The 57,671-nt window shown below is 73.7% G+C and carries 41 protein-coding genes (2 of these 41 cut by a window edge); 16 read left to right on the top strand and 25 right to left on the bottom strand.

Going from position 1 to position 57,671, the window contains the following annotated elements; genetic code table 11:
* The 4 genes in view from ABH931_RS08025 to fabI are tightly spaced (at most 56 nt apart) and all read right to left on the bottom strand, a layout consistent with a single transcriptional unit that may run on beyond the window.
* A protein-coding gene (locus ABH931_RS08025) for an MMPL family transporter (protein ID WP_370111311.1) crosses the window boundary here: on the bottom strand, positions 1–1,181 show its 5' portion. 1,066 nt of this gene lie to the left of the window's left edge; only the first 1,181 of its 2,247 coding nucleotides appear in the window; it begins with the start codon at positions 1,179–1,181; its stop codon lies beyond the left edge, outside the window.
* Positions 1,182–1,237: 56 nt separating this feature from the next.
* On the bottom strand, positions 1,238–2,803 hold the full coding sequence (locus ABH931_RS08020; RefSeq protein ID WP_370111309.1) for an aminotransferase class I/II-fold pyridoxal phosphate-dependent enzyme: 1,566 nt from the start codon (positions 2,801–2,803) through the stop codon (positions 1,238–1,240).
* Positions 2,804–2,812: 9 nt separating this feature from the next.
* Positions 2,813–5,914 (bottom strand): type I polyketide synthase, encoded by a 3,102-nt coding sequence (locus ABH931_RS08015; protein WP_370111307.1) that lies wholly within the window; start codon positions 5,912–5,914, stop codon positions 2,813–2,815.
* A 2-nt stretch (positions 5,915–5,916) separates the two neighbouring features.
* Positions 5,917–6,681, bottom strand: coding sequence for an enoyl-ACP reductase FabI (fabI, locus tag ABH931_RS08010; RefSeq protein WP_370111305.1), 765 nt, complete (start codon positions 6,679–6,681; stop codon positions 5,917–5,919).
* 438 nt (positions 6,682–7,119) lie between these two features.
* Between fabI and ABH931_RS08005 the strand changes: the two genes are divergently transcribed.
* Together ABH931_RS08005 and fabG are read left to right on the top strand one after the other, a co-directional pair.
* The gene (locus ABH931_RS08005) at positions 7,120–8,058 is read left to right on the top strand and encodes an acyl-ACP desaturase (protein ID WP_370111304.1); all 939 of its coding nucleotides are present in this window, start codon (positions 7,120–7,122) and stop codon (positions 8,056–8,058) included.
* Positions 8,055–8,756 (top strand): 3-oxoacyl-ACP reductase FabG, encoded by a 702-nt coding sequence (fabG, locus tag ABH931_RS08000; RefSeq protein ID WP_370111303.1) that lies wholly within the window; start codon positions 8,055–8,057, stop codon positions 8,754–8,756. Before ABH931_RS08005 ends, fabG begins: the two co-directional genes overlap by 4 nt.
* Positions 8,757–8,778: 22 nt before the next feature.
* Here fabG and ABH931_RS07995 read toward each other — a convergent pair whose 3' ends face one another.
* Together ABH931_RS07995 and ABH931_RS07990 are read right to left on the bottom strand one after the other, a co-directional pair.
* Positions 8,779–10,152 (bottom strand): PQQ-binding-like beta-propeller repeat protein, encoded by a 1,374-nt coding sequence (locus ABH931_RS07995; protein WP_370111301.1) that lies wholly within the window; start codon positions 10,150–10,152, stop codon positions 8,779–8,781.
* 46 nt (positions 10,153–10,198) lie between these two features.
* Positions 10,199–12,352 carry a PQQ-binding-like beta-propeller repeat protein gene (locus ABH931_RS07990; protein ID WP_370111299.1) on the bottom strand — a complete coding sequence of 718 codons (2,154 nt, stop codon included), beginning with the start codon at positions 12,350–12,352 and terminating at the stop codon, positions 10,199–10,201.
* Positions 12,353–12,568: 216 nt separating this feature from the next.
* Here ABH931_RS07990 and ABH931_RS07985 point away from each other — a divergent pair, with 216 nt between their 5' ends.
* Positions 12,569–13,219, top strand: coding sequence for a hypothetical protein (locus tag ABH931_RS07985; protein ID WP_370111297.1), 651 nt, complete (start codon positions 12,569–12,571; stop codon positions 13,217–13,219).
* 308 nt (positions 13,220–13,527) lie between these two features.
* Positions 13,528–13,965, top strand: coding sequence for a nucleoside deaminase (locus ABH931_RS07980; protein ID WP_370111295.1), 438 nt, complete (start codon positions 13,528–13,530; stop codon positions 13,963–13,965).
* Between the two features lie 10 nt (positions 13,966–13,975).
* On the opposite strand, the gene ABH931_RS07975 is transcribed toward ABH931_RS07980, so the two are convergent.
* From ABH931_RS07975 to ABH931_RS07955, 5 genes are read right to left on the bottom strand one after another with little or no spacing between them, the layout of a single operon-like run.
* Entirely contained in the window at positions 13,976–14,971 is a 996-nt protein-coding gene (locus tag ABH931_RS07975) for a hypothetical protein (RefSeq protein ID WP_370111293.1), read from the bottom strand.
* Positions 14,964–15,533: a GAF domain-containing protein gene (locus ABH931_RS07970; RefSeq protein WP_370111291.1), complete on the bottom strand. Its 570-nt coding sequence runs from the start codon at positions 15,531–15,533 to the stop codon at positions 14,964–14,966. Before ABH931_RS07970 ends, ABH931_RS07975 begins: the two co-directional genes overlap by 8 nt.
* Entirely contained in the window at positions 15,517–16,500 is a 984-nt protein-coding gene (locus ABH931_RS07965; RefSeq protein WP_370111289.1) for a S8 family serine peptidase, read from the bottom strand. Before ABH931_RS07965 ends, ABH931_RS07970 begins: the two co-directional genes overlap by 17 nt.
* A complete protein-coding gene (locus ABH931_RS07960) occupies positions 16,497–19,898 on the bottom strand; it encodes an AAA family ATPase (RefSeq protein WP_370111288.1) in 3,402 nt (1,133 codons plus the stop codon). Before ABH931_RS07960 ends, ABH931_RS07965 begins: the two co-directional genes overlap by 4 nt.
* The gene (locus tag ABH931_RS07955; RefSeq protein WP_370111286.1) at positions 19,895–20,386 is read right to left on the bottom strand and encodes a helix-turn-helix transcriptional regulator; all 492 of its coding nucleotides are present in this window, start codon (positions 20,384–20,386) and stop codon (positions 19,895–19,897) included. Before ABH931_RS07955 ends, ABH931_RS07960 begins: the two co-directional genes overlap by 4 nt.
* A 242-nt stretch (positions 20,387–20,628) precedes the next feature.
* Here ABH931_RS07955 and ABH931_RS07950 point away from each other — a divergent pair, with 242 nt between their 5' ends.
* From ABH931_RS07950 to ABH931_RS07930, 5 genes are all read left to right on the top strand, one after another.
* Entirely contained in the window at positions 20,629–20,826 is a 198-nt protein-coding gene (locus ABH931_RS07950) for an aroma-sacti cluster domain-containing protein (RefSeq protein WP_370111285.1), read from the top strand.
* A gap of 73 nt (positions 20,827–20,899) precedes the next feature.
* On the top strand, positions 20,900–22,270 hold the full coding sequence (locus ABH931_RS07945) for a radical SAM protein (protein ID WP_370111283.1): 1,371 nt from the start codon (positions 20,900–20,902) through the stop codon (positions 22,268–22,270).
* Positions 22,267–23,016: a flavoprotein gene (locus ABH931_RS07940; protein WP_370111281.1), complete on the top strand. Its 750-nt coding sequence runs from the start codon at positions 22,267–22,269 to the stop codon at positions 23,014–23,016. The genes ABH931_RS07945 and ABH931_RS07940 overlap by 4 nt, the downstream gene beginning before the upstream one ends.
* A 39-nt stretch (positions 23,017–23,055) precedes the next feature.
* A complete protein-coding gene (locus ABH931_RS07935) occupies positions 23,056–24,462 on the top strand; it encodes an MFS transporter (protein ID WP_370111279.1) in 1,407 nt (468 codons plus the stop codon).
* Positions 24,459–26,651, top strand: coding sequence for a radical SAM protein (locus tag ABH931_RS07930; RefSeq protein WP_370111278.1), 2,193 nt, complete (start codon positions 24,459–24,461; stop codon positions 26,649–26,651). Before ABH931_RS07935 ends, ABH931_RS07930 begins: the two co-directional genes overlap by 4 nt.
* A 29-nt stretch (positions 26,652–26,680) precedes the next feature.
* On the opposite strand, the gene ABH931_RS07925 is transcribed toward ABH931_RS07930, so the two are convergent.
* A complete protein-coding gene (locus ABH931_RS07925) occupies positions 26,681–27,682 on the bottom strand; it encodes an Lrp/AsnC family transcriptional regulator (RefSeq protein ID WP_370111276.1) in 1,002 nt (333 codons plus the stop codon).
* 120 nt (positions 27,683–27,802) lie between these two features.
* Here ABH931_RS07925 and ABH931_RS07920 point away from each other — a divergent pair, with 120 nt between their 5' ends.
* A complete protein-coding gene (locus ABH931_RS07920; protein WP_370111274.1) occupies positions 27,803–29,422 on the top strand; it encodes an amidohydrolase in 1,620 nt (539 codons plus the stop codon).
* Between the two features lie 318 nt (positions 29,423–29,740).
* Here ABH931_RS07920 and ABH931_RS07915 read toward each other — a convergent pair whose 3' ends face one another.
* The gene (locus tag ABH931_RS07915; protein ID WP_370111272.1) at positions 29,741–33,802 is read right to left on the bottom strand and encodes a Pls/PosA family non-ribosomal peptide synthetase; all 4,062 of its coding nucleotides are present in this window, start codon (positions 33,800–33,802) and stop codon (positions 29,741–29,743) included.
* Positions 33,803–34,257: 455 nt separating this feature from the next.
* Positions 34,258–35,070 (bottom strand): hypothetical protein, encoded by an 813-nt coding sequence (locus ABH931_RS07910; protein WP_370111270.1) that lies wholly within the window; start codon positions 35,068–35,070, stop codon positions 34,258–34,260.
* 127 nt (positions 35,071–35,197) lie between these two features.
* Between ABH931_RS07910 and ABH931_RS07905 the strand changes: the two genes are divergently transcribed.
* Complete coding sequence (locus ABH931_RS07905) at positions 35,198–35,668, top strand: PPOX class F420-dependent oxidoreductase (RefSeq protein ID WP_370111269.1); 471 nt, start codon at positions 35,198–35,200, stop codon at positions 35,666–35,668.
* A gap of 52 nt (positions 35,669–35,720) precedes the next feature.
* Here ABH931_RS07905 and ABH931_RS07900 read toward each other — a convergent pair whose 3' ends face one another.
* Positions 35,721–36,641, bottom strand: a complete 921-nt coding sequence (locus ABH931_RS07900) for a hypothetical protein (protein ID WP_370111268.1) — start codon at positions 36,639–36,641, stop codon at positions 35,721–35,723.
* A gap of 187 nt (positions 36,642–36,828) precedes the next feature.
* On the opposite strand from ABH931_RS07900, the gene ABH931_RS07895 reads away from it, so the two are divergent.
* Positions 36,829–37,905, top strand: a complete 1,077-nt coding sequence (locus tag ABH931_RS07895) for a LacI family DNA-binding transcriptional regulator (RefSeq protein WP_370111267.1) — start codon at positions 36,829–36,831, stop codon at positions 37,903–37,905.
* Between the two features lie 11 nt (positions 37,906–37,916).
* Here ABH931_RS07895 and ABH931_RS07890 read toward each other — a convergent pair whose 3' ends face one another.
* From ABH931_RS07890 to ABH931_RS07870, 5 genes are all read right to left on the bottom strand, one after another.
* Positions 37,917–39,608 (bottom strand): alpha-amylase family glycosyl hydrolase, encoded by a 1,692-nt coding sequence (locus ABH931_RS07890; RefSeq protein ID WP_370111265.1) that lies wholly within the window; start codon positions 39,606–39,608, stop codon positions 37,917–37,919.
* Positions 39,609–39,710: 102 nt separating this feature from the next.
* On the bottom strand, positions 39,711–42,329 hold the full coding sequence (locus tag ABH931_RS07885) for a discoidin domain-containing protein (RefSeq protein ID WP_370111263.1): 2,619 nt from the start codon (positions 42,327–42,329) through the stop codon (positions 39,711–39,713).
* A 27-nt stretch (positions 42,330–42,356) separates the two neighbouring features.
* Positions 42,357–43,247, bottom strand: a complete 891-nt coding sequence (locus tag ABH931_RS07880; protein WP_370111261.1) for a carbohydrate ABC transporter permease — start codon at positions 43,245–43,247, stop codon at positions 42,357–42,359.
* Positions 43,248–43,252: 5 nt separating this feature from the next.
* Positions 43,253–44,197: a carbohydrate ABC transporter permease gene (locus ABH931_RS07875; protein WP_370111260.1), complete on the bottom strand. Its 945-nt coding sequence runs from the start codon at positions 44,195–44,197 to the stop codon at positions 43,253–43,255.
* A 48-nt stretch (positions 44,198–44,245) separates the two neighbouring features.
* Positions 44,246–45,616 (bottom strand): ABC transporter substrate-binding protein, encoded by a 1,371-nt coding sequence (locus ABH931_RS07870; protein WP_370111258.1) that lies wholly within the window; start codon positions 45,614–45,616, stop codon positions 44,246–44,248.
* 229 nt (positions 45,617–45,845) lie between these two features.
* On the opposite strand from ABH931_RS07870, the gene ABH931_RS07865 reads away from it, so the two are divergent.
* Entirely contained in the window at positions 45,846–46,910 is a 1,065-nt protein-coding gene (locus ABH931_RS07865; RefSeq protein ID WP_370111256.1) for a LacI family DNA-binding transcriptional regulator, read from the top strand.
* 200 nt (positions 46,911–47,110) lie between these two features.
* The gene (locus tag ABH931_RS07860) at positions 47,111–50,083 is read left to right on the top strand and encodes a CBM35 domain-containing protein (RefSeq protein WP_370111254.1); all 2,973 of its coding nucleotides are present in this window, start codon (positions 47,111–47,113) and stop codon (positions 50,081–50,083) included.
* Between the two features lie 59 nt (positions 50,084–50,142).
* Here ABH931_RS07860 and ABH931_RS07855 read toward each other — a convergent pair whose 3' ends face one another.
* Positions 50,143–51,360, bottom strand: coding sequence for a cation:proton antiporter (locus ABH931_RS07855; RefSeq protein WP_370111253.1), 1,218 nt, complete (start codon positions 51,358–51,360; stop codon positions 50,143–50,145).
* Positions 51,361–51,535: 175 nt separating this feature from the next.
* On the opposite strand from ABH931_RS07855, the gene ABH931_RS07850 reads away from it, so the two are divergent.
* Positions 51,536–52,360 (top strand): hypothetical protein, encoded by an 825-nt coding sequence (locus tag ABH931_RS07850; RefSeq protein ID WP_370111252.1) that lies wholly within the window; start codon positions 51,536–51,538, stop codon positions 52,358–52,360.
* Between the two features lie 6 nt (positions 52,361–52,366).
* On the opposite strand, the gene ABH931_RS07845 is transcribed toward ABH931_RS07850, so the two are convergent.
* The 3 genes from ABH931_RS07845 to ABH931_RS07835 all read right to left on the bottom strand — a co-directional run bounded on the left by ABH931_RS07845 (position 52,367) and on the right by ABH931_RS07835 (position 55,885).
* Positions 52,367–52,585, bottom strand: coding sequence for an SDR family oxidoreductase (locus ABH931_RS07845; protein ID WP_370111251.1), 219 nt, complete (start codon positions 52,583–52,585; stop codon positions 52,367–52,369).
* A gap of 68 nt (positions 52,586–52,653) precedes the next feature.
* On the bottom strand, positions 52,654–54,192 hold the full coding sequence (locus tag ABH931_RS07840; protein ID WP_370111249.1) for a hypothetical protein: 1,539 nt from the start codon (positions 54,190–54,192) through the stop codon (positions 52,654–52,656).
* Between the two features lie 172 nt (positions 54,193–54,364).
* Positions 54,365–55,885 (bottom strand): hypothetical protein, encoded by a 1,521-nt coding sequence (locus tag ABH931_RS07835; RefSeq protein ID WP_370111248.1) that lies wholly within the window; start codon positions 55,883–55,885, stop codon positions 54,365–54,367.
* Between the two features lie 201 nt (positions 55,886–56,086).
* Between ABH931_RS07835 and ABH931_RS07830 the strand changes: the two genes are divergently transcribed.
* Positions 56,087–56,809 carry a class I SAM-dependent methyltransferase gene (locus tag ABH931_RS07830; protein ID WP_370111246.1) on the top strand — a complete coding sequence of 241 codons (723 nt, stop codon included), beginning with the start codon at positions 56,087–56,089 and terminating at the stop codon, positions 56,807–56,809.
* 24 nt (positions 56,810–56,833) lie between these two features.
* Here ABH931_RS07830 and ABH931_RS07825 read toward each other — a convergent pair whose 3' ends face one another.
* Positions 56,834–57,671, bottom strand: the 3' portion of a protein-coding gene (locus tag ABH931_RS07825) for a serine hydrolase domain-containing protein (RefSeq protein WP_370111244.1). It continues 311 nt past the right edge of the window; the window shows 838 of its 1,149 coding nt (coding positions 312–1,149); its start codon lies beyond the right edge, outside the window; its stop codon occupies positions 56,834–56,836.

Here is a 57,671-nt window from a genome sequence, read left to right as displayed (position 1 = left end):
ACGAGCGCCCCGGCCAGGAGCGGCCTGCGCATGGTGGCGCCCGCGATCCGGCCCCACAGCCTGGTCTCGGCCGGCCCTGGCGGGTTCTGCCTGCGCGGGCGGAAGGCCCAGCGGTCGATCCGGTCGCCCACCAGCAGCAGCGCGGCGGGGAGCGGCAGCAGCGCGCACGCCACCGTGATCGCCACCACCGCGACGCCCGCGTAGGCGAAGGAGCTGAGGAAGTACTGCTTGAAGACCACCAGGGTGGCGAGCACCGCGGCGACGATCGCGCCGCTGAAGACCACCGTGCGTCCGGCCGTCCGTAGCGTGACCGCCAGCGCCTGCGGCCCGGCGAGACCGGCGGCGCGTTCCTCCCGGTAGCGGGAGACGATCAGCAGGCTGTAGTCGACCGACAGGCCGAGGCCCAGCGCGGTGGTCAGATTGACCGCGAAGACCGAGACCGAGGTCACCTGCCCGAGCCCGTAGAGCACGGCGAGCGCGCCGGAGATCGACAGCACGCCGACGAACAGCGGCAGCAGGGCCGCGAGCACGCCGCGGAAGACGAAGAACAGCAGGATCAGTGTCAGCGGCAGCGCGATCCCCTCGGACAGGGCGAGGTCGTTGTCGGTCTGCTGCGTCAGGTCGTTCGTCACCTGCGCGACGCCGCCGAACCGGACGGTGACGGGCCCGCCGGTGCGGGCCAGCGCGTCGTGCAGGCGGGTGGTCGCGCGGGCGACGGTGTCCTCGTCGCCGCTGACGTTCACCGTGGTCAGCGCGCTGTGCCCGTCGGTCGAGCGCAGCGCGGGATCACCGCCGGCGTAGTAACTGTCGACGACGTGGACGCCGGGCTGCGCGGCGAGGACGGCCAGCGCGTGCCGGCCGGCGGCGACCGCCTCCGGCGCGTCGGCACTGCCGCCAAGGTCCTGCACCAGCAGCACGAGGTTCGACTGACCGGCAGGGAAGTCGGCCGCGAGCAGCTGCGCCGCCCGTGAGGAGTCGGACGCCGGGTCGTCGAAACCGCCGTTCTTCATCGCGCCGGACGCCCCGCCGGCCAGGGCCCCGGTCAGCACCAGGAAGAGCACGGCGAGCCACAGGACCAGGCGTGGCCGGCGCAGCGCGACGGGGAGGCGGCGGGCGGTCGGGTCGGTGACGGGGTCGGGGGCCGCCCGGTCGACGGCGGGGGGCGTGGGTGTGGAGGGCACGGAACCAGCTCCTGGGTTCGAGCAGGGGAGGGTGACGCGGGCTCAGGCAGGTGCGGTCAGGCCTGGGTGGGCGCGGCCGCGTCGGCGCGCAGCCGCGTGAGCTCCTGGGCCACGGCGGCGACGGTGGCGTGGATCTGCTCGTCGGTGTGCTCGGAGGTGACGAAGAAGCGCAGTCGCGCCTCGGACTCCGGCACCCCCGGGTACATGATCGGATTGACGCTGATCCCGCGGTCGAACAGCGCCTCGGCCAGCCTGAGCGTGAGCACCGAGTCCCCGACGACGCAGGGCACCACGGGCGAGCCCGAGCTCGGTCCGGTGTCCAGTCCGGCCTTGCGGGCCTCGGTGAGGAACAGCTCCGCGTTGGCGCGCAGGCGCTCCAGCCGCTCCGGCTCGTCGCGCATGGTGCGCACGGCGGCCAGGGCAGCGGCGGCGTTCGGCGGCGTCATGCCGACGCTGTAGACGAAGCCCGGGACGCTGTACTTGAGGTAGCGCACCGTGGCCGCCGAGCCGCCGACGTAACCCCCGCAGCTGGAGAGGGACTTGGACAGGGTGCCGACCCACAGGTCGATCCGGGACCGGTCGACCCCGAAGTGGTCACCGACGCCGCCGCCGCTCTTGCCGATCGTGCCGATGCTGTGCGCCTCGTCGACCAGCGCGAGCGCGCCGTGCTTCTCCTTGACCTCGATCAGGCGCGGCAGGTCGACCAGGTCGCCGTCCATGCTGTAGACGCCCTCGACGACGATCAGGCAGCGGCGGTAGCGCGCCCGGGCCCGGGTCAGCAGCTCGTCGAGCGCGGCCATGTCGTTGTGCGGGAACGGCAGCCGCCGCGCGCCGGACAGCTTGCAGCCTTGCAGGATGCTGTCGTGGGCGAGTTCGTCGTGCACGACGAGGTCGCCCGGGCCGAGCAGGTGCCCGATGACCGACACGTTGGTGGCGTGGCCGCCGACCATCACGACGGCGTCCTCGGTGCCGAGGAGGGTGGCGAGTTCGCCCTCCAGCTCGCGGTGGAGCGGGCGGTCCCCGGAGAGGAAGCGGCTGGCGGAGACGGAACTGCCGTAGCGGTCCAGGGCCTCGGCGACGGCCTGCTTGACGGCCGGGTGGCCGGAGAGGCCGAGGTAGTTGTAGCTGGAGAAGCAGACCAGCTCGCGGCCCTCGATCCGGGTGCCGGCGGTGGCGGTGCCCTCGTGGAGCAGGAAGTACGGGTTGCGCGCGCCGGGTTCGGCGAGCTGCGCCTCCAGGGCGATCGCCTCGGGGAAGTCCTCGATGCGCCGCTCCTGCGGGACGACGACGTCCGTCGTGACCGGGATGATCTCGGGCTTGGGGGTGACCGGAGCGGCGTCGGCGCCGAGCATCGCGGCGAGGGTGTCGACGATCTCCCGGATGGTCGGCCGGGCGGCGATCGAGCCGGCGGTGAGCCGTTCGGCGAGTTCGGGCCACAGGCCGCGCACGGAGGCCATCAGCTCGGCCAGCATGAGCGAGTCGAAGCCCAGCTCCTGGACCACGAGGTGGTCCTCGTGCAACTGCTCAGCGGGAAACGCACTGATCCGCGCGATCTGCGCGACGACCGCATCGCGTACCGCGAGCCGGCCGCCGGCCGCCGAGCCCGCGACGGCGGGGACCACGGCGGCGCCCTAAGGGCCCACCCCCGCCGGCCCACCGGCGGGCGCGGCGCGCAGCGCGGCCGTAGGGGCGGCCGGCGGCGCGACGCCGAGCGCGATCCCCGCAGGTGCAACGAACGGCCCGGCCACAGGCGTGGTCGGTGCCCCGGCGAGCGGCCCGGCGCCCGTCGCGATGCTCGCAGGCGCGGCGGCAGCCGTGCCCAGTGGCCAGTGGGTCTGGGCGCCCGCCGGAGCCTCGGCGGCGCCGAGGCTCCGCAGGATCGCGAGCTGCTCGCGCATCAGAGCCACGACCTCGTTCACGGGATGCTCCTTCACGGGCTGCGGGGGCTGCACGGGGAACTCGGCGTGCGCGGGACGCGCGGGCTGCGGCGCACGCGTGGGCGCGGGGACGAAGGGGGAGGTCTCGCGGGGCTTCTGGGCCTCGACCCAGTAGCGGCGGGTGCGCAGCGGGGAGGGTGGCAGGGAGAGCAGGCGGGGCGACGGACCGTCGAACAGGGGGGTGAGGTCGACCGGGACGCCGAGGACCGCCAAGCGTCCGAGCCCGGCCAGGTAGGTGCGGCAATTGTCGGGCTCGTCGCCGCAGAGGGCGACGAAGTGCGCGCCGTCGCGCTCCTGCTCCGGCAGGCTGTGTCGGGTGGCGGACAGCAGCGTGCTGCCGCCGAGGAGTTGGACGAAGACCCGAGCACCGGCCGCGTGGGCGGCCACCGCCGCGTCCGCGAAGCGCACCGGCGCGAGGGCGTGTTCGGCCCACAGCGCGCGCAGGCGCTCCGGCTCGGCGCAGGCCGTGCCGCTCACCGTGGAGACGAACGTCAGTTCCGGCGCGGCGATGGGCGCGGCCGCGAGGTCCTCGGCGAGGTCCGTGCGCGCGGCGGCCAGCAGCGGCGAGTGGAAGGCGTTGGAGACCTCCAGTCGCCTGCTGCCGACGCGCTCGGCCGCGCAGCGGGCCTCGGTAGCGGCCAGCCCGGCCTCGGTGCCGCTCACGACGGTCTGGCCGGGGTGGTTGTAGCAGCTGGGCCAAGCGTCGTCGACGTCACGCAGCAGCGCCTCGACGCGGTCGGCGCCGGCCCGGACGGCGAGCATCCCGCCGTGCGCCCGGGCTTCGGCGGCGCGCATGCGGCGGCCTCGGGTGGCGAGCAGGCCGAGCGCGGCCTCCTCCCCGAGCGCTCCGGCGACGGCGGCGGCGGGGAACTCGCCGACGCTGTGGCCGAGGGTGACCTCCGGCCGCACGCCGCACGCCGTCGCCAGGTGCGCCATGCCGAGCCCGAGCAGGCCGAGGGTGGGCTGGCACACGTCGGTGCCGGTGAGCCGGGTGCGCCCCCTCCCGGTCGTGGCCTGCGGGCCGTGGACGGCCTCCAGCGCGGAGAATCCGGCCTGTTCGCGCAGCTTGCCGTCCAGGGTCTCCGCGTGGCCCCGCAACCGCCCGTAGCGGTCGAGGAGATCGCGGAGCATGCCGGGGCGCTGGCTGCCCTGCCCGGGGAAGAGAAAGGCGACCGCGCGCTTCTTGGCGGGGAGCGGGGCCTTGCCGGCGAACCCGGCCGTGCCGAGGACGCCGGTCCTGCCCTCGGCCAGCTGCTCGCGTGCCTGGGTCAGTTTCTCGCGCAACTCCGCGAGGTCGGCCGCGACGACGGCAAGGCGGGACGCCAGCGGCGCGCGTTGCGCGAGGGTCCAGGCCAGCTCGGCGGCGGTGGCGTCGAGCTGCCCGGCCAGCTCGGCGAGGAGCTGGCCGATGTGCTCGGCCAGCAGCGCCGGCGTTCCGGCGGAGAGCAGGAAGAGGTGGGGGCGCGTCGCGTCGTCGCGCACGGGCAGGGCCTCGGCCACGGCCGGTGCGTCCTGGAGGACGACGTGGACGTTGGTCCCGCCGAACCCGAAGCCGTTCACGCCGACGCGTCGCGGCGCGTCCGGGTCGGCGGGCCAGGGCACGGGCGCGTCCGCGATCCGCAGTCCGGCCTCGGCGAGGCCGGTCGCCGGGTCCACGTCGGTCTCGGGCTGGGGCACGACCGTGCCGTGGTGCAGCACCAGCGCGGATTTGATCAGGCTCGCCATCCCGGCGGCGCTCAGGCTGTGCCCGATCAGGCTCTTGACGGAGGAGAGGTAAGCCGGTGCTCCACCGGAGCCCTGCGAACGGTCGGCGGTGCGGACGGAGGTGATGGCCTCCAGCTCGGTGCGGTCGCCGACAACGGTCGCGGTGCCGTGGGCCTCGATGAACCTGACGGAGTCCATCGCGCAGGCGGCGTCGGTGTAGGCGCGGCGCAGCGCGAGCTCCTGGCCCTCCCGGCGCGGCGTCATGGGCCCGTCGGCGGTGCCGTCGTTGGAGCAGCCCACCCCGCGCACCACCGCGTAGACGCGGTCGCCCGCGGCGATCGCCTCGTCCAGGGGCCGCAGCACGACGACGCCGACACCCTCGCCGAGGACGAAGCCGTCCGCGCGCCGGTCGAAGGGCCGGCAGACCCCGGCCTGCGAGAGCGCGCCGACCTTGGCGAAGCCCACCAGCCCGTTGGGGGCGAGCGCGAGGTAGGCGCCGCCGACGACGGCCTCCCGGCAGTGCCCGGCGCGCAGGTGGGTGACCGCCTCGTAGAGGGCGATGAGGCTGGACGAGCAGGCCGCGTCGACGGTGAAGCTCGGGCCGCCCAGGTCGTAGTACTGGCTGACGGTGGCCGCTGCCATGTTGAGCAGCAGGCCGGGGACGGTGAACGGCTGGATCTGCTTCACGTCGGGGCTGTACTCGGCGTACTCGGAGCTGCTCATGGCGAAGAAGACCCCGGTGCTCGCCCGGTCGAACGGGCGGCGCTCCCAGCCGGCGTCCTGGAGGGCCTCGCGGGAGACCTGGAGCAGCAGCCGGTGCTGCGGGTCCATGGTCTGCACCCGGCGCGGCGAGATCCGGAAGTGCGCGGCGTCGAACTGGTCGACGCCGTCGAGGACGGCGATCCGGTCCGTGTAGGAGGCCTTGCTGCCGCGTCGGTCGTCGGGGTCGAAGTACGCGGCGTGGTCCCAGCGTTCCGCGGGGACCGGGCCGAACTGCCGCTCGGCGGCGAGCAGCACGCGCCAGTACTCCTGCGGGTTGCGGGCGCCGGGGAAGCGGCAGCCCAGGCCGACGATCGCGATGTCCCGCACCACGCTCAGTCGCCCATCGCGTGGAAGCCGCCGTCGGCGTGGACGATCTCGCCGGTGGTGGCGGGGAACCAGTCGGAGAGCAGGCCGACGGCGGCCCGCGCGGCCGGTTCGATGTCGTCGGCCTTCCAGCCGAGTGGCGCCCGCGCGTCCCAGGTGGCCTCGAAGTCCTCGAAGCCGGGGATGCCCTTGGCGGCGATGGTGCGCAGCGGACCGGCGGCCACCAGGTTGACCCGGACGCCCTGCGGGCCCAGGTGCCGGGCCAGGTAACGCGAGCAGGACTCCAACCCGGCCTTGGCCACGCCCATCCAGTCGTAGGAGGACCAGGCGACGGAGGCGTCGAAGTCCAGGCCGACGATGGAGCCGCCGTCGTGCAGCAGCGGCAGCGTGGCCATGGCGAGGGCCTTGAGCGAGTAGGTGGAAACGTGCAGCGCGGTGGCGACGTCCGGCCATCCGGCGTTCAGGAAGTTGCCGCCGAGTGCCTCGGCCGGGGCGAAGCCGATCGCGTGCACGACGCCGTCGAGCCCGTCGACGTGCTCGCGGAGCCGGCCGGCCAGGGAGTCGAGGTGGTCCTGGTCGGTCACGTCCAGTTCGAGCACCGGCGCGGGTGTGGGCAGCCGCCTCGCGATCCGCTCGACGAGACTGAGGCGCCCGAAACCGGTGAGCACCACCTGGGCCCCCTCCTGCTGGGCGAGCCGCGCCACGTGGAAGGCGATCGAGTCGCCTGTCAGCACACCGGTGACCAGAATTCTCTTGCCGGCCAGGATTCCCATGAAAACCCCTCTTCCGAACGCGCAGGAATGCGCTGGTGAATTTCTTTCCGGCGCGGCGCCATGGCGTCGTTCGACCGCCGTGGAATCACGGCCGGGAACGCGCACACAATGGCGTGGAATGCCGCACGGAAAGAACGTGCCAGAGGTCCACGGATCGGCGATCACCAGCGTGTCACGCGAGCCGCCCGCACTGGGGGCGGTTCACGTGCGATCCACGGATCGCAGGCCAATCCCAAGTCGGCAGCGAAGCTAGCAGCATGATCGAGGCTCAGGCAAGCCTTGCCGTCGCCTGTCGTGGCAACGTCAGGACGAACGAGTTGTGAACAGAACAGCAAGAACAGATATCCCCGTTTGCGACCCGCCGGTAAGTAGTTTGAATGGGCCGCAGGGCGCACATCAGGTTATTGGTTGCGCTCCCCACTTTCCGAAGGAGGACGGATGACCTCGCACGGTGTCCGCACGCGCGACCTGGAACTCCTGCACGCGCTGGAATCAGTGGTAGAGACCAATCTCGAGCGTCATCTCGGGGCCGCGAAGGAGTGGATGCCGCACGACTACGTGCCCTGGAGCGAGGGCCGCGACTTCGCCTTCCTCGGCGGCGAGGACTGGCGCCCGGAGGACTCCCGCCTCGACCCGGTGGCCAAGGCGGCCATGGTCGTCAACCTGCTGACGGAGGACAACCTGCCCTCCTACCACCGCGAGATCGCCGTGGTCTTCGGCCGTGACGGCGCCTGGGGCGAGTGGGTCGACCGCTGGACCGCGGAGGAGGCGCGCCACAGCATCGCCCTGCGCGACTACCTGGTGGTCACCCGCGGCGTGGACCCGGTCGAGCTGGAGCGCCGGCGGATGGCGCACATGCAGACGGGGTACACCGGCCGGAGCGGCTCCGCCGTGCACGACCTCGCCTACGTCTCCTTCCAGGAGCTGGCCACCCGCGTCTCCCACCGCAACACCGGCCGGGCCACCGGCTGCCCCGCCGCCGACCGGCTGCTGAGCCGGATCTCCACCGACGAGAACCTGCACATGGTCTTCTACCGCAACCTGCTGGCGGCGGCGTTGGAGATCCAGCCGGACGAGACGGTGCGGGCGATCCGCGACGAGGTGATCGGCTTCGAGATGCCCGGCAGCACCGAGGCCGAGTTCGCCCGCGCCTCCGTCGCGATCGCCAAGGCCGGTATCTACGACCTGCGACTGCACCACGACGAGGTGGTCCTGCCGAATCTGCGGTTCTGGAGGATCTTCGAACTCACCGGCCTCTCCGGCGAAGCCGAGCATGCTCGTGAGGAACTCGCGGAATTTCTCGGCCTGTTGGATACCAAGGCCACCCGCTTCGAGGAACAGCGCGAGCGCCTGCTGGCCCGTCGGGAAAGCGCATGAACCGGTCCGTTCTGGTCACCGGCGGCAACAAGGGAATCGGCCTCGCGATCGCGCGCGGCTTCGTGGCGGCGGGCGACCGCGTCGCGGTCACCTACCGCAGCGACCCGCCCGAGGGGCTCCTCGGCGTGCGGTGCGACGTGGCCGACCCCGAGCAGGTGGAGAGTGCCTTCCAGGAGGTCGAGCGGGCGCACGGTCCGGTCGAGGTGCTGGTGGCCAATGCGGGCATGACCCGGGACCGGCTGCTCCTGCGGATGAGCGAGGAGGACTTCGCCACGGTCCTGGACACCAACCTGACCGGTGTCTTCCGCGTGGTGAAGCGGGCCGCCCGGGGCATGCTGCGCGCCCGGAGCGGCCGGATCGTGATCGTCTCCTCCACGGTGGCGCTGCGCGGCGAGACCGGGCAGGCCAACTACGCGGCGTCGAAGGCCGGCCTGATCGGCTTCTCGCGCTCGCTGGCCCGGGAGCTCGGCCCCCGGTCGATCACGGTGAACGTGGTCTCCCCCGGCCTCACCGACACCGGGATGACGGCCGAGCTGGGCGAGGAACTGAAGGCACGGATGGTGGCGGAGACGCCGTTGCGCCGGATCGCCCGCCCCGAGGAGGTCGCCGCCGCGGTCCGCTTCCTCGCCTCACCGGAGGCGTCGTTCGTCACCGGAGCCGTCCTCCCGGTCGACGGGGGCGCGGGCATGGGGCACTGAGCGGCCCCGGGCGTCACCGGGTTCATCCCAACGGCAGCGCGAGCAGGGTGTTCTGCTGGCACGCCGCCACCAGGCCGGCGGCGGGGTCGGTGGCGACCTGCCACGGGGCGGAGGTGGTGGCCGGTTCGCTGTAGTGCCAGCGCTGGGAGCCGTCGGCGGTGTCGAGGCCCCAGATGCCGTCGCTGCCGTCACCGGCCGGGACCACGAGCAGGTCGGGCCCGCACAGCGCGATCCTGCCGTCGGGGGTGAGCGCGCCCGGCGAGCGCCGCCAGCGCACCGCGCCGCTGGCGGCGTCGACCGCCAGGACGGAGGCGCCCGGGCCGAGTTCGGTGGTGAACAGGGTACGGCCGTCGCCGGAGAGGAGCGACTCGCCGAAGTGGTGGGCGGCGGTGCGCGGACCGATGTTCCAGCGCTCCGTCCCGGTGCTCGCGTCCCAGGCGACGGTCTTGCGGCGGGTGGTGAAGCAGAGCCCGAGCGGCTCGGAGACGGCGTAGAAGGGAGCGCCGTGGGCGCCGAGCGTCGGCTCGGCGCCGATGTCGACGCTCCACCGCACCGCTCCGGTGGCGGCGTCGCGGCCGATGACGTGGTCGGCGACGTCGACCGAGAAGACCAGTGCCCCCTGACCGGCGACGTACATGGCCTGGACGTGGGCGAGCGTGCCGAGGGCGGGCTGGTGCCACAGCAGCATGCCGCGCTGCGAGTCCCAGGCCGCGACGGCGGCGGGAGCGTTGCCGGCCAGCGGGTCGCCGGACGTGGTGAGGGTGCCCCAGGTGTAGACGGTGGAGCCGTTGCTGCCCTCCACGACCAGCACGTACAGCCCTGTCCGGTCCGCGCCGAACTCCGCGGTCCTGCGGCCGGTCACCGGGTCCAGGACCAGGACGCTGCCGAGCTCCTCGCGCAGCACCACCCGGTCGGCCGCGACGTGCGCCTCGGTGACGTCGAGGGCGGCGACGCCCGGGTAGGTCCAGCTGTGGTTCCCCGTCGCGCTGTCGTAGGCCTGGAGGTCCGCGATGCCGGTGACGTCCTGCCGGAGGTTCGCCTTGACCAGCACCTTGCCGCCCGCCAGGAGGGGACGCTCGTCGGAGGGGCGGTTCAGCGCGATCCGCCACAGGGGCGTCGGGGGGCCGCCCGCGACGGGCGTGGCCGAGGGCCGCGCCCCGGGCGGCGACGCCGGGCCGGGGCGGGGCCTCGCGCGGGAGCTCCCCAGCGGCCAGGTCGGCTTGGAGCTGCGGGACCGGGTGAGGCCGTAGGCGATCGCGGCGGAGAGAGCGAGCCCGGACGCGACCGCTCCCCGGACGACCAGCCGCCGACCGGCCTCGGCGTCCTGCCGGTCCGGGCGGTTCAGGTTCTGGTCCTGGTTCTGGTCCTGGTTCTGGTCCTTGTCCTGGTGGTGCATGGTGGCGTCGCCTTCCCTTCGTGCGTTCACGGGTTCGTCGGGTCCGTCAGTTCGCCGGGAGGGCCGTCAGGATGCTGTTGCCGGTGAGGGCCAGCACCAGGCCGGCCCCGGGGACCGGCACCAGGACCCACTCGTTGCCGGAGGTGTCGCGGCCGTCCGCGTAGAGCCAGCGTCGGCCGCCGTCGGAGAGGCCCACGGCGACGGCGGACGGCTCCCCCTCGACGCTCAGCAGCAGCAGCTCCCCCACCAGCGCCGGACGGTTGTAGCCGGCGTTGTCGAACTCCGCGTTCCAGCGTTGCTGTCCGGTGCGGATGTCCGTGGCGAGTAGCGCGTTCGCGCCGTTGTGCAGGGTGTAGACGGTGCCGCCGTCCACCGAGAGCACGGGCGGGCCGAAGGACCCGGCCGTCGGATCGTCACTGACGGTCCCCAGGGACCAGGCCCGCTTGCCGTCCGCGACGCTCCAGGCGGTCATCCGGCCGCGCGCCGCGACCAGCACGCCCTCGGGACGGGACAGTGCGAGATCCACCAGGGGTCCGCCGGCCAGCTTGTCACTCTCGCCGAGGGCCGCGCCCCACAGCAGCGCCCCGGTTCCCGCCGCGCGGGCGGTCAGCTGGAATCCGGAGTCCACGACGTACACCCGCTGCCCGTCGGCGACCGCCGACTCGGGCAACGCGCGGTCGCCCGACCCGAGCGGCTGCTGCCACAACGTGGTCCCGTCGGTGAGCCGGACGGCGAACAGCCAGGAGCCGACCTGCTGGTAGCCCCTGTTGTGCTCGGTGTTGCCGTACAGGTAGGCCACCTCTCCCTCGCACGCGAGGATCTCCATGAAGAAGTAGCCCGCCCCTGCGGTGATCGTGCGCACGGTGCTCCCGGTGGCCGGGTCCAGCACTAGCAGGCGGCCCGAGTAGTCGATCGCGAGGGCGTGCGGGCCGTAGGCGGTGAGGTCGTCGACAGCGGTGATCCGGGGCACGCTCCACAGCTGCCTGCCCGATGCCAGGTCCAGGCCGGCGAGCCTGGTGGTCGGGGCGACGTCGGCGGTCTTCACCAGGGCGGTCCGGCCCACGACCAGCGGGGTGACGGCGGCCGGCTTGGTCAGCCGGACGCTCCACAGCGCGGATGGGGCGGTCCCGGCGGGCCGCGGCGACGGCTTGACGCTGAACCCGCCCGCCCCCGTGGGCGGGGTCCCGGTCGCTCCGCGGCCTGCCGTGGCACCGGTGCGGTGACGGCCCGACAGGTCCAGGGCGAGCGCGGTAACGCCGCCGACCACGGCGGTGCCGCCGGCGGCGAGCAGCGTCGTGAGCAGCTTGCGCCGCGACGGCTCTGCGCGGCCCTGCCCGGGTGGCTCCTCCTCGTGCGTCGGCTCCAGGTCCACGACCCGGGCGGCGGCGCGGGCGATCGCCGCGGTGACCGGGCCGGGAAGCCAGTCGCCCGCGAGCGCGAGGCCGGCGCCCTGCGGACACAGGGCCGCCGCCAGCGCCACCGGGCCCGGTCGACCGTGGGGCTGCTTGGCGAAGCAGACCTGGAGCAGCTGCGCCAGGGCCCCCGGCACCCCCGCCAGGTCCGGATACCCGTGCACGACCTGGAACAGCTGCCCGGCGACGGTGCCGTGGCCGAACGGCGCCCGTCCGGTGGCCGCGTAGGCGAGCACGGAGGCGAGCGAGAACACGTCGCTCGCAGGCCCGACGGGCAGGCCGGACGCCTGCTCGGGCGACATGTAGCCCGGAGAGCCGATGACCACGTCCGTGCCGGTCAGCCGGGTGCCGTCGACCGCGCGGGCGATGCCGAAGTCGATCACCCTGGGGCCGTCCGGGGAGAGCAGCACGTTGCCCGGTTTGAGGTCGCGGTGGACCAGGCCCGCCGCGTGGATGCCGGCCAGCGCCTCCGCGAGCCCCGCGCCGAGCGCGCGCAGGCTTGCCTCCGGCAGCGGGCCGTGCGCGGCGACGGCGTCCCCCAACGTGGGGCCGAGGACGTAGGCGGTCGCCAGCCACGGCGTCTCCGCGTCGGGGTCGGCGTCCACGACCGGCGCGGTCCAGCGTCCCGGGACGGCGCGGGCCATGGCGACCTCGCGGGCGAACCGGTCGCGGAACTCGCGGTCGGTGCCCAGCTCCGCCCTCACCACCTTGACGGCCACGGCCCGTCCGTTCGCCGAGCGGGCCAGATAGACCCGGCCCATGCCCCCGGCGCCCAGTCTGGCAAGCACCTGGTACGGCCCCAACCGCCGCGGATCCGATGACTCCAACGGCTGCACTGCGTTCTCCCTCAGCGGCTGCCCGACGCCCGTCGTCTGCGGTGATCGTGGTCCGGCGCGGGGAGGAACGACAGCTCAGGGCACCGGTCATATATGACCGGTCCCGCCGAAAGGTGGTGCACGTTACGATCGACCGGAACTGAGACCAACTCACATACGGGGGAACTGATGAGGCTTCGCACCAGCATGCCCGCGCCCACCCTGGCCGCCGCCTGCGCACTCACCGCCGCGGCCGCCGTTCTCGTCGCCGTGCCGACCGCGAGCGCGGCCCAGCCCGCCCGGTCGCAGGGCGTCCGCGTGGACGCGGGCGCCGCGAACCACGCCGCGCCGCCCTCCGGGGGCCTGTCCTGGAGCTTCTACACGTACCTGCAGGCGGGGCACCCCCTCCCGTTCGACGTCACGGGTTTCAGCCAGGACAAGGCGCCGATCATGGCGTGCGTCCGGTACCAGCAGACGTACGGGCCGACCTGGCACACCCTGGGCTGCACCAAGCCGGACGTGTACAAGACCAAGGGTCAGATCCGCGTCGGTTTCCCGCACACCGGCTACTACGGCATCGGCGTCGAGCTGCTGGAGCGTGTGCACGGGGCGTGGCTGCGCGTCGCGGACACCTACGGCAATCCCCTGGTCACCGTGGTCGGCACGAAGCCCGTGAAGAACCCGAAGGCCGTCCAGCGGGGAACGGGCAGCCCCCGGGACCTGATCTACCCGCAGCCGGAAAACGGGAACACCGACGTGGGCGCCGCCCGCCCCGCGGACTGGAACACGATGGTCCCGGAGAGCGTCACCCCCGCCGACGTGAGCGGCCAACAGTTCTGAGGCCCCACGCTGACCCCGACCGGCCTACCGGTCGGGGTCGGGCTCCGGGCGATCGGGGCCCCGGAACGGCCGCCGGGCTTCGCGCCCCGGATCGCACTGCGCCTGACCGCCGCACTGGTCGACGGACCCCTGCGCCCGGCCGGGGTCGGCAGCATCGAGCCGGTTCTCGACGACCTGGCGCGGCTCCGCGGTCCCGGGGCGGACACTGTCGTTCTCGACCCGCATCACGGAGACCCGCAGGAGACGCTGCGGCCGCACACCGCCTGGCACGCTCTGGCCGAGGTGGCCACCCTTTGGAGGAACGCATCATGATCACCGCCGCCGACGAGGCTCTGCTGCTGCGCGCCGTCGAGATCGCCGCGCACGCCGTCTCCCTGGGCGACGCGCCCTACGGCTCGCTCTTGGCCTGCCCGGGCGGGGAGATTCTCGTCGAGGCCCACAACACGGTGCGGCGCGACAACGACATCGCGGCCCACCCGGAGCTGAAGCTGGCCCGCTGGGCGGCACGTGAGCTCGACCCGCAGGCGGCCGCCGACACCACTCTCTACACCAGCTGCCAGCCGTGCGGCATGTGCACCGGCGGCCTGGTCCGCTCCGGGATCGGACGCGTCGTCTACGCGCTCTCCACCGAGCAACTGGTCGAGCTGAACCCGGCGTCCGGCGCGTGGCCGACCCTGCGGCAGGAGGGCCCGGCCCTGTTGGACCAGGCACGTGTCCCCATCGAGGACTACTACCGGGCCGGCTGACGAGCCCGCCTCAGGGCCCGCTTCCGCCCGCCCCGAGGAAGGGCAGCAGTTCGAGCCGTCCGCCGCGCGTGGTGGCTGCCCGGTGCAGGGCGGCGAGGGTGCGCGCCATGGCCCCGGTGACGGTCTCGACGCCCGCACGGCGTTCGAACCAGCGCCAGTCGCCGTGCACGTTGAGTTCCAGGAACACCGGCTCCTCTCCCTGCATGAGGAAGTCGAACGCCGCGTGGCGCAGCCCGAAGGCGGTGGCGAGGACGCGGGCGGCGGCGAGGGCCCGCGGCGGGGGCGGCACGGCGGTGACGCGGACCGACGCGGGCCGGGTCCACAGGTCCGCGGGCCGCCGTTTGGCGATCTCGAACGCGTGGGGCTCGTTGCCCGTCAGGTAGAGCCGGATCTCGCGGTCATGGTTCACGTACTCCTGGACGACCAGCGGTGTTCCCGGTGCGGCGCCCGGGAGCACGGCCGTCCGATCCGCCCCGGCGATCACGGGCAGGAACCAGTGGAGCACACCGGGCGTCGCCTCGACGTAGTGGCGGTCCAGTGCCTTGACCACGATCCGTCCGCACCCGAGCCCGGCGGCCGCGGCCGCCGGGTCGGTGGTGACCACGGTGCGCGGCGTCCGCACGTCCAGGGCGGCCGCGCGGCGCAGCTGCTCCAGTTGGCCGGGGTCGTGGTGGCCGACCGACGCCGCTGAGATCAGCGGGAGCTGGCGGGCGAGGGCGGCCCACGCGTCACGCCGGAACAGGTCGGCGGCGGGATCGGGCGCGGCCAGCACGGCGCGCGGGCCGAAGTGGCGAAGCCACGTCACCGTGGGCCGGACCGCCGCGCCCGCGATCTCCAACGCTCCCTGCGGCGTGCAGCGGATCTCGCCGCCACCCGGCACCGCCGCATCCGCGTCCAGCCGGACGACGGGGACACCCGCGCGGTGCAACAGCGCCGCGACGCGACCGGCCTCGCGGTCAGCCCGGCGGGTCAGCACCACGACGGACGGCACGGCCGGTTCAGCCATGGGTGTTCGCCAGCAACGCCTCCGCCATCGCGAGCAGTTGCATGGCCTTGTCCGAGCGCAGGTCGGGAGAGGTCGCCCGCAGCCGGGTGAGCAGTTCCAGCCCGATCGCGGCCTGGTCGGCGAGCAGGTCGAGCAGGGCGACGTCGGCCATCTCGCGGGCCGGCATGAAGGCGCCGCGGTCCAGGACCTCCAGCACGCCGATGCAGGCGTCACCACTGAAGAGCGGGGCCGCCATGATGCTGTCGGGGACGTAGCCGGTCGACTCGGCGGCCTCGGTGGAGAACTGACGCGACTCACGCAGGTCGTCCACGAGCATCGTCTGGCCGGAGGCGGCCACCCAGCCGGCGATGCCGGTCCCGGCGGGGAAGCGGGTGCCCACCAGTTTGTCGTCGCCCTCCCCCGCCACAGCTTCGAAGACCAGTTCGCCGGTGTCGGGATCGACCAGGAACACCGACGCGGCGGCGGCGCCGAACGCGTGGCGGGCCACCTGGACGACCGAGCGCAGCAACCGTCTCTCGGTGCTCGCGCCGAGGTCCGCGCCGAGGTCATCGGCCTGGCTCATGTGCACCTCCGGTTCGCTGCGCCACGTTGGCGGCGCACTGGAAGAGGACCGTCTTCAGCTGGGCCGGGGTCAGCCACGGGTGTTTGCTGAGCACCAGCGCGCACAGTCCGGCGATGTGCGGGGCGGCGAAGCTGTTGCCGGTCGACCGGATCGTGCCGCCGCCGGGCCAGGCGACCGGGACGCGGACCCCGCGGGCGTGGAACTCCACCGGCGGCGCCGGGTTGTAGTAGTAGGTCATCGGCTCGTCCTCGTCGTGGCTGGCGACCGAGACGACCGAGGCGAAGGACCAGGGGAAGCTCGGCACGGGCCGGTTGTGCGCGGACACCACGAGCGTGCAGCGGCGGAAGTAGGCGCGGTCGGCGAGTTCGTGCAGGTTCGCCGCGAGCGTCGTGCGGGTCGTCGCGAGGGAGAGGTTGACCACGTCAAAGCCCTCCTCGACGGCCCAGGCCAGCCCGGCGAGCAGGGCGTCGCCGCTGCCGTTCTTGCCGTCGGTCAGGACCCGGACCGAGGACAGGGAGGCGCTCGGCGCCAGCGCGCGGATCACGCCCGCGCAGGCGGTGCCGTGTCCGGCGGCGTCGGTGGGCGGGCAGTCGACGATGCCGACAGTGCCGTCCTCGCGCTCGACGACGGTGACCGATCGGTCCAGCTCCCCGATCAGCGGGTGGCCGCCCTCGACGCCGCTGTCGACGACACAGACGCGCACACCCGCGCCGTCGGCGCCGCCCCACGCCCACGCGGGACCGACGCCGGGCAGGTCCGCGCGCGGGAACGCGTCCGCGCCTCCGGCGCTGGTGACGGCCCCGTAGGCGGGGACCCCGACGACGTGGCGGCGGACCGCGCCACGCCACGGCGGGGCCGGGGCCGCTCCGGCGGGCCCGCCCGGGACGCCGGGCGGGCCCGCCGCGGTCGGAGCGGTGCCGGGGGCGGCTGCCGCCACCGGGGTCGGGCCGCCCGGTCCTGCGCTCATCGGCCGTCCCTTCGCGCGTCGAGCCACCGACGGACTTCGGCGGCGGGCAGTGCGGCGCCCTTGGCGAGCAGCGCGTCCAGTGCCGCGCCCGCGAGGCGCTCGGCCCGGACTTCGGCCCCGGCCGCCGCGAGCACCTGGGCGGCACCAAAGCGGACCTCGCCGAGCAGACACGGATCGTCGGTGTGCGCGACGGCCGCCAGCGCCTCGTCGACGGCCGTCAGGGCCTGCTCACCGTCCCCGCCCAGCTGGGCGAGCCGGGCGCGGACGACGAGTTGGACGGCGCGCCCGCGCGGCTCCAGCTCGTCCGGCCGGTCCAGGCCGTCCAGGCAGGCACGCGCGCTCTCGGGCGCGCCCGCCCGCAGGTGCGCGCGGGCGGCATGGACGGTGAGCGTCGCGGCGGTGGCGGGCTGCCCGAGGGAGGCCAGCAGCCCGGCCGCGCGGAGGTAGCCGCTCGCGGCGACGCGATGATCGCCCGTCAGCGCGTCGACGAGGGCGGCGACCTGGTCGCAGGCGACCAGGCCCGGCAGCAGGGACAGGTCGGTGGCGTGGCGCCGGGCCTGCCCGATCTGCGTCCGGGCGCGGTCGGCGTGCCCGGCCAGCGCCAGCATCCGGGCGCGGGTCAGCAGCACCGGGATGAGCAGGGGGCGGTCCCCGTCGAAGCGTCCGGCCAGGTCCTCGCAGAGGGCGAGGGCGGAGTCCACCGGTGTCGGCGACCACTGGGCGAGTTCGCACAGGGTGACCAGCAGCCGGTCGCCCTCGTAGCGGTCCCCGAGCCGTTCGGCCCGCTCCAGCGCCTGGCGGACGGCGCTCTCGGCGTCACCCAGGCGGCCGTCGGCGAATCCGGCCAGGGCCCGGTACTGGTGCAGGCGGCACCAGCCGACGTCGTCCGGGGCGTCCGGCTCCCCCGCGGGGAGGGCCGTCGCCGCCCGGTCCCCGGTCCGCAGCGCGATCGTCGCCCGGAGCACGTCGCAGGTGCGCCGGGTCCACGGGTCCTCGGCGCCCAGCCGTTCCGCCTCGGTGACGGCGGCCAGCGCCAGGGGCCACTCACCGAGAGCGCCCCGCGCGTCGCTGATCCGCACGGCGAGCGTGCGGTGCTCGCGATCCCGGGGCGGGGTCAGCGCCCGGCCCCGCTCCATCAGCGAGATCGCGGCTCCCAGGTCGCGCAGGCGCAGGGCCTGGTACCCACTGCCGACCAAGGCGCGGGCGGCACGCGCGGTGAGCGCGGGCAGCTCGGGGTGGCCGGGCTGCACCTCGGCGGTCAACCGGACGGCGGACTCCAGGTGGTGGGCCTGGTCGGCGCCCTGCGCCTCGTCCGCCGGCGCAGAGTCGTCCGCCGCCGGCCGGCCCTGCGGCGCCGCCCGGCCGGCCACCGAAGGACGGTCGGCGGCCCCGGGCCCGTGCCCCGCCCAGGGGCCGCCCGCCGGCGCAGAGTCGTCCGCCGCCGAGGGTCGGGTGCGGGCCTGGTCCGGTCCGGGGGCAGGCCGGTCGAGCGGCTCCGGCCGCGCCGCCCGGTCGGCCACCGAAGGACGGTCGGCGGCCCCGGGCCCGTGCCCCGCCCAGGGGCCGCCCGCCGCCGGGGGCCCGGGCAGCGGCCGGTCGGCCAGGCGGGTGTGCCAGACGGCGCGGGTGGCCTTCGGGGTCATCTCGTAGAGGGTGTCCCTGGCCAGCATGCGGGTGAACCGGTGGCCCCCGGCGTACCCGGACGGGTGGACCGCACCGGCGCGCCGCAGCGAGCCGAGGCTCTCGGCCACCGCGGCCGGGGTGAGTCCGGGGACCCCGTCGGCGAGGCTGAGCACGTCGGCCTCGGTGAACGACCCGCCGACGCAGGCCGCGCGCTCCAGCACGGCCCGGTCCGTGGGCGGAAGGCGGTCGAGCCAGGCCGAGAGCAGCACCCGGACGGAGGTCGGCACCGCGCCGCCGACGGGCAGGCCCTCGGCCAGTCCGTCGGTGAGCAGCTCGGCCAGCAGCGGGTGTCCGGCGCACTCCTCGGCGATCCGGCGCAGCCGGCCGTCCGTGGCCTGCTGGGCGGTGACTTCGGCACGCTCGGCCAGCAGCGCCACCAGTCGGCGGGTCTCCGGACCGCCGAGCGGCCCGAGCCTGACGGTGGCCGCGTCCGCGAGGCCCGCGAGCCCTTGCCCGGGTGACGCCTCCTCGGACCGGGCGGCGCAGACGACCAGCGCCCCGGCCCCACGCGCGTGCGCCGCCACGCCGGTGAGCAGCTCGACCAGGGTGGGTTCGGCCCACTGCACGTCCTCGACGGCGAGCACCACCGGGCGGCGGCGCGCGAGCACCTCCACCAACCCGCGGAACGCCCAGGCGATCTCGGGGACGCTGACGCCGGAGCGGCCCGCGCCCGCCGCGGCGCCATGGTCCCGGCCCACCGCCACCGCCAGGGCGGCCACGGCGCGTTCGGCGTTGGGATGGTCGGCCCGCAGCACGCGGACCGCCTCGTCCCAGCCGTCGGGCAGCGAGTGCACGGCCTCGGCCACGGGGCGGTAGGTCAGGCCGGCCCCGTAGGGCTGGCAGGCGCCGCGCAGCACCAGGTGTCCCCGCCCGGCACTGCGGTCGGTGAACTCCCGCAGCAGCCGGGTCTTGCCGATGCCCGCCGGTCCGGTCACCACGGCGAGCCGGCACCGGCCCTCGTACCGGGCCTGCTCCCATTCCCCTTCCAGGAGCCGAAGTTCGCGGTCGCGGCCGACCAGCGGCACGGCGGCCGGGAGGTCCTCGTGCTCGTCCCCCCGGAGTGCGCCCAGCATCCGCCAGGCCGGAACGGGCTCGCGTTTGCCGCGCAGGGTGAGGTCGGGAAGGCGCTCCAGCCGGACCCGTCCGGCCACCAGGCGGGCCGTCTCCGCGCCGACCAGCACCTCGTGGGCCTGCGCCTGCGACTGGAGCCGGGCGGCGGTGGGGACCACGTCGCCCACCACCCTGACCCCGCCGCCGACCGAGCCGACCACCACGGCCTCGCCGGTGGCGATGCCGCAGTGCACCCCGAGCCGGACGCCGTACTCGTCCGCCAGCCGGGTGTTGCCCTCGTCGAGCGCGTCGAGGATCGCGGCGGCGGCCTGCACCGCGCGCAGCGCGTCGTCCTCGTGGCTGACCAGCCCGCCGAAGACGGCCATCACGGCGTCGCCGATGAACTTCTCCACCACACCGCCCCGGCTGCCGATCGCGTCGGTGCAGGCGGTGTAGTAGCGGTCCATGGTGGCGTGGAGCGCCTCCGCGTCCATGGTCTCGGCCATCGTGGTGGAGCTGACCAGGTCCATGAAGAGCACGGTGACGATGCGCCGGCTGTCGGTGGCCGGCGTCCGCAGGGCGAGGGGGCTGCCGCATCCGGGGCAGAAGCGGGCGGCCTCGGGGGCCGGCGCGTGGCAGCTGCTGCACCGCACCTGCCCGCTCACAGGAGCTTGAGGTCCTGACCCTCCACCTCGCCGGAGGCCGCCTCCAGCCGGTCCTTGACCGTGTTCAGCACCCGGACCTCGTGTTCGCTCAGTCCCGCGAGGACGGAGCGCTGGTCCTGGGAGAGCAGGTCCACCGGATGCCCGGCCTCCCGCAGTGCGTGCAGTGCGTCGAACGTCATGGTGACCGGCCCTCCGTTTCCCTCGTGCGGCCGTGCGGCGCGCACGTGTTCCGCCGGGAGCGGGGGCCAGGCCCCCTGTGCGAGAACACCCTCGGCATAAAGACGGGCGATGAGTTCCGTGCGATTGGAGGCGCCCATTCTCCGTAACATGCTGCACAGGTGCGCGGCCACCGTGTGGGGGCTGATCCACAGGTCCTCGGCGATTCTCCGGTTCGAGGCGCCGACCGCGATCATCGAAGCGATGCTGATTTCACGACGGGTCAATCCGAAAACGCCGAACGGGGTTTCGGCCAAGGGTTCCGCTTCCATCCAGAATGCACCCCCTGCCGCACAGGGTAGCCAGCGCCAACTGCCTGAACAAGAAGGCGACGGCACGCTTTTCGCGACCAGACGGGTTCCGGCCACGCAGGTCCGGAACGGTCCGGACCGGTCCGGAACGGCCCGTACCGCCGCCGGCCGCATCAATAGCCGATTGAGGGATGCGGGACCGTCACGCGCTCGGCAACCTGGCTCGTGCACCTGCCACGTCCTCCACTCCCGAAGGAGCCAGCATGTCGCAAGAGGCACTGGACGCCCTCCGCAGCGCCGGCACACCCGTGGACCTCCTGTCCGACTCGGAGCGCGAGATCTTCTCCTCGCTCAGCCCGGACGAGGTCTCCGTGCTCACCTCGATCCAGGGGCGCCTCAACGAGGCGGCCGCCGCGGTGCAGGGCCAGGTCGCCGACAACAACGTCAACACCCTCTGCTGACGCCCCTGCCCGAACCCCAGTCGTGCCCGGGGCTCCCCGGGCACGACGGACCGCGAACGGCCGGGAGGCCCGGATGGACAAGGTGAGCCGGTACCTGGTGGTCAGCGACCGCACCTACGCCGACCCGGGCGGCGGCATGCCGGTGCGCCTGCTCTACGGCACCAGGACCGCCCACACCATGGTCGTCGATCCGGCCACCGCCGACGCCCTCGCCCGCCGCGACGCCGACGCGGTGCCGACCGCCTGGCGACAGCCACTGCGCGAGCAGCGCATCCTGGTGCCGGCCGGGGAGGACGAGCGCGGTGCGGTGCTGGACCGCAACCGGCGCGCTTCCGCCGACCGTTCGGCCGTCCACATCGCCCTGCTGCCCACCTCCTACTGCAACATGGGCTGCACCTACTGCGGCCAGCGCCACACCCGCGGGGGCCTCGGCCGCGACCACCGCGACCGGGTCCGTGACCGGGTGCTGCGCGCGATCGCCGCGCCGACCACCCGCAGCCTGCGCCTGGACTGGTTCGGCGCGGAGCCGATGGCCGGCTACGCCGTGATCCGCAGCCTGGCCCCGCAGTTCGTGGCGGCCGCCACGGAGCACGATGTTTCGTACACGTCCGTACTCGTCACGAACGGCTCACTGCTCACCGTCGCGAAGATGCTGACCCTGGTCCGCGACTGCGGCGTGACCCACTTCGAGATAACCCTCGACGGACCGGCGGCCGTGCACGACCGGCACCGTCCGCTCAAGAACGGCCGGAACTCCTTCCGGCACATCGTCGACACGGTGAAGGCCGCCCTGGACACACCCGGCTGCACGACCCACGTGAACTTCCGCACCAATGTGGACGCGGAGAACCAGGAAAGCATTCCCGAATACCTGGAGACGATGGCCGGCGAGGGATTCGCGCGCGCCGACGTCTCCTTCACCCTGGCCGCCGTCCATTCGTGGGGAAACGACGTCTCCTCCGTGGAACTGCCCGGGAAGGCCTTCGCCGAGCGGGAGCTGGAGTGGCTGCGACTGCTCCAGGACCACGCCCTGAACGCGCAGTTGCTCCCGCACACGCCCAAGCGGGTCGTCTGCCCCGCCGTCACCACCTCGGCGGAGATCATCAGCAGCACCGGCAACGTCTTCTCCTGCAGCGAGTACCCGCTGGTGGAGGAGGCGGAACAGCACCGGGCGCTGATCCGGCTGGACCAGCTGGGCCCGGAGCCCGGCCGCCCGCTCGGCCCCTTCGACGGGTGGCACGACGACATCGCCAACGGCCGCTCCTGGTGCACCGACTGCGTCTTCATGCCGACCTGCGGCGGCTCCTGCCCGAAGGCCTGGCACGAGGGCCACCCACCCTGCCCGGCCTACAAGTTCAACATCCAGGGCCGGTTCGACCTGCTGGCGCGGCGGTGCGGCCTGGAACCGGTGGCGGCCACCCCGGCGCCGGAAGGGGCCCGATGAGCGGCCGGTTGCTGCTCGGCGTCTGCGGTTCCGCCAACATCCTCGCTCTGCCACAGCACCTGATCGCCCTGGCCGGCGACGGTGGCCCGGAGATCCGGATCGTGATGACCCGCTCGGCCGCCGCGCTCATGCCCCCTGCCACCCTGGGGCTGCTCTGCCCCGACGTCCTGTGCGACGGCCGCGACGAGCTGACCACCAGCCATGTGTCGCTGGCCGGCTGGGCGGACCGGCTGGTCGTGCTCCCGGCCACGGCCAACATCCTCGGCCAGGCCGCGGGCGGGCTCGCCTCGGGGCTGCTCAGCTCGGTCCTGCTCGCCCACGAGCGCCCCGTCCTGTTCTTCCCGGCGATGAACCGCCACATGTGGCGGCACCCGGCCGTCCGCCGCAACGTCGCGCGCCTGCGCGCGGACGGGCACGTGGTGATGGAACCCGTGCTCGGCCCGGCCTGGCAGGTGGCCACCCAGGACGTCCAGGAGAACTGCGGGCTGCCGACCCCGACGGCGGTCCGCGCGGTGGTGGACGAGTTCCTCCGCCTCCCGCTGGACCCGCTCGGCGCGACCGAGGCCGGCGGCCTTGCCACGCCGCCACCGCCTGGAGCACGCCGGGACGGCGACGCTGCCGCCGGAGCGTGGTCCGGCGCGCCACCGTCGGCCACCGCTGGCAGGCAGGCCCGCGGCGGGCCGGTCGGCCCCGCGCCGGTCGGCGCGGTGGGCGCGGCCCGGCCCGCACCCGGCCGGGAAGGCTGAACCGCGCTGCCCTCACGCCCCGTCGTCGAAGGAGGACCCGTGCCCCACCCAGGTCGCCCCCGGCGCGAGCGCGCCGTCCGCGCCGCACGTGGCGGGCCGTGGGCGGTGCCCGGATTCCGGCTGCTGCTGGCCGGTCAGTTCAGCTCCACGCTGGGCGACTACTGCTTCGCGGTCGCCCTGCCCTGGCTGCTGCTCTCCGGCCCGGGCGGCCCCGTCCTGCTGGGGACGGTGCTGGCCTGCTACGGCGTCCCCCGGGTGCTCACCATCCCGCTGGGCGGGGTCCTCGCCGACCGCTACGGCGGGCGCCGGGTGATGCTGCTGGCCGACGCCGCCCGCGCCGCGGCCACCGCCGTCCTCGCCGCGCTGGCCGCGTCCACCGCACCGCAGCTGGCCTGGCTGGCGCCGATCGCGGTGGTGCTGGGCGCCTGCTCGGGCCTGTTCCTGCCGGCGTCCTACACCCTGCTGCCGGCGTTGCTCGGCCAGGACGAACTGCGCCGGGGCAACGCCCTGTCGACGATGGCGAACCAGGTCGGCGGCGTGCTCGGTCCGACGGCGGGCGGTGCGCTGGTCGCCGCGTTCGGCGCCACTCCGGCCCTGGCCCTGGACGCCGGCTCCTTCGCCGTCTCCGCCCTCGCCCTGCTGCGCCTGCGCACGGCCCGTCCCGAGGCGGCGCGCACCCCCGAGGCCACCCCCGAGGCCACCGCCGCGCCATCGGCGGGCCCGTCCTTCGCCTCCCTGCTGCGGCACGGACGGCTGCTGCACGTGGTGCTCGCCGTCGCACTGGTGGCCAACCTCGCCTTCAACGGCACCATCGAGGTCGCGCTGCCCGGGCTCGCCCACGAGCGGCTGGGTGCGGGCGGGTACGGCGTGCTGCTCACCTGCCTGAGCCTCGGCGGTCTGGCCGGATCGATGATCGCCACCCGGGCCCGTCAGGACCGGGCCCCCGCGCGGCTGTTCGCGGTGCTCGCGGTGGTGATGGGGATCGCCCTGGCCGCCGTCCCGTACGCGGGCGGGCTGCCGGGCGCCGCGGCAGCCATCGCCCTGTACAGCGTCGCGAGCGGCTGGCAGAACATCGTCGCGGTGACCATGCTGCAGACCTGGACGCCGCCGTCGCTGACGGGCCGGGTGATGAGCCTGGTGATGCTGGCCGTCATGGGGACCTTCCCGGTCTCCGTCGCGCTGGCCGGGTTCGGAGTGCGCAGGCTCGGCCCGGCGCCGTTCTTCCCGATCGCGGGGGCCGCCATCGCCGTCGCCGTGCTGACCGCGCTGACCCAGCGGGCCTTCCGCGACCACCGCCCCGGCCAGACCTTCGCAGACGCGGTGGACGCGGTGGACGCGGTGGACGTCAGGGACGTCGCGAACGTCAAGGACGTCGAGGCGCCACCGGCCGAGCCCGTGCCCCGGCCGCACAGGACCGTTCCGAGGAGTCAGGAGTCCCAGGGATGAGTGTCTTCGTTCCGCTCGGCCGCCGGCCCGGCTCCGAACCTGGCGCCGAACCCGGCGCTGAGCCCGGTCGCGAGGCCGAAGCCGGGCCCGCCGCACGCGAGGTGCCCTACCTGCTCGTCAGCCCGCCGGTCACCGATCCCACCGCGCCCTACCACTCCATTCCCTACCTCGTCGGCGCCGCCCGCGCCGCGGGCCACACGCGCTGCCGCTGCGTGGACGCCAATCTGGACGCCTTCGAGTACCTCGCCGCGCCCGCCCGTTTCGGCGCCAGGCTGGAGGCGGCACGACGGCTGCGGGCCGAGGTCGAGTCGCTGCCGGCGCCGTCCCGGCTCGACGAGATCCGCTACCGGCTCTGCCTGGCCGCCGAGGGACTCGAGGCGAACGCCGCGCAGGAGGCCCTGCGCATCTTCCAGGACCCCGAGCTCTTCCACCACCCGCCCACCTACGCCCAGGCCGTCGCCGTCGTCGGCCGCTGGCTGGACCTGCTGTCGCTCGACACGCCCGTGGGCGTGCTGGACGGCTTCTCGCTGCGCGGCAAGGCGGGCGTCAACCTGTGCAGTACGGCCGACCTGGCCGACCCGGAGGTGATCGACGCCGTGGCCCGTCCCTTCGCGGGCTGGCTCGAGGAGGTCTTCCGGCCCCAACTCCTGGACCAGCCCTGGGAGGTGGTGGGCTTCTCGGTCAGCTACACCGCCCAGCTGCCGGTCGCGCTGCGCATGGCCCGGCTGGTGCGCACCGTGCTGCCGCGGGTCGTCGTCGTCCTCGGCGGCACCGAGATCGGCGACCTGGTCAAGTACACCGGGGACCGCGACCGCCTGTGGCAGGTGCTGCGGGACGCGGACCTGGTGGTGCCGGGCGAGGGCGAGGCGGCTATCGTCGGCATCCTCGACGCCGTCCGCGACGGGCGCCCACTCACCGGCCTCGCCGGCGTGATGAGCCGGGACCACGACGACACCCCCGTGGTCTACGGCAGCGTGGCCACCCCGCCCGGACCGGCCTACGACGTGTGGGACTGGCCGCGTTACTGGTCCCCCGAACCGGTGCTCCTCTACAGCCCGACGCGCGGCTGCTACTGGAACAAGTGCACCTTCTGCGACTACGGGCTCAACACCGACCGGCCCACCTCCCCCTCCCGCGAACGCCCGATCCCCTCCGTGCTGGCGGACCTGACGGAGGCACGCCGGTTCGGCCGCTACGTCTACTTCGCCGTCGACGCCATGTCCCCGCGCTACCTGCGCCGCCTGAGCGCGGCGCTGGCCGAGTCCGGCCTGGACCTGCGGTGGGCCGCGGAGCTGCGGCTGGAACGGACCTTCCCGGAGCGGGCCGTCGGTCAGGCGCTGGCCGACGCCGGGTGCGTGGCGGTCTCCTTCGGCTACGAGTCGGGGGCGCAGCGCATCCTGGACCTGATCGACAAGGGGGTGCGCATCGCCAACGTGCCGGCCGTGCTCAAGGAGCTGGCGGACAGCGGGGTGGCCGCCCAGATGATGGGCTTCACCGGCTTCCCGACGGAGACGGCCCAGGAGGCGCTCACCACCTACGAGTTCCTGCACGAGCACGAGGAGCTGTGGACGACGGCGGGGATCGGCCTGTTCTCGCTCACGCCCGGCTCCATCGTCGCCAAGGAGCCGGAACGCTTCGGCATCGAGGTGCTCCCGCCGTCACGCTCCGACGACATCCACCGCTACCTGCCCTGGCGCGACCCGCACAGCGGCGAGACCCACTGGCCGGACGGCGCAGACCCGCGCATCCCGCAGGAATACGTGACGCGCACGCGCCGCGCCGAGTTCGACCGCCCCTTCACCGGCGGCATCGACTCCGCGCACAGCATGCTCTCCTACGGCCGCCACGGACGCGGGTTGCTGCCTGAGGTCGAGCCCGGGGAGGAACCGCGCGTGCGCCTGGTCCGGGAGCGGACCGTCTCCCTGCCCTTCGCGTCGATCGGCACGCTGACCGACCTCGACGCGTTCTTCGCCGAGGTGATCCGCCGCACCAGGGAGGACCTCCCCTCCACCTCGGGCGACTTCGCGCCGTGGCTGGCCGCCCCCGGCTCGGCCGTCCGCGGACGCTCCGCCGTCCTGGTGCTGACGAACGGCACCCTGATCGAGGCCCCGGACGGCCTCGACCTGGACGGCGAGAGCCCCCTGCATCAGGCGCTGCGCCTGATGCTGGCGGCCCGCGCCCGCGGCTGACTCGCGCCACCGCGAGACCGGGGCGTGGGTCAGTGGCGCACCAGACCGGTGCGCTTGACCGACGCCAGCAGCGGGGTGACCTCGATGGCCGTGACCGCCGCCAGCGGGCCGAGCGACTCGGTCAGGAAGGTGTAGAGGGCGTCGAGGTTCGCGGCGGCGACGGCGACGACCAGGTTGGCCGGGCCGGTGGTGGCGGCGCAGAAACGAACCTGCGGGTGGGTGCTCAGGCTGCGGCCGGTCTCCTCCAGCGCGCCCGGGCGGACCGAGAGCCACAGCAGTGCCTCGGTCTGCGCGCCGAGCAGGGCGAGGTCGAGTTCGGTGGCCAGGCGCAGCACCTGGCCCTGGACCAGGGCTTCCAGGCGGTGGCGGGCGCTGAGCGCCGTGGTGCCGGCCCTGCGGGCCAGGTCGGCGTAGGTGGCCCGACCGTCCTCGGCGAGCGCGGCGATCAGCGCGGCGTCGGCGGCCAGCGGCGCGTACGGCGTCAGCGGCGCGTGCGGCGACCGCGGCGCGTGCGGCTCGGAGTCGGGGGCGAGTGCGGCCAGTTCGGCCAGTTCGGCCGGTGAGAGGAGACCGGCGGTCCAGCGGAACGCCGTCGGGAAGACGCGCAGCAGGGTGTGGGCGGTCCAGGAGCCGACGGCGTCCGTGGCGGGCAGATCGCGCAGCAGCAGGGTGTTGCGGGCGTCGGCGCCCTCCAGGAAGAAGACCGTGGAGATCTCGTCGCCCCCGCCGAGGATGTCCACCCAGACGGTGTCGCCCCGCCGGGCCAACGCCTGGGCGACCTGACGGATCCTGTTCGGCCGGACGCGGATCCGCAGGACCAGGGGAACCAGGTGCGGGAACCGCGCCGGGTTGCGCACGACGGTCGCCCGCAGGGTGCCGTCGGCGTAGAGCGGGCCCACGCGGCGCACCACGGTGCGCTCGGCCAGGCCGAGGCAGCGGGCCAGCTCGCGCCAGGAGACACGCGGCGCGGCGACCAGCCCGGCCGCGATCCGCTGGTCGGTCTCGTCGAGCGCCTGTCTCATGATCTGCATGCTACGCCGCTCCCGTGGCGCACAATCTGCGCCTGGGCTCTGACTGTGGCGCCCGATCACCGCGATGCCCCTACAACGGACTCGTCACCAAGGTGCACCTCCGATCCGAGGGAGAAGACGATGACCGATCGCGGAGCCGACCTGCTGATCCGTGCGGGAGCGGTCCACAGCCTGGTACCCGGTCAGGCGGCGCAGCGCGCCCTGGCCGTGCGCGGCGGCCGCGTCGCCGCCGTGTCCGCCGCGCCGGACGGGCTGGACCACCTCGTCGGCGCCGCGACGCAGGTGCTCGACCTGCCCGGCGCCACCGTGCTCCCGGCCTTCGACGACACCCACACCCATCTGGTCTTCGCTGCGCTCGGCGCCCATGACGTGCCCGTCCACCGGGCCCGCACCATCCCCGAGCTGCTCGACCTGATCCGGCAGCGGGCCGCCGTCACCCCTGCGGGCGAGTGGATCCGCACCACCACCAACTGGCAGGAACTCAACCTGGCCGAGCGCCGCATGCCCACCGCGGCCGAGCTCGACGAGGCCACCGACCGGCACCCGGTCCTGGTCAAGCGCGGCGGGCACAACGACGTGGTCAACAGCTACGCGCTGCGACTGGCGGGCATCACGCAGGACACCCCCGAGCCGCCGGGCGGCACCATCGGTCGTGACGCCGACGGCAGGCTGAACGGCAGGCTGCTGGACAACGCCCAGCACCTGGTGGAACGTCTGGTCCCGGCCCCCGACCGGAACCAGCGCGTCGAGGGCGTGCGTCTGGCCAGCCACGCCTACGCCGCCACCGGCATCGGGACCGTCCGGGACTGCGCGGTCACCCCCGAGGACTACGCGGTGTTCCTGGCGGCCCGCGAGTCGGGAGCACTCGGCACCCGCGTGCGGACGCTGATCTCGGCCCTCGGCCTCACCTGCGCGGCCCAGGTGGAGGACCTGCTCGACGTCATGGAGCAGTGGCGCGACAGCGCCGACCCCTGGCTGTCGGTGTGGGGCGTGAAGTTCGGCCTGGACGGCGGTCTGGAGGCCGGGGCCACCGAGGAGCCGTACGCCTGCGACCACTCCTACTCCGGGATGATCGCCTGGGAGTCGCAGGCGCTGGTGGAGGCGGTCGAGGCGGTGGTCCGGCGTGGTTGGAGGGTCGGCACGCACGCGTACGGCGACCGTGCGGTCCGCACCCTGCTGGACGTGTACGAGCGCGTGCTGGAGCGCAACCCCGGCCTGCCGGCCGGCACGCTGGTGATGGAGCACGGCGGGCTGGCCGGTCCCGAACAGCAGGCCCGCGCCGTCGCCCTGGGCATCCCGGTCACCATCCAGCAGCCGCTGCTGCACGACACCGCCGAGGTGGAGGAGGGCTTCTGGGGGCCCGAGCGGGTCGCCCGGCTCTTCCCCGCTCGGGGCTGGATCGACCTCGGTGCACAGGTCAGCGCGGGTTCGGACTTCCCCGTCGGCCAGTTCGGCGCCATGCGCTCGGTCTGGGGTCTGACCACCCGCCAGACCGTCATCGGCGTCAAGGGCCCCGAGCACGCCATCGGCTACGCCGAGGCCCTGACCCTGCACACCGCCAACGCCGCCCGGCTGCTCGGCGAGGAGCACCTGCGCGGCGTCCTGACCCCCGGCCGCCTCGCCGACCTCACCGTCTGGGACCGGGACCCGGCCCACTGCTCCGGCGAGGCCCTGCGCGACCTGATGCCCACCCACACCTTCGTCGGCGGCCGCCTGGTCGCCTCCACCGACGCGCGCTGAGCCCGGCTCAAGGCACGCCGCTCGGGGCCCGGACGGGCGGGGTCGCTCGGCCGGGGTCCGGACGGGCGGGGCCGCTCGGCCCAGGTCAGGACGGCCGGGGTCGCTCGGCCTGGGTCAGCTCGGCCGGGGTCCGGACGGGCGGGGCCGCTCGGCCCAGGTCAGGACGGCCGGGGTCGCTCGGCCTGGGTCAGCTCGGCCGGGGTCGCTCGGCCTGGGTCAGCTCGGCCGGGGTCCGGACGGGCGGGGCCGCTCGGCCCAGGTCAGGACGGACGGGGTCGCTCGGCCGGGGCCAGGACGGCGGGGTCAGGACGGGCGGGGTCAGGACGGGCGGGTGCGCCCGCGGGCCGCGCGCGCCCGGCGGGCGCTGGGCGGTCCCACCGGAACTCCCGCCGTCGGACCGGACGGGAACCGGCACCAGCCCGTGGTGAGCGTCGGCCGCACGGCTGCCGTCGGGGCCGGCGCATGGTCGGCGCCGGGCTCCCGCCACGGAGCGACGGGGTTGCCGAGCCAGCGTCCGTGAGCCGGGACGGTCTCGCCGCGCATGACCAGCGAGGAGGGGCCGACCACCGTGCCCTCGCCCAGCCGCGAGCCCGGCAGGGCGATGGCGTGCGGGCCGACGGTCGCGCCGGCGCCGAGCGTGACGCCGTCCATCCGCATCAGCCGGTCGTGGAAGAGGTGCGTCTGCAGGACGACGCCGCGGTTGACGGACGCGCCGTCGCCGATGGCGACCAGGTCGGTCTCGGGCAGCCAGTGCGTCTCGCACCACACGCCCCGGCCGATCCGGGCACCCAGGCTGCGCAGCCAGAGCGCGAGGAAGGGGGTGCCGATCAGCGAGCTGCCCAGCCACGGCATGGCCAGCACCTCGACGAAGGTGTCGAACAGCTCGTTGCGCCACACGAAGGAGCTCCACAGCGGCTGCTGCCCGGCGCGGAACCGCCCGACCAGCAGCCACTTGGCCGCCGTGGTCAGCAGGCAGGCGATCGTTCCCAGCGCCATCAGGACGGCCCCGGTGGCCAGCGCGCAGACCGCCAGTCCGTAGGTGTCGAGAACCTTCTGGAGCGTCAGCACGGCGAGGTCGCCGAGCAGCGCGCTGAGCAGCACCGGGAGGAGCCGGCACAGCTCCACGGCCGCGCGGGCCGCCACCAGCCGGCGCGGCGGGTCGTAGGTGCGGGCCGTGTCCGCCTGCTCGGGGCTGCGCTGCATCGGGAAGCCGGGGCGGCCGAGCCAGGAGCCGCGGGCCTCGGCGAGCGGCGGCGCGTCCGAGAGCACGCCCACCAGTGCGTCGTCGGCCAGGCCCCGGCCCGGGCCCACGATGGCCGAGTTGCCGACGAACGCGCGCCGGCCCACGGTCGCGGTGCCCAGCCGCAACCAGCCGCCCCGGACCTCGAAGGGCGCGAGCAGCGTGTCGTCGGCGAGGAAGGCCTGGTCGTCGACGCGGACCAGGCCGGGCAGGGCGAGCACCGTCGAGGCCTCGACCTGGCGGCCCACCGTGGCGCCGAGCAGGCGCAGCCACGCGGGCGTCAGCAGGCTCGCGTAGAGGGGGAAGAGGCCGCGTCGGGTCGCGTCCATGAGGCGGTGCACCAGCCAGGCGCACCAGGCGACCCTGCCGTGCGCGGGGTGGAGGCCGGGCACGAGCGGACGCGACAGGACGCGGACGGTGGCGGCCAGGAGCAGCGCGTAGAGCGGCACGGTGACCAGCACCATCGGCACGCTGAGCGCCAGCACCGTCATGAGGACCCGGCCGAGGTCGGCCGTGTGCCGGACCGCCAGGTAGAGCACCCACAGCGCCGGGGCCGCCGCGAGCAGCGGCAGCAGCTGGAACACGGGCAGCGCGAGTGCGTAGGCGGCGTTCCAGCGCAGGGAGCGGCGGTGGTGCGCGGCGGGCCACGGCTGTGCCTGCGGCGACCGGTCGAGCCGGGCCGGGGAACCGTGCACGCGCTGCCGGGCGGGGACGGCACCGTTGACGCAGCTGCCCGGCGCGACGTCGGCGCCCGCGCCGATGTCCGCGCCCGGCATCAGCATGGCGCGGGTCCCGACCCGCGCTCCGGCGCCGACCCGGACGGTGCCCAGGTGCAGCACGTCGCCGTCGAGCCACCAGCCGGCCAGGTCGGCCTCCTGCTCCACCGAGCAGCCCTCGTCGAAGGTGGCGAGGCCGGTGACGGGCGGCATGGCGTGCAGGTCGACGTGGGCGCCGACGCGGCAGCCGAGCAGCCGGGCGTAGCGGGCGGCCATGGGGGTGCCCAGCACGGAGGCGATGTTGAAGCTCGCCGCGACGCGTTCGGCCGTCCACAGCCGCAGGTGCACCGAGCCCCCACGCGGATGGCTGCCGGGCCGCAGCCGGGCGGTGAGCGCCCGCGCGCCGACGGCGCCGATCGCGGCCCGGCCGGGCGAGCTGCCGAGCAGCAGCCATCCGGCGCCGATCAGCCACCAGGAGGTGTGCACGGTCCACGGCGTCGGGCCCACCAGGTCGTCGAGCACGGCGAGCGCGAGCACCCAGCGCAGGCCGGTGACGAGCGACAGCACCGTCAGCACCACCGCCTGGTAGGCGGCGACGCGGCGCGGGGTGGGACGGACCTCCCGCCGCTCCCCGGTCGGCGCGCAGACCTCGTCCAGGCGCGCGGCGAACTCCGTCAGGCCCGGTCGCCGGTACAGGTCGGCGACGCCGATGCCCGGGTAGCGGTCGCGCAGGGCGGAGACGAGCCGGGCGGCGCCGAGGCTGCTGCCGCCGAGGGCGAAGAAGTCGCTGTCGGCGTCGACGGGGACGCCGAGCAGCTGCTGCCACTGCCCGGCCAGCCACTGGGCCGTGCCGGTGAGCGCCGCCCCGGATCTGGATGCCGCGTCCGGTGGGGCGTCGGCTGTGGGCAGCGGCCAGGGCAGTGCGGCGCGGTCGACCTTGCCCGAGGTCCTGGTGGGCAGCTCGGGCAGGACCGCGAGCACCGGCACCAGCGCCGCAGGAAGGGCGTCCAGGAGGCGGCGTCGCAGATCCGCGCGGTCGAAGGCCGCCGCGGGGTCGTCCAGGACGAGGTAGCCGACCAGCGCCTGACCGCCCGCCTCGGTGTGCTTCACCGACGCGGCCGCCGCGCGGACGCCGGGCAGGGCCAGCAGCGCGGCCTCGACCTCGCCCAGCTCGATCCGGCGCCCGCCGAGCTTGACCTGGTCGTCGGCGCGCCCGACGAAGACGAGGCCCTCCGGGTCGGCCCGGACCAGGTCGCCGCTGCGGTAGACGCGTTGGCCGGGCAGCGCCGGATGGGGGCGGAACTTCGCGGCGTCCTTCTCCGGGTCGAGGTAGCGCGCGGTGCCGACGCCCGCGATGAGCAGCTCCCCGGTGCCGCCCCAGGGGACCGCGCGTCCCTCCGTGTCGACGACCGCCAGCTCCCAGCCGGCCAGAGGCAGCCCGATCCGGACCGGCTGCCCGGCCCGCAGGCGCGCGGCGCAGGCCACCACCGTGGTCTCGGTGGGCCCGTAGGTGTTCCACACCTCGCGCCCCGGCGCGTCCAGCCGCTCCACCAGCTCGGCGGGGCAGGCCTCGCCGCCGAGGATCAGCAGGCGGACGCCGTCCAGTGCGTCCACCGGCCACAGCGCGGCGAGCGTCGGCACGGTGGACACCACGCTGATCGCCCGCTCGACCAGCCACGGGCCGAGCTCCGTCCCGGCCTTGACCAGCGAACGCGGCGCCGGGACGAGGCAGGCGCCGTGGGCCCAGGCGAGCCACATCTCCTCGCAGGAGGCGTCGAACGCCACCGACAGCCCCGCCAGCACCCGGTCACCGGGACCGAGCGGCGCGTGCGTGAGGAACAGCCGCGCCTCCGCCTCGACGAAGGCGGCGGCGCTGCGGTGGGTGACCGCGACGCCCTTGGGGCGGCCGGTGGTCCCGGAGGTGAAGATGACCCAGGCGTCGTCGGTCGGCAGCGGCGGGCCGGTGCGCCGCCTCGGTGTCCCGGGTCCGTCCGCGACGCGGAACTCCGGACCGACCACCGCGCAGACGTCCGCGTCCTGCCACACCATCGCGGCCCGCTCGTCGGGGTCGTCGACGTCGACGGGGACGTAGGCGGCGCCCGCGTGGAGCACGCCGAGAACGGCCACGTACAGGTCCGCCGTCCCGGACGGCACCCGCACGCCCACGCGGTCGCCGGGGCCGACGCCCCGCGCGGTGAGCGCGGCGGCCAGCGTCTCGGCGGCCGTGCGCAGCCCCGCGTAGTCCAGCACCACGCCGCCCGCGTCCAGCGCGGGCGCCGTCGGCGCGGCGCAGAGGGCCGCGTCGAACAGGTCCAGCAGCGTGGCGGGCGGCGACGGCGGCCCGGCGCTCCAGCAGGCGGGCGGTGGGCCGGCGGTCAGCGTCAACGGCGTCAGGGCATGCGTCCGGGCAGGGGTGAGCGTCATGGTGGTCCTTGGACGAGAGGTACGACGGCCGGGGTGCGAAACGGCCGTAGGACGCGACAGATCAGACGATCTGACGGAAGGTGACGTGAGAACGCGACTCAGCCGCCGGTCCGGGAACGGGTGGGACGGCCGCCTTCCCGAAGGCGTGGGGCGAGATCCGCGTGGGGGCGCCGGGTGGGCCTGGAGCGGCTACCGAACGGCTATGGAGATGTCGAGCCCCGGCCCTATGAGAGAGGCCGCGCACATGGGAGAAGCCGAGTACCCGGCCTGGGCCGACGTCGGGGCCGCCATGGCGAAGAGCAGGACAGTTGGTGCCATGCACCAAGTTTTCGGGATCGAACGCCGCAGGTCGTGCCATTGCCGCACCATCTCAGCCTCTTCCCACCGGACTTCCAGGAAAATCCCAGAAATCTCCCCCAGCCGCACATCTTTCAACGACCGGGGGCGGGCGGAGGTCACTTGGGGGCGGCGTAGGCCGCCAGGCGGGCCCGGTGCCGCGCGCGGGCCGCGTCGAGCTCCTCGGCGAGGTCCTCGTGTGCGTGATGCTGATGCCACCGCAGGAACACGTCCTGCTGCGGGATGCCGGCCAACTCCCGTGCCATGACCAGCCGGCGGATCTCCCCCTGCCCGGGCCCCGCGGAGTGCTCCCAGACCAGGTCCGCCGCGAGCAGCCGGTCGAGCTCGGGACGCATGCGGCACCGGTCGCACTTCGGCAGGTTCTTCACCTCGGCGCGCAGCAGCGTCCGGAGCGCCTCACGCAGCGGCGCCGGGGTACGCGGGCTGCCGCTGTGGTGGCGCACCAGGCTGTCGAGGTCCAACCACTCGACGGTGATGTTCCGCTGCTCCCGGGTCTCTTCGTCACCGTCGGCGTCGCGGCCCAGGAGCGTCGCCCGGAACAGCAGCAGTTCGGCGCCCTCCACACCGATGGTGGGATGGTCGGCGGGAACGAGCTCCCACTCCAGGCGGTACTCCCGGACGTCCGCGCCGGGCGGCGCGTCCAGTGGCAGCTCGACGGTCCGTACGGCGGCGTCGGCCGGCTCCAGCGCGTCGCGTTCGGGCCCGAGCGGCGAACCGTCCGCGGCGAGGTCACGGCAGCGCAGCAGGGTCAGCCGCGGCAGAAAGCGGCGCAGCCGCAGCACCGCCCCGCTCCCGTCCTGCGGCCCATGGACACGGACACGGACCAGCGCACACCCGCGCACGGTCCCGGCCGGCTCGCACGGGGAGAAGTCCACGGTCAGGGCGGCAGGTCGTTCCGTCGGCTCCGTCACACCCGTGAACGACGCCCGCGCGCCCCCGCCCGGTTGCCACCAACTCCTTTGCGGCCCGCGGGTCGAGAGCGGACCCGCGATCGGGCGCACTAACGTGGGCGGCGATCCCCCACGAGGAGAAGAGCCGATGACACGCACCATCGCGACCAGCACCAGCGTCGACCTGGACGACCTCCTGGCCTTCGTCCGCCCCCGCCACCGAATGATCCTGCTGACCGAACGCTCCGACGGGGCGCCGCAGGCGTCCCCCGTGGCCGGCGGGGTCGACGACTCCGGCCGGATCGTCATCTCCACCTACCCCGAGCGCGCGAAGGCACGCAACGCCCGCTCCCGTCCGCGCGTCAGCGTCCTGGTGCTCTCCGACGCGTGGGACGGGGCCTGGGTGCAGGTGGACGGCCACGCCGAGGTGCTGGACGCCGTCGAGGGGCCGGTCGCGCTCGACGCCTTCGTCGAGTACTTCCGCACCATCTCGGGCGAGCACCCGGACTGGGCGGAGTACCGCGAAGCCATGGTGAAGCAGGGCAAGGCGCTGCTGCGCATCACGCCCGTGCGCTGGGGCCCGATCGCCACCGGCGGCTTCCCCGCCCGCCTCGCCTGACCGCGGGCCGGGACCCGGATCGGGCCGTCCCGCAACGGCCGTGACCGGGCACTCAGAGGCCGCGGACCCACACGTGGCCGCGGCGCGGCGGGAACATCCGGTGGACGAGACCGCGCCCCGGGAGCTCCCGGGGCAGAGCCACCTCGTAGGCGTTCCAGTCCAGTCGTGCCGCGGCGGCGATCCGGCGGATGTACTGCTCGTCGAAGCCGGTCGCGGCCATCGTGGCCAGCCGCCGGCCCGTCGCGTCCAGGAGCAGGATGGAGAACTCGTCCCGGTACTCGCCCACGCGGTGCTCCTTGAGCCACACCAGCTCGGTGGGGCGGGCCGCCAGTCGTGACCCCGCGTCGTGTCCGGGCTGTTCGAGGTTGACCTGGACGAGGGCGCCCGTGGCGCCGGACAGGACCAGCGAGTGTCCCGTCCACTTCACCTCGGACGCGGCGCGCCCGTTCCCGGTCCAGGGGGTGGCCGGGGTCACCGGCCGGCGGTCCGACGGCGCCTGCGGCGGCGGCAGCCGGGTCGGGAAGACGCCGAGCGGTTCGCCGAAGTGCGTCGGCGCGGGCTCCGAGTCCCGTGCCGGGATGCGCCCGTTGCGGCCCCGGTCCGGGTCGAAGCCGAGCGCGTAGCGCGGCAGGGAGTGCGCGTTCATGCGCCGGATCTCCTCGCCGAGCCCCGCCGTGCGCACCGCGAGGCGCAACGGCTCGGGCAGCACGGTCAGCCACAGCACGAGGTCGAGCAGCGGCAACGCGAGCGCGGGCCAGACGGGCCAGGACGCCCCGGTCAGCGGCCACAGCAGGACGAGGACCGCCGCCGTGCGCCAGGCGATCCACCGGCTCAGCAGTCGCAGCCGCAGCGCGTCCGGCAGCCCGCGTTCCGGCAGCCGCCAGATCCACCGCACCGGCCGGAGCCAGCTCCTCGACGCTCCCGCCCGGCGCGCGAGCCTGGCGCGCAGCAGCCCGATCATCCCGTCCCCCATGTCCCCCGAGTGATGCCATCCTCTCCTCCCGGCCCCAGGCGCGCCAGACGCCGACCGTCCGGGCGGACGACGCACGGTGTCACCCGCTTGCGCGCGACGACGAAACAGGTGCGCAAGACCTGGAGAATCCAGCGAAAGTCACTGTCTGCTGTATGCAAATGACGGAGGCTTCGCAAGTATGCGTCCCATGACGCGCAGACTTGCAGAGGTCGCAAAGAAGGTGGGAGTCAGCCAGGCCACGGTGAGCCGGGTGCTCAACGGACGCACCGGTGTCTCGGACGCCACCCGGCAGGCGGTGCTGACCGCCATCGACGTGCTGGGGTACGAACGCCCTACCCAGTTGCGGGGTGTGCGGGCCCGGTTGGTCGGGCTGGTGGTGCCCGAGCTGCAGAACCCGATCTTCCCGGCGCTGGCTGAGGGCGTCGGCGGAGCGCTGGTGCAGTTGGGCTTCACGCCCGTGCTGTGCACCCGGACCGCGGGCGGACTGACCGAGGCGGAGTACGTCACGATGCTGCTGGACCAGCAGGTCTCCGGCGTGGTGTTCTGCGGAGGGCTCAGCACACAGGAGTACGGGCAGTTGCTCGGACGCGGCGTGCCGGTGGTCCTGCTCAACGCCGCCGTGGACTTCTCCGCGCTGCCGCCGACGCTGCTGGTCGACCCCGTGCACGGGTCCAAGCTCGGCTTCCCGCAGGTCTCCACCGACGACCACGCGGCCGTGGAGCAGGCGTTCGCGCACCTGTGGGCGCTCGGGCACCGGCGGATCAGCCTGCTGGTCGGCCCGGCGGAGCACATGCCCTCGCGGCGCAAGGCCGAGGCGTTCGGCCGCCTGTGTGCCCGGACCGGGACCGACCCGCGCGGGCGGATCGGCCACGCGCTCTTCTCCTTCGAGGGCGGCCAGGCCGCCGCGCACGAGTTGCTGGCGACGGGCGCGACCGCGCTCGTCTGCGGCAGCGACATCCTGGCCCTCGGTGCGGCGCGGGCCGCCAGGCGGCTCGGGCTGGAGGTTCCGCACGACGTCTCGGTCGTCGGCTACGACGACTCGGCGTTCATGAACTACACCGACCCGCCACTGACGACACTGCGCCAGCCGATCGACGCGATGGCGCGCGCCGCCGTGCAACTGCTGCTGGGTCAGATCGACGGCGGCGCACCGACGCCCAAGGAACTGCTCCACGAGCCGGAACTGGTCGTCCGCGGCTCCACCGCACCCCCTCGGGCGCCGGGCGGCCGCCTCCCGGAGGGAGCCCGGTTGACCCGCGTCTGAGCCCTGCGACGTCAGGCCCGGAGCCAGACGGCCGTGTCCGGCGGGAGCGCCGTCCCGCCCCCTGCCAGCGGGCCGCCGGCGAGCAGGACATCGGCGCCCTGCGGCAGCGGGAGCTCCGTGTCGCCGAGGTTGACCACGCAGCGGAACGACGCGCCGCGCCGGAAGTCCAGCACCTGGGCACCGGCCTCCGGCGACCAGGCGAACTCCTCCCGGTGCAGGGCCGGTTCGGCCCGCCGCGCGCGCAGCGCCGTGCGGTAGAGGGTCAGCATCGAATCCGGCACGCCCTCCTGGGCCCGCGCCGTCAGCCCCGCCCAGGCGGACGGCTGCGGCAGCCACGGCGCACCGCTCGCGCCCGCCGGGCTGAAGCCGAACGGCGGGGCCTGCCCTGCCCACGGGAGCGGGACGCGGCAGCCGTCGCGGCCGATGTCCTCGCCCGCGCTGCGGAAGAAGAACGGGTCCTGGCGGGCGGCGTCGGGGATGTCGCGCACCTCCCACAGGCCGAACTCCTCGCCCTGGTAGAGGTAGCAGGAGCCGGGCAGAGCCAGGTTGAGCAGCAGCGCGGCGCGGGCCCGGCGGGTGCCGAGGGCCAGGTCGGTCGGGGCGCCGTGCTGGGCGGGACTGCGGCCCATCGCGCTGTCGGCGCGGCCGTAGCGGGTGACGTGGCGGGTGACGTCATGGTTGGAGAGGACCCAGGTGGGCGCCGCGCCGACGGGCGCGTGCGCGGCGAGGGTGCCGTCGATGACGGTGCGCAGCCGGTCCGCGTCCCAGGGGCAGTTGAGGTAGTCGAAGTTGAACGCGGAGTGCATCTCGTCGGCGCGCAGGTAGGCAGCCAGCCGTTCGGGGTCGGCCAGCCAGACCTCGCCGATGAGCGCCTTCGGCTCGGGGTAGGAGTCGGCGACCTTGCGCCAGCGCCGGTAGATCTCGTGCACCTCGTCGCGGTCCACGAACGGGTGTGGCTGCGGCGGCTGCGCTTTGGTGTGGTCGGGGCCGAAGGAGGGCAGTGCCGGGTCCTTGGCCGGCATGGTGGCGGAGTCGATCCGCACGCCGTCGATGCCCCGGTCGAACCAGAACCGCAGCACGGCCTCCAGTTCCTCCGCGACCTCGGCGCTGTTCCAGTTGAGGTCGGGCTGCTCGGCGGCGAACAGGTGCAGGTACCACTCCCCGTCGGGCAGGCGCGTCCAGGCCGGGCCGCCGAACTCGGACGCCCAGTCGTTGGGCGGCAGTTCGCCGTTCTCGCCGCGGCCGGGACGGAACCAGAACCGGGCGCGGGCGGCGGAGCCGGGCGCGGCGGCGCGGGCCTCCTCGAACCAGGCGTGCCGGTCGGAGACGTGGTTGGGGACGATGTCGACGATGATCCGCATGCCGAGCGCGTGGGCCTCGGTGATCAGCGCCTCCGCCTCGGCGAGGGTGCCGAAGGCGGGGTCGATCCGGCGGTAGTCGGCGACGTCGTAGCCGGCGTCGGCCATCGGGGAGGCGTACCAGGGGTTGAACCAGAGCGCGTCGACGCCGAGTTCGGCGAGGTAGGGCAGCTTGGCGCGGACCCCGGCGAGGTCGCCGACCCCGTCGCCGTCGGCGTCGGCGAAGGAGCGGACGTAGACCTGGTAGATCACGGCGTCACGCCACCACGCGGGCGCGCTCGCGGGATGGCCGGGGTCGGCCCGGGTCGTGGCGGCGTGGCCTGCTGTGCGTGCACGGAGAGTCATGAGCGGGTACTCCTCGGCGAGGGAGACGGGCGGGCGGGTGTCCGGGAGCGCGCGTCAGGTGCGCGCTCCCGGACACCGGTCAGGGGGGAGGGGCTCCCGGGATCAGTCGAAGATCTCGAACTCGGAGAGCTGGGCGGCGGGCCAGCCGGTGTTGCCGGTCACGACCACCTGGAGGTAGCGCTCGCTGGTCCCTGCGGGCAGGGCCAGCGTGACGGTGTTGGCGCCGGCCGGGTCGAAGACGTGGTCGGCGGTGGGCACCAGGGTGCTCCAGGTGCTGCCGTCGGAGGAGCCGAGCACGGCCAGGGTCTGGGTGCGGGCACCCCAGTTGGGCGGCAGGGTCAGCACGACGCTGCGCTCCTGCTGGGCGGTGCCGAGGTCGGCGGTGAGGGTCTGCGGCCAGCCGGCGTTGTCCTGACTCTCCCAGTAGGAGCCGCTGTTGCCGTCGTTGGCGTTGGACGCGGGGAAGCCGGGCAGCTCGCTGCCGGCGGTCAGCGTCGCGTTCAGCGCGAGGTTGCTGGGCGGCGCCACGCCGCCGTCGCCGCCGAGCGGGTCGGTGCTGCCGACCAGCCGGACGGCCGTCGCCGAACCGCCCTGGGTGGCGGGGAGGGTGAGCGTGCCCTCGGTGACGCCCTCGTGCTGCGCCGTGAACGCGACGTCGAGCACGCACCAGGCGGCCGTGTCGGTCGGGTCGGCGGCGTCGAGCGTCGGCCCGCACGGGTGAGCGGGGTCGGCGGTGACGGTGAAGCCGGGGCTCGTCACCGCGCCGCCGAGCGCGGCGGCGGTCGCGCCGGTGTTCATGACGACGACCCTCTGGGCGGGTGTGGCCTGCCCGACGGTCGCGGCCTCGAACGTCGTCGTGCCGGGGTAGGCCCACAGCGGGGAGCTCGCGGGCAGCCCGCAGGTGGTGGACTTCCAGCCGCCGTTGCCGCCCGCGTCCTTGAGCGCGAACCCCGCGCCGCAGCTGAACACCCCGGCGAGGCCGACGCGGGTCGCCCGCGTGCCGGAGACGGTGACCGAGCCCGGGGCCTGGTCCTGGAAGACGTAGCTGCCGACGCCGTCGACGTGGTTGTCGTCGATCCGGACGTTGCTGACGACGTGGCCGGCGCTGGGCGGCGTGGTGACGGCGGCGCCGACGTAGGCGTTCGAGTTCTGGAACATGAACGCGGAGTACGGGCTGTCGACGATGTCGTTGCCGCGGATCTCGACGGGCGCGGTCATGTCGCCCTGCTGCGGGTCGAACCAGATCGCACCGACACCGTAGTCCCAGCCCGGGTCCCACTGGCCGGTGCGGACCAGCCGGTTGCCGGTGACCAGCAGCGGGCCGCTCATCGGGACGGAGCCGAAGCGCTGCCCGATGCCGATGCCGCCGCCCCGGGTGACGGTGTCCTGGAGCAGGTTGCCGCTGATGACGTCGTCCGCGCCGGAGCCGTAGACGCCGATGTTGTTGGCCAGGCCCGGTGAGTCGACGGTGTTGTGGACCAGCGCGTCCTGGGTGTCGCCGTAGTTCTCCGACCACAGGGCCAGGCCGTCGTCGCCGGTGTTGCGCAGGAAGTTCTGCGTGATCAGGGTGTGGGTGACCGGGCCGTCGGCGGCGTTGAGGTTGATCCCGTCGGCGGTGGTGTCCTGGATGCGCAGGTGGTCCAGGGTCAGGCCGGTGCTGGGGCCGATGATCCAGGCGCCGGCCTTCTCGTTCTGGATCCAGACGTGGGAGATCCGCGAGTCGCTGAAGCCGCCGTTGAAGCCGGTGTCGGCGCTGTTGCTGTCGTCGCGGACGTCGACATTGCCGAAGATCGCCAGCCCGGAGATGTCCACCTCGCTGCTGGGCGGGTTCTGCTTGCCCGCGAAGGAGACGTTGTGGCCGGTCAGGACGGTGTACCACTCCCCCGCACCGGCGATGGTGACGTGGTCGACGTTGAGCGGGGCGCTGAGGGTGTAGGTGCCCGGCGGCAGGTAGAGGCCGCGCCCGGCGGCGGAGGCGGTGTCGATGGCCTCCTGGAGCGCGGCGGTGGTGTCGGTCGCGCCGGTGGCGTCGACGCCGAGGGCGGTGGCGTCGAGATAGCCGCCGGGCCTGGCCGTCGGGGGCGCGACCTGCTCGAAGTCGGCGGTGTTGACGACATACCAGGGGGCGTTGTCGCCCGGGTCGACGCGCAGCGTGACGACCGTCCCGGCGGGCAGGGTGCGGCCGAAGCGGTAGCGGGCATCGTCGTAGAAGTCGTGCGGCACCTGGCCGTCGGGCTTGCCGACGCTGGGGTTGTTGCTGAACGGGTAGTTCCCGTAGAGCCAGCTGAACTGGGAGGTCAGCTGGAGCGCGGTCTCGGCCCTGCCGTCGACGTAGAGCGAGAGCGGTGCGTCGATCCCGCCCCCGTGGAGCGAGTCCGGCAGCGCGTAGTGGAAGTCGACGGCGTTGGCCGGCCGGGTGAGGGTGAAGCTCACGTATGCGCCCTGCCCGACGAGCTGGACGGCGGCGCGGCCGGTGGCCTCGCTCGCGAGCGTGCCGTAGCGGTAGTCGGGGCCGAGGACGATGCCGTTGGTGCGGGCGTGCGGGCTGGTGGCCGCGTTCTGCTCGACGAACGGGACGGCGGCGCCGACCGCGTCGGGGCGGGGTGCGTCGGCGTGGGCGGCCCCGGCGGGGAGGACGGCCAGCGGCGCGGCGAGCAGCAGGGCGGCGAGCGCGGCCAGGTCGGTTCTGCGCCGCGGACGCGCGGCGCTACGGGAGGTCATGGGATGCGGCTCCGGAGGCTTCGGGGATCAGCCCTTCATCGCGCCGGCGGTGAGCCCGGCCATGATGTTGCGCTGGAAGAAGAGGAAGAACACGATGGTCGGCACGCTGGCGATGGCGAGCGCGGCGACGAAGACGTTCTCGGGGACGCCGACGTGCAACTGGTTGATCCCCACGTTGACCGTCTGCGTCGAGGTGTCGGTGAGCACCAGCAGCGGCCACAGGAAGTCCTTCCAGACCCCGACCACCGCGAAGATCGACACCACGCCGAGGATCGGCCGCGACATCGGCAACACCACCGACCAGAGCGTGCGCAGCGGCCCGGCCCCGTCGATCGCGGCGGCCGCCAGCAGCTCGGTGGGGATGGAGTCGAAGAAGCGCTTCAGCAGGAACACGTTGAAGGCGTTGGCCACCGAGGGGAGCCAGATCGCCCACGGGGTGTTGAGCAGGCTCCAGTGGGTGAACGGCAGGTCGTTGGCGGTCAGGTAGGCGGGCAGCACGATGACGGTTGTCGGGATCATCAGCGTGGCGAGCATCGCGAACAGCACCCCGTTGCCGAACACCGGCCGCAGCTTGGACAGCGCATAGGCGGCGGCCACGTCGAAGACGAGCTGGAAGGCGAGCGCGCCGCCCGCGTAGAGGGTGGTGTTGAGGATCAGCCGGCCCAGGTCCATGTCCCGCCAGGCGGTGGCGAAGTTGCCGGGCGCCGGGGAGGTGGGCAGCAGCGAGGGCGGGGTCTGGATGATCTGCTGCGGCGTCTTGAATCCGCCGCTCACCATCCAGTACAGCGGGAAGAGGAAGGCGAGGGCGAACAGCGCGGTCAGGACCCAGAAGACGGTCCAGTAGACGGTCCGGCCGAGCGGGCGGGCCAGCTGGGCCTGGGAGATCAGGGTGCGCGTCGGGGTGACGAAGGCGGACATCGGGCCTACTCCTCCTCGGCGCGGCGGCTCAGCCACAGGTAGCCGCCCGCGAAGGCGATCAGGACGAGCAGCAACAGCACGCCCAGTGCGGCGGCGCTGCCGTAGTTGTCGTAGTTGAAGGCGTACTGGTAGATCAGGTAGACGACGCTGGTGGTGTCGTTCGCGGATCCGGTGATGATGTACGGCTCCAGGAAGACCTGCATGGTGCCGACGATCTGGAGCAGCAGCATCATCGAGAGGATCAGCCGGGTCTGCGGCACCGTCACGTGCCAGACGCGGCGCAGCAGACCGGCGCCGTCGAGCTCGGCGGCCTCGTAGAGCTCGCCGGGGATGCCCTGGAGCGAGGCGAGGTAGACCAGGACGGTGCCACCCATGTTGATCCAGGTGGAGAAGAGCACCAGACAGAGCACGGCGAGGGTGTGCGAGGACTGGAGCCACTGCACTCCCGGCAGGCCGACGGCGTGCAGGACCGCGTTGAACAGGCCGCTGTCGTCCGGGGTGTAGAACCACTTCCACAGGAAGGCGGCGGCCACCGGCGGCATCATCACCGGGAGGTAGACCAGCAGCCGGAAGTAGGAACGCGCGTGCCGGATCTCGTTGAGGACCACGGCGAGCGCGAACGGCACGGCGTAGCCGACGACGAGCGCGAACAGGGTGAACAGGCCCGTGGTGCGCCAGGCGCTCCAGAAGTCCGGGTCGTGCAGCACACGTTGGTAGTTGCGCAGCCCCACCCACTTGGTGTCACCCGCGAAGTTCGTGTACTGGAAGCTCATGATCACCTCGCGGATCATGGGATACCAGGAGAACACCGCGAAGCAGAGGACCGCGCCGGCCAGGAACAGGTAGGCGGTGGCATTGCGCCGCAGCCTGCGGCGCAGGCCGCCGCGCCGGGCCGGGTCGGCGGCCCGCAGGTCGCGGGCCACCGCGCGGGTCAGGTTGATCGTCGCCATGGTGGGTGGGGCTCTCGTCTCGTCGTCCGCGAAGGGTGAGGGTGCCAGCTACTGCTGGGCGTTGGCCAGGATGCTGTTCGCGGCGGCCTTGAAGGTGTCGAGCAGCTTCTGCGGGTCGGCGTTCGGGTCGGTGAGGACCGCGTCCATGGCCTTGTCGCCCTGGGCGTACAGGGCCTGCGCCTGCGGCGGCTCGACCAGCAGCTTCATGCTGGGCAGCGCGGCGACGTAGGTGGCGAAGTTGGCGACGGGCATGTTCGCGTACCTGGCCATGGCGGCGGCGTCGGCGGAGGCGGTGGCGCCGGTCCACAGGTCCGGCTCGGGCAGGCCGACCGGCTCCTTCTGCTCGGCGCGGCGCGGGTAGTTGAAGTTCAGGCCCTGGCCGGACGTGAGGAACTCGTAGTTGATCCACTTGATGCCGGCCTGGATCTGGGCCGGGGTGTCCTTCTTGTTGAACATGTAGCCGTCGCCGCCGACGAGCGTGGCGGCCTGGCCGGGCATCGGGCCGACGGCCATGTCGTCGTAGGAGACGTTGTACTGGTCGTGGATGGTGGTCAGGGTGACCGGGTCGCCGACGTACATGCCGAGCTTGCCCGAGGCCATCATCTGGAGCAGGTCGTTGTACTGCAGGCCCTGCTTGGCGCCCATCACGTTGTCGGTGAACCGCAGCTTGTGCAGGAACTGGAGCACCGCGAGACCGTTGGCGTCGTCGAACGCGGCGGACTTGCCGTCGGGGGTGACCATGGTGCCGCCGCGCGAGTACAGCTCGGCGGTGAAGTGCCAGCCCCCGGTGTTGGCGGCGCTGTAGTCGGCGTAGCCGACGGTGCCGTTGCCCAGCTTGCTGATGGCGATGGCGTCGGCCTCGACGTCGTCCCAGGTCGTCGGCGGCTTGTTCGGGTCCAGGCCCGCCTTCTGGAACAGCGTCTTGCTGTAGACCAGGCCGAGGCTGTAGTTGCCCTTCGGGATGCCGTAGAGGTCGCCGGAGGCGGTGCCGCCCTGCTTGTAGATGTTCGTCAGAGCGGGCTGGATGTCGGCGAGGCCGTGGATCTGGCCGGCGTACCGCTGGATGTCGGCGGCCTGGCCGGACGCGACGACGTTGGCGCCGTCGGTGAAGTAGGTGTAGAAGACGTCGTCCATCTTGCCGCCGGCCAGCTTGGCGTTGAAGGTGGCCGGGTCGTCGCAGGGGTTGCTGTCGTCGCCCTTGACGGTGATGTTCGGGTTGAGCTTCTCGAAGGCGGCGACGTCGGCGATCCAGTTGGCGCGCGGGCCGGCCTGGGTGGTGGGCGGCATGCACCCGACGGTGATGCTGACCTTGCCGTCGGCGCTCGCGCCGCTGGAGCCGGAGTTCGAGCTGGCGCAGGCGGCGGCGGAGAGGACGAGGCCGGTCGCGAGGGCGACACGGGTGGCGGTGCGAAGTCTCATCTTCGGTCCCTGAGGGCGAGGCGGGCGGGGAATCGGTGCTGGTCAGGGCCGCACCCGGTGGTGGGGTGGCGGTCTCGGCCCGGCGTGCAGCACAAGCTACGGGCCGCCCGAGAAGGGGTGCAAGAGAGAAACCGATATACGCAAAACCTGGATGTACTGGCGCAAGTGGCTGCTGTTTGCGCGGCAGCGGCTGTAGAAAACCAGGCATCCGGTGTGACACAGTGCCCGCATGACGCGCAGACTCGCCGAAGTGGCACGCAAGGTGGGCGTCAGCGAGGCGACGGTGAGCCGGGTGCTCAACGGCAGGTCCGGCGTCTCCGACACCACCCGCCAGGCCGTGCTGACCGCCCTCGACGTGCTCGGTTACGAGCGGCCCACCCAACTGCGGGGCGTCCGCGCCCGCCTGGTCGGGCTGGTGCTGCCCGAACTGCAGAACCCGATCTTCCCGGCCCTGGCCGAGATGGTCGGCGGCGCGCTGGTGCAGCTGGGCTTCACGCCCGTGCTGTGCACCCGCTCCGCCGGCGGGCTGTCCGAGGCCGAGTACGTGACGATGCTGCTGGACCAGCAGGTCTCCGGCGTGGTCTTCTGCGGCGGCCTCAGCCGCGAGGAGCACCGTCAGTTGCTGGAGCGCGGCGTGCCGGTGGTGCTGCTCAACGCGGCCGTCGACCACGCCGGCTTCCCGCAGGTCTCCACGGACGACGCGGCGGCGGTCCGGCAGGCCTTCGCCCATCTGCACGCGCTCGGCCACCGCGACATCGGCCTGCTGGTCGGCCCGGCCGACCACGCCCCCTCCGCGCACAAGACCGCCGCCTTCGCCGAGGTGTGCCGCCGCGCGGGCCTGGACCCGGCCGGACGCGTCGGACACGCGCTCTTCTCCTTCGAGGGCGGCCAAGCCGCGGCGGCGGAACTGATCGACGCGGGTGCCACCGCGCTCGTCTGCGGCAGCGACGTGCTCGCGCTGGGCGCGATCCGCGCGGCCCGCCGTGCCGGACTGGAGGTCCCGCGCGAGTTCTCGGCCGTGGGCTTCGACGACTCGGCGTTCATGAACTACACCGACCCGCCGCTGACGACGTTGCGCCAGCCGATCGACGCGATGGCGCGCGCCGCCGTGCAACTGCTGCTGGGTCAGATCGAGGGCGGCGCGCCGACACCCCGGCAGTTGCTGCACGAGCCCGAGCTCGTCGTGCGCGGCTCCACAGCGCCGTACGTGCCGCGCAGGCGGCCGGCCGCGGCAGCGGCGGGTGGGGACGCCGTCCTGCTCCCGGGAGCGCGCGCAAGTCGTCGACCGTTCTGATGGGTTCTTTTCAGGGCGTGCACCCACCGTCGTCGGTCCGAAAAGGGCAACACCGCTGCTGACCTGCCTTCGCAAACCACGACAAGGACATGACGCGACTGCGGGCCGCTTTTTGCGGGGCGCGCGCGATTCGTTGTGCGGGTCCCGCACCGGGGCTACCGTGCCGTGGCGTTGCCTGCTCCCCCACCTTCTGGAGCGTCATGCCCACCTCTGCCCTGCGGCTTTCGCGCGCCCGCGCACTGCCCACCGCCGTCCTCTGCGTCCTCGCGCTGCTCCTCGCCCTCGCCGTCGCGCTGGGCTTCGCGCCCGCCGCGCACGCCGCCACCGTGTACGAGGCCGAGAGCGCCGCACTCTCCGGCGGCGCCGTCGTCGCCTCCGACCACACCGGCTACACCGGCACCGGCTTCGTCGGCGGCTACACCGACACCAACAAGGGCGCCGCCGACACCGCCTTCACCGTCAACGCGTCCGCCGCAGGCGCGTTCACCTCGACGCTGCGCTACTCCAACGGCACCGGCTCGACGATGACCCTCTCCGTCTACCTCGACGGGACGAAGACCGGTCAGATCTCGCTGCCCGCCACCGCCGACTGGAACACCTGGGGCACGGTCTCCACCACGCTGAACCTGACCGCCGGATCCGACACCATCGGCTACAGGTTCGACTCGACCGACTCCGGCAACGTCAACCTCGACAACATCAGCCTCGCCGCCGTCCCGCCGCCACCGCCGGGCCAGTACGAGGCGGAGAACGCCGCGTTGTCCGGCGGCGCGGTCGTGGCCGCCGACCACGCCGGCTACACCGGCACCGGCTTCGTCGGCGGCTACACCGACACCAACAAGGGCACCGCCGACACCGTCTTCACCGTCACCACCTCCGGCGCCGGAGCCACGCCGGTGACGCTGCGGTACGCCAACGGCAACGGCTCCGCCAAGACGCTCTCGGTGTACGTGAACGGCACGAAGGTCCAGCAGGACGCGCTCGCGGCCACCGCCGACTGGAACACCTGGGCCGTCCAGGCCGACACGCTGACCCTGAGCGCGGGCAGCAACACCATCGGCTACAAGTTCGACTCCACGGACACCGGCAACGTCAACCTCGACAACATCACCGTCGGCAGCGCCGCCTCGTCCTCTCCCACGGCCTCTCCCTCCCCCAGCCCCAGCTCGACCGGGGGCACCGGGCAGGTCTACCAGGCCGCGAACGCGTTCTTCACCGGCGGCCCGGCCCTCGCCACCTCGCTCGCGGGCTACACCGGCACCGGCTACCTCACCGGCTTCACCGCCACCGGCGCGGTCGTCGACTTCACCGCGGACGTGCCGAGCGCGGGCAGCTACCCCGTCTCCCTCGCCTACGCGAACAGCACCGGCGCCGCCCAGACCGTCTCGCTCTACGTCAACGGCGTGAAGGCCGGTCAGCTCTCCCTGCCCGCGGGCAGCGGCTGGCTCCAGAGCAGCGCGCAGAGCGAGCCGCTGCGCTCCGGCCTGAACCTGATCGCCTACCGCGCCGACTCCGGCGACAGCGGCAACATCGCGATCAACAGCGTCACCGTCACCGGCGGCACCGCGCTCGCCGCCCAGGGCGCCACCCTGCCGTACACCGAGTACGCCGCCGCGAGTGCTCAGACCAACGCCACCGTTCTCCCTTACAGCACCACCTACCCGAGCCTCCAGGCCGAGGCGACCGGCCGCAAGGCCGTGCAGCTCACCGCCACCGGCCAGTACGTCCAGTTCACCCTGACCGCGCCCGCGAACTCGATCGTGCTGCGCTACTCGATCCCCGCCAACTCCGACGGCTCGACCGCCACCGCGCCACTCGCCCTGTACGCGAACGGCGGCAAGCTCCAGGACCTGAGCCTGACCACCCAGTACTCCTGGCTCTACGGCGGCGGCTACTACGACACACGCACCCCCAGCAACGGCGTCGCGCACCACTTCTACGACGAGACCCGCGCCCTGATCGGCAACTGGCCCGCCGGGACGGTGCTCAAGCTCCAGAAGGACGCCGCCGACACCGCCGCCTCCTACACGATCGACGTGCTCGACGCCGAACAGGTCGACCCCGCCTACGCGATGCCCGCCACCGGCTACACCTCGGTCACCTCCTACGGCGTCACGCCGAACAGCGGAGCCGACGACACCACCGCGATCAACAACGCGCTCAGCGCCCTCTCGGGCACCGGCACCGGCCTCTGGTTCCCCGCCGGGACGTACCTCATCTCCGGCCGGATCAGCTTCGCAGGCGTGTCGATCAGGGGCGCGGGCGAGTGGTACACCACCATCCAGTCCACCTCGCCCAACGGCTCCGGCGGCCTGTTCGCCACCGGCGGCGTCAACCAGGTCGCGGACCTGAGCATCACCGGCGACCAGACCTTCCGCAACAACGACTCCGGCGCCGCCGGCATCGAGGGCAGCTTCGCCTCCGGCTCGCTGATCTACGACGTGTGGATGGAGCACCTGAAGGTCGGCCTCTGGGCCAACCCCGGCAACGGCCTGTACGTGGTCGGCGACCGCGTCCGTGACGTCTTCGCCGACGGCATCCACGTCCACGGCGGCAGCACCGGCACCCGCGTCGACCAGACCGAGGTGCGCAACACCGGCGACGACGAGCTCGCCCTGGACACCGAGGGCGGCAACGTCACCGGCTGCTCGCTGACCAACAACACCGTCAGCAGCCCGATCCAGGCCAACGGCATCGGGGTCTACGGCGGCGGGAGCAACACCGTCGCGAACAACCTCGTCTCCGACACCGTCGCCTTCGGCTCCGGCATCACCGTCAGCACCGCCTTCGGCGGTGGCTTCACCGGGCCGACGACTGTCAGCGGCAACGCGCTGGTGCGGGCGGGCTCGTACAACTCCAACTGGGGCTCCTCGCTGGGCGCCCTGTGGATCTACGCCAGCACCGCCGACATCACCGCGCCGGTGACCGTCACCGGCAACACCGTCAGCAACGCCACCTACCAAGGGGTCCTGCTCAGCTACGGCAAGCAGATCAGCAACCTGACCCTGGACCACCTGGCGATCAGCGGCGCCGGCACCTACGGCATCGACATCTCCAGCGTCACCGGCAGCATGACCGCGAACTACGTCACCGTGACCGGCGCCGCCTCCGGCGGCCTGAACAACCCCGGCGGCTACACGATCAACCGCGGGGCGGGCGACAGCGGGTTCTGATCCCCTCTGCTCCCACGGTCCGGGAGGCCCGGTGCCCGCCGCTCACGCGGGCGCCGGGCTCAGCCCTCGGCGCTCGCCCGTGCGCGCGCCTGCGCGTAGCGGGCGGCGAGCGGCCCGTAGCTCAGCCCGTGGAGGGCCAGGCTGATCAGGACGGTCATCGTCATCACCTGGCCCACCAGGTCGGCGGCGTGCGGGTCGGTCGGCGCGAGGCCGACGAACGCCAGCAGCCCGAACACGATCGACGCGAGCCCCCGCGGGCCCAGCCACGCCAGCACCAGCCTGTCGGTGAGGTCGAGTCCGGTTCCGATCAGGCAGAGCAGCACCGGCCCGGCCCGCACCACCGTCAGCGTCAGTACCGCGTAGGCGACCACGCGCGGATCGAACTCCCCGGTGAACGCCTGGGTGACCAACTGCCCGAAGACGAACCAGAGCGCCAGCGACATCAGCGTCCCGGCGTCCTCCACCAGGCTCAGCACCTTGGGCGGCAGCGAGGGCACGTCCGGGCGGACGCACAGGCCGGCGACGAAGGCCGCGACGAAGCCGTTCCCGTGGAGTACCCCCGCCACCGCGTAGGCCAGCAGCGGCACCGCGAGCAGCCCGAGCCGGATCGCGGCGGGCGTGGTCCAGCGTTCCCGCCACGCACGCCGCAGCAGCCGACCGCCGGGGCGCCCGACCAGCCCCCCGGCCACCGCCGCCCACAGCAGTTGGTCGAGCGCGTGTCCCACCGACTCGGACGCCGGGCCCGGCGAGGTGCCGTGTGTCTCCACACCGGCCAGACAGAGCAGGAAGACCGGGGCGACGATGCCGTCGTTGAGACCGCTCTCGACGGTCAGCACCCCGCGCAGCCAGGTGGGCAGCCGGGAGTCCCGGATCAGCTCGGCGGCGGGGGCCAGATCGACGGGAACGGTGACCGCCGCGAAGAGGGCGGCCAGCCACCAGTCGAAAGGGAAGAGCAGACCGCCCAGCAGCGTCGCGGTCAGCAGGCCGAGCGGCAGGGCGAACACCAGCAGCCGGACCAGCAGGCCACGCTGCGCCTTGAAGACCCCGCCGGGCACCTCGGTGGCGTCGACGAACAGCAGGACGGCCAGGATGATCTCCACGGCGTGTTCCGCGTCGTGGGTCGTCAGCCCGATCCGCACCGGCGCGTGCGGCCCCGCCGTCAGCGCCACGCCCGCTGCGGTCAACGCGACGGGCGCGGTGACGCTCCACCGGGTCAGCCGGGCGGCGACCAGCGCCCAGGCCAGCAGCGTCCCCATACTGACGGCCAACGCGACCACGCACGCACCTGTCTTCCTCCGGCGGACGGGCGGACACCCCCGGTCCGCACGGTAGGAAGCCGCACCCCGGCAGCTCCAGCCCGCCACGCCGGGCAACCGGGTGACCGGCACGCCGTGTAGGTTGGCCGCCACGCCGCTACACGGCCACACCGCCGCCGAACCGAGAGGTGAACCCATGGCCGCCCGCCCCCGCGTGCTCTTCGTGACGGACCTGGCCTACCCGGCCCGGGGCCGGCGCTACGGCGACGAGGACGTCTTCCTGACCTCGCGGCTGCGGAGCGAGTTCGACCTCGCCCTGTGCCACCCGCTGGACGCCGCCGCGCTGATGGACGGGTTCGACGCGGTGGTGGTCCGCAACAGCGGGCCGGTGCTGCACTACCAGGCCGCGTACGAGGCCTTCCGGCGGCAGGCCCTCGCCCGGGGCACCCGGGTCTACAACCCGCTGACGGGGCGCGGAGACATGGCCGGCAAGCAGTACCTGCTGGACCTGACCGCCGCCGGGTACCCCGTGATCCCCACCGTCGACCGGCAGGAGGATCTGGGGCGTCTGCCCGAGGCCGCGGAGTACGTCGTCAAACCGAAGGCCGGCGCGGACTCCATAGGGCTGCGCTTCGTCCCGGCCGCCGAGCTGCGCGACCTTGCCTACGGCGACGTCCTGGTCCAGCCGCGGATCGACTTCCGGTACGAGGTGTCGTTCTACTTCGTCGACGACACCTGCCAGTACGCCCTCCACGCCCCCGACCCCGACCGGCGCTGGGTCCTCGCGCCCTACGAGCCGACCGAGGCCGACCTCGCCTTCGCCCGGCGGTTCGTCGACTGGAACACCCTGGACCACGGCATCCAGCGCGTCGACGCCTGCCGGACCCAGGACGGCGCCCTGCTGCTGGTCGAACTCGAGGACCTCAACCCCTACCTCTCGCTCGACCTCCTCCCCGAGCCGGCCCGCGACGCGTTCGTCGCGGCCATGGCGGCCTCCCTGCACCAGGCGCTGGACGCCTGAGCCCGGCTACGCCGTGGCGCGGCCGTAGACCCGCTTGCCGAGCCACTGGCCACCGTCGACGGTCAGGCACTCCCCGGTCAGGTACGAGGAGCGGGGGCTGAGCAGGAAGAGGGCCGCGTCGGCGATCTCCGCCGGATCGGCGAAGCGACCGGCGGGAACGGAGCCGAGGACCTGGGCGCGGGCCTCGTCGGTGGCCCAGAGCGCCGCTCCCGGGGACGGCTCCACGCCTGCGGCAGCCGCCCCCGCACCTCGGGGACGGCTGCCGCGCCCGCGTGTTCCGGACCTCGCCCGGATCACCACCGCCGGTGGCGGTGCCTTCCGGTCGCCGTGGCGGACGCCGTGGGGATGGGAGAGCCGTTGGCAGCCGTGTCGGTCACGGCGGGCAGTGGGGAGGCACAGGCGGCGGCCGGGGAAGCAGTGGTGCAGCTCGCGGTGGGGGTCGCGATGGCGGTCACGGTGGGGGTCGCAACCGGGGTCGGCGCGGCGGACGCGGTTGTGGCCGGCGCCTGGCCCAGTGGCGTGAACGTCGCGTTGACCACCACGCCGTTGCCGTCCGTGGTGAGCGTGATCGGGTTGGCCGCGTTGAGCAGGCCCCCGCAGTTGAGGTTGGTGAAGGACTGGTTGGCGCGCATGGCCAGGAAGGTGAAGAGGTTGTTCGCCATCGCCGCGTCCACGGACGGGCCGTTCACGAAGATGGCCTGGTCCTTGAAGACGCGCTGGATACCCGTCGCGCTGCCGAACAGGTTCTGGCAGTAGGTGGTGCCGCTGCCGTTGTCGGCCGCGCCGATCGGGGGCATGTCGACGCCGGCGCGGTAGAGGTTGGTCTTGGTGGTGCTGGCGTTGTTGTTGTTCAGTGTCATCGGGTCGGTCAGCGGGACCAATGCGATCGGGGCCTGCTGGTTCGCCGCAGCGGAGAGCTCGTCCAGGGGCAGGGCGGCGGCGGCCATGCCGTCGCTGGACTGGTCCGGCCGGGTCCAGGGGGTGCAGCCCAGGGTCGGGTCGATGAACTGGGTCAGCAGCAGGTTGTCACTGCCGTTGGCCAGGTCGACCAGCTGCTGGTTCTGCAACGCCGCCTTGTTCGCGGCGTTGTTCTGCGCGATCCGGCCGTTCGCGGTGGCCAGGTAGTGGGTGACCACGTTGTCGCTCTGGTCCTGGTCCACCACCGAGAAGTCCCGGGTGGTCGGGCAGGGCAGGCCGTCCTTGGCGGTGCCGACCGGCGGAACCTGCAACGTGCCGGCCGCCGTCAGCTGGTTCGCGCTGCGGAAGAACGCCGGGGCGTTGCACTCGGCGAACTGGCCGAAGACCGCGCCTCGCAGTCCGTTCACGCACCGCCCCTGGCCCAGCGAGTTGCTGCCGCCTGCGTTCTTCAGGGTCAGGTTGGTGCCGTTGAAGCCGAACCAGATGCCCACCGTCGATCCCACCGGGACGGTGGCGGGTGCGGCCGGTGCGGCGGGCTGGGTGCCCTGGTCGATCACCAGTGGGTCGTAGAGGGTCACCTGCCCGGCCGGCGTGACGATCGCGGCCTCGACGAACGCGGACTGGTTGACGTCGGCCTCGTTGCACGGGCCCGCTGCCGCGTCCGTGGCCACCAGCCGGTACGGAGTGGCCAGGCCCTTGGCGCTGAGCGGGTTCGGCGGCACGACCAGGGTGCAGTTGGGGTTGGCGGCCGCGGCGGCCGGCTGGTTGTTCGCCGCCAGCGCGGTGGCCAGTCCGCCGGCCAGCAGCGGCAGCCCGGCCAGCAGGGCGATCCAGGTGGCTTTCCTGCCGCGGCGTCGGCGCCGTCGGTCCGGCGCGAAGCGCGACGAGTGCTGGGGAGTGTCCGAACGGCGCATGCGCGACTCAACTCCAATCCGGCTCCGGGCACCGGTGAGGTGCTCGGGGCTGTGTGTGCCGTGTGCGTGGTCTCCCCCGGCAGCGGGCCTCGCGGACCCGTCACGGGCCGCGTCCGCCGCAGGCGGGAAGGGGCCCCCGGGGGAAGCGGGGGCCGAGGTCGGGCGGATCGGGTCAGAAGTGCGTGCCCACAGCGGTGCTCGGTGCCACGGGCAGGCTTTGCACGGGCCTGGGCGATGTCGGCGACATGGTCGGCGGTGTCGCCGACGTCGTCGGAGCAGCGGTGAGCGTGGGGGGCGGGGTCGGCGAGGCCGAGCCGCTCGCGGTGAGGCTCAGGTGCAGGCGGGCCAGGAGCAGCGAGGTGACGGTCGGCCACCGGTGGATCCGCTGCCCGTAGACGGGGGTCTGCCGGACGAACGCCCAGACCAGGTCGCCGTCGGCCAGCACGGCGATGGTGCCGGACACGTGGACGGTCAGCACGAGGTCCGGGGTGAGGAACCGGCCGGTGAGGTCGACCAGCCGGAAGTGGGTGCCGGTGAAGGTCCCGTGCCGGACCGACTCCCAGCTGACCAGCAGGGCTGTCCTCCCGTACGGCGCCACGTGGACGTTGACGTTCGCGGTCCCCGCAGTGGCGGTCAGGATCACCGAACGGGCCGTGTGCGAGCGGGGGTCGACGAAGAGCAGCACGGCCTGGTCGGTGCTCCAGCGCGGCGTGACACTCCAGGTGAGGATGTTCTTGCGGGCGGAGACCGGCCCTCGGGAGGAGAGTGCCGTCACCCAACTCCCGTCGCCTACCTGCACCATGTCGTCGCCGGGCGTCAACGCCGAACCGGCGGACGTGCCGTCGTCGTAGCAGTTGTAGGCCACCGACGATGCCGCCGCCGGGCCCGACCAGCCGAGGGTGCGGCCGGTGTCACCCCGGCACCCCCACTCACGACCGCCGGGCAGCATCCGCCCGGAGTCGCTGACGTAGACCATCTTGTCGCCCCACCGGCCGTTCTGGGAGCCGCCGGCCCCGTGCACGGTGAAGACGGCGGCGTAGCGGCCACCGTTCCAGGCAAGCCGACCGTCGAGCACGGGGGCGGTGTCGTGGCTGGCGCTGCCGGTCAGCCTGGCGACGAACGCGACGCGGCCGTCGCGCACCCGGATCAGCGCAGCGGCGGTCTCCCCCCGGCGGTTGTGGTCCGCGACCCGGGTGAGCAGGGCGAAGCCGTCGTCGAAGGCCACCAGCCCGCCGATCTCGTGCGCGCCGGTGACGACGGTGTCCGGGTCCGTGCGGCGCAGTCGACCGTCGACCCGGGTGACGTGGACCGCGTTGGCGGCCTGCCAGGCCACCTCCACCGTGCCGTCGGGGGCCACGGCGGTGACCGTGTGCGTCCACTGCGGCATCCCGTGGCCGTCCGGGGAGAGATAGCTGAACGCGCTGCTCAGTTGGATGGTCGAGACAGAGATGTTCGCCGCGATGACGTCGCTGCTCGTCATCGGCGAGGCGTTGGTGGCCGTCTGGCTGGTGACGGTCCCCCAGTTCGCGGACGTGGCTGTCGCGCCACTGACCGGAGGGGCCGTCGGGGTCACGTCGGCGAAGGCCAGGCCTCCGCCGACGACCACCGCCAAGGCCAACGGTAAGCCGAACAGGAGGCGGTGCTTGCGCCGCTCCGATCGAACCCTGATGGCTGTGAGTCGTGTGCCGGGCATGTCTGCTGCTCCTTTCCGCTCGGGTGGGGAACAGACTGCCCCTGCGGGGGCTCACGGTCGCCGGTGCACAGCGATGCGTAAGAGACGTGTAATGCCTTCCGGGGCGCAAGAAACGGACGGTTCGATGGACGGCTCTTCGACTCCGCGCACCCGTAAATCGGTGGAGACGAACAGGAGGAACCCGGTAGCGTCCCGGGTTCGATGAGCGACTCCTGGGACACCATCGCCGACTGGTACGCGGACCTCCTCCGGGCCGGCTCCGCGCTGAACGACTTCAGCCGTGACGTCCTGCTCGACCAGCTCCCCGAGGTGCTGAGCGGTCATCACGTGCTCGATCTCGGGTGCGGCGAGGGCATCGTCACCCGTGCGCTCGCCGCCCGGGGGGCTGCGGCCACCGGCGTCGACCCCACGCCGCGTCTGATCGAGCACGCGCGGGCGGCAGGCACGGACGGGCCGGGCACGGTGGACTACAGGGTGGATGACGGATGCGTCCTGGAGACCGTCGCCGATGGCTCGACCGGCTGGGCGACGGCCGGGCTCTCGCTGAACCACGTGCCCGACCTCGACGCCGCGCTCGCGGCCGTGCGACGCGTGCTGACGCGATCGGGATCGCTCGTGTTCAGCGTCCCGCACCCGTGTTTCGAGGCACCCCACGCCGCGTGGACGCAGGCCGGTGACGGCACGGTCCGCCGGGTGGTCGGCGACTATCTCGCCGAGGGATTCTGGCGTTCCGACAACCCCCAGGCCGTGCGCCGCGCCGGTAACGAGCACCGGACGCTGTCCACGTACCTCACGACGCTGCACCGGCACGGCTTCGCCGTGGAAGCCGTGACCGAGCCCGCCCCCACGGCCCAGGTGACGGCCCGGCAGCCGCAGCGGGCCGGGCTGCCGCCGTTCCTCGTCGTCCGCGCCCGCCGCGACTGACGTCGCGAGCTCCGGCCGGGTCGGTCAGCCGGTCATCGCCAGCCGGTAGAAGGCGGCGAGCGCGGCGTCGATGGGGTGGGGCTGCGGTCGGCCCGAGGCGTCGAGGTGGTTCCAGCGCTGGAGGTTCACGGCGACGGCGAACTGCCGTCGGCCGTCGGCGCGGGTCATGGCCAGGGTGCCCGCACCCCAGACCGTCCCGCCGTGGCCCCAGAAGCCGTCGGCCTCCGGGGTGTCCATCGGGTGCAGGCCGAGGCCGTACTCGATCACCGTTCCCTCCTGGGAGACGACCGGACCCGTGCTCCGCATCTGCCGCAGCGAGGCCGGGCTGACGATCTCGCCGGCCAGCAGCCGGCCGAAGAAGCGGTTGAGGTCCGCGACGGTCGAGACCAGGGCGGCGGCCGGACCGACCCACGACATGTCGAAGACGCTGTAGTCGCGCGGCGGGTCGATCATCCCGAACCACGCCTCGTACATCCGCGCGTGCGGCTCCGCGACGGCGGGCTCGGTGGGGAACCCGGTGTCCCGCAGCTCCGCGCGTTCGATCACGTCCCGGGTGATGCACCGCTCGGCCGTGTCACCCGTGACGTGCGCCAGGAGCTCGCCCAGGAGCAGGTAGTTGGTGTTGGAGTAGACCCCCGGACGGCCGCCCGGCGTGCCGACGGCGGGGGCGGAGACCCCCAGGCCGATCAGGTCGAGGGGGTCGAAGCGGGTGAACCGGTGGTCGTCCAGGCTCTGCGGGCTGGTCGCCGCGATGTCGGGGAACGCCTTGAGCGACGGGTAGGCGTAGGGAAGGTACTCGGCGAGGCCGCTGGTGTGGTCGAGCAGCATCCGGACGGTGATCGCCTCGCCGCGCGCGCCGGGC

It is taken from the genome of Streptacidiphilus sp. MAP12-33, assembly GCF_041261265.1.
GTDB lineage: Bacteria > Actinomycetota > Actinomycetes > Streptomycetales > Streptomycetaceae > Streptacidiphilus.
Note: the sequence above shows the minus strand (reverse complement) of the source record. Positions and strands in the feature narration are given on the sequence as shown.

Coding starts and splice junctions, on each gene's coding strand:
- ABH931_RS07940 (WP_370111281.1), top strand. CDS start 22,267: ATGAGCGGCCGGTTGCTGCTCGGCGTCTGCGGTTCCGCCAACATCCTC.
- ABH931_RS07905 (WP_370111269.1), top strand. CDS start 35,198: ATGACACGCACCATCGCGACCAGCACCAGCGTCGACCTGGACGACCTC.
- ABH931_RS07850 (WP_370111252.1), top strand. CDS start 51,536: ATGGCCGCCCGCCCCCGCGTGCTCTTCGTGACGGACCTGGCCTACCCG.
- fabG (WP_370111303.1), top strand. CDS start 8,055: ATGAACCGGTCCGTTCTGGTCACCGGCGGCAACAAGGGAATCGGCCTC.
- ABH931_RS07920 (WP_370111274.1), top strand. CDS start 27,803: ATGACCGATCGCGGAGCCGACCTGCTGATCCGTGCGGGAGCGGTCCAC.
- ABH931_RS07890 (WP_370111265.1), bottom strand. CDS start 39,608: ATGACTCTCCGTGCACGCACAGCAGGCCACGCCGCCACGACCCGGGCC.
- ABH931_RS07840 (WP_370111249.1), bottom strand. CDS start 54,192: ATGCGCCGTTCGGACACTCCCCAGCACTCGTCGCGCTTCGCGCCGGAC.
- ABH931_RS07900 (WP_370111268.1), bottom strand. CDS start 36,641: ATGGGGGACGGGATGATCGGGCTGCTGCGCGCCAGGCTCGCGCGCCGG.
- ABH931_RS07875 (WP_370111260.1), bottom strand. CDS start 44,197: ATGGCGACGATCAACCTGACCCGCGCGGTGGCCCGCGACCTGCGGGCC.
- ABH931_RS07980 (WP_370111295.1), top strand. CDS start 13,528: ATGATCACCGCCGCCGACGAGGCTCTGCTGCTGCGCGCCGTCGAGATC.
- ABH931_RS07995 (WP_370111301.1), bottom strand. CDS start 10,152: ATGCACCACCAGGACAAGGACCAGAACCAGGACCAGAACCAGGACCAG.
- ABH931_RS07945 (WP_370111283.1), top strand. CDS start 20,900: ATGGACAAGGTGAGCCGGTACCTGGTGGTCAGCGACCGCACCTACGCC.
- ABH931_RS07865 (WP_370111256.1), top strand. CDS start 45,846: ATGACGCGCAGACTCGCCGAAGTGGCACGCAAGGTGGGCGTCAGCGAG.
- fabI (WP_370111305.1), bottom strand. CDS start 6,681: ATGGGAATCCTGGCCGGCAAGAGAATTCTGGTCACCGGTGTGCTGACA.
- ABH931_RS07950 (WP_370111285.1), top strand. CDS start 20,629: ATGTCGCAAGAGGCACTGGACGCCCTCCGCAGCGCCGGCACACCCGTG.
- ABH931_RS07925 (WP_370111276.1), bottom strand. CDS start 27,682: ATGCAGATCATGAGACAGGCGCTCGACGAGACCGACCAGCGGATCGCG.
- ABH931_RS07955 (WP_370111286.1), bottom strand. CDS start 20,386: ATGGAAGCGGAACCCTTGGCCGAAACCCCGTTCGGCGTTTTCGGATTG.
- ABH931_RS07885 (WP_370111263.1), bottom strand. CDS start 42,329: ATGACCTCCCGTAGCGCCGCGCGTCCGCGGCGCAGAACCGACCTGGCC.
- ABH931_RS07860 (WP_370111254.1), top strand. CDS start 47,111: ATGCCCACCTCTGCCCTGCGGCTTTCGCGCGCCCGCGCACTGCCCACC.
- ABH931_RS07830 (WP_370111246.1), top strand. CDS start 56,087: ATGAGCGACTCCTGGGACACCATCGCCGACTGGTACGCGGACCTCCTC.
- ABH931_RS07985 (WP_370111297.1), top strand. CDS start 12,569: ATGAGGCTTCGCACCAGCATGCCCGCGCCCACCCTGGCCGCCGCCTGC.
- ABH931_RS07915 (WP_370111272.1), bottom strand. CDS start 33,802: ATGACGCTCACCCCTGCCCGGACGCATGCCCTGACGCCGTTGACGCTG.
- ABH931_RS07870 (WP_370111258.1), bottom strand. CDS start 45,616: ATGAGACTTCGCACCGCCACCCGTGTCGCCCTCGCGACCGGCCTCGTC.
- ABH931_RS07965 (WP_370111289.1), bottom strand. CDS start 16,500: ATGAGCGCAGGACCGGGCGGCCCGACCCCGGTGGCGGCAGCCGCCCCC.
- ABH931_RS07975 (WP_370111293.1), bottom strand. CDS start 14,971: ATGGCTGAACCGGCCGTGCCGTCCGTCGTGGTGCTGACCCGCCGGGCT.
- ABH931_RS07880 (WP_370111261.1), bottom strand. CDS start 43,247: ATGTCCGCCTTCGTCACCCCGACGCGCACCCTGATCTCCCAGGCCCAG.
- ABH931_RS07970 (WP_370111291.1), bottom strand. CDS start 15,533: ATGAGCCAGGCCGATGACCTCGGCGCGGACCTCGGCGCGAGCACCGAG.
- ABH931_RS07930 (WP_370111278.1), top strand. CDS start 24,459: ATGAGTGTCTTCGTTCCGCTCGGCCGCCGGCCCGGCTCCGAACCTGGC.
- ABH931_RS07835 (WP_370111248.1), bottom strand. CDS start 55,885: ATGCCCGGCACACGACTCACAGCCATCAGGGTTCGATCGGAGCGGCGC.
- ABH931_RS07895 (WP_370111267.1), top strand. CDS start 36,829: ATGACGCGCAGACTTGCAGAGGTCGCAAAGAAGGTGGGAGTCAGCCAG.
- ABH931_RS08005 (WP_370111304.1), top strand. CDS start 7,120: ATGACCTCGCACGGTGTCCGCACGCGCGACCTGGAACTCCTGCACGCG.